General features: G+C 51.7%; 60 protein-coding genes and 2 tRNA genes (1 of these 62 cut by a window edge). 38 read left to right on the forward strand and 24 right to left on the reverse strand.

The window, feature by feature from the left end:
* The first annotated feature begins 2 nt into the window (after positions 1-2).
* A complete protein-coding gene (elbB, locus tag E0D98_RS01485) occupies positions 3-656 on the forward strand; it encodes an isoprenoid biosynthesis glyoxalase ElbB (RefSeq protein WP_001297560.1) in 654 nt (217 codons plus the stop codon).
* The gene (mtgA, locus tag E0D98_RS01490) at positions 653-1,381 is read left to right on the forward strand and encodes a monofunctional biosynthetic peptidoglycan transglycosylase (RefSeq protein WP_000047091.1); all 729 of its coding nucleotides are present in this window, start codon (positions 653-655) and stop codon (positions 1,379-1,381) included. Before elbB ends, mtgA begins: the two co-directional genes overlap by 4 nt.
* Here mtgA and yrbL read toward each other — a convergent pair.
* The 12 genes from yrbL to E0D98_RS01550 all read right to left on the reverse strand — a co-directional run bounded on the left by yrbL (position 1,378) and on the right by E0D98_RS01550 (position 10,187).
* Complete coding sequence (gene yrbL / locus E0D98_RS01495) at positions 1,378-2,010, reverse strand: PhoP regulatory network protein YrbL (protein WP_000620405.1); 633 nt, start codon at positions 2,008-2,010, stop codon at positions 1,378-1,380. The two genes, mtgA and yrbL, sit on opposite strands and share 4 nt — an antisense overlap.
* A 213-nt stretch (positions 2,011-2,223) precedes the next feature.
* On the reverse strand, positions 2,224-2,496 hold the full coding sequence (gene npr, locus E0D98_RS01500) for a PTS phosphocarrier protein NPr (protein WP_000216791.1): 273 nt from the start codon (positions 2,494-2,496) through the stop codon (positions 2,224-2,226).
* Positions 2,493-3,347, reverse strand: a complete 855-nt coding sequence (gene rapZ, locus E0D98_RS01505; protein WP_000243741.1) for an RNase adapter RapZ — start codon at positions 3,345-3,347, stop codon at positions 2,493-2,495. The genes npr and rapZ overlap by 4 nt, the downstream gene beginning before the upstream one ends.
* A gap of 45 nt (positions 3,348-3,392) precedes the next feature.
* Positions 3,393-3,884: a PTS IIA-like nitrogen regulatory protein PtsN gene (gene ptsN / locus E0D98_RS01510; RefSeq protein ID WP_000183676.1), complete on the reverse strand. Its 492-nt coding sequence runs from the start codon at positions 3,882-3,884 to the stop codon at positions 3,393-3,395.
* Positions 3,885-4,001: 117 nt separating this feature from the next.
* Positions 4,002-4,289 carry a ribosome hibernation promoting factor gene (hpf, locus tag E0D98_RS01515; protein WP_001176599.1) on the reverse strand — a complete coding sequence of 96 codons (288 nt, stop codon included), beginning with the start codon at positions 4,287-4,289 and terminating at the stop codon, positions 4,002-4,004.
* A 22-nt stretch (positions 4,290-4,311) separates the two neighbouring features.
* Positions 4,312-5,745 (reverse strand): RNA polymerase factor sigma-54, encoded by a 1,434-nt coding sequence (gene rpoN / locus E0D98_RS01520; protein ID WP_000809051.1) that lies wholly within the window; start codon positions 5,743-5,745, stop codon positions 4,312-4,314.
* Between the two features lie 47 nt (positions 5,746-5,792).
* Positions 5,793-6,518, reverse strand: coding sequence for an LPS export ABC transporter ATP-binding protein (gene lptB, locus E0D98_RS01525; RefSeq protein WP_000224099.1), 726 nt, complete (start codon positions 6,516-6,518; stop codon positions 5,793-5,795).
* Positions 6,519-6,524: 6 nt separating this feature from the next.
* Entirely contained in the window at positions 6,525-7,082 is a 558-nt protein-coding gene (lptA, locus tag E0D98_RS01530; protein WP_000669785.1) for a lipopolysaccharide ABC transporter substrate-binding protein LptA, read from the reverse strand.
* A complete protein-coding gene (gene lptC, locus E0D98_RS01535; RefSeq protein WP_000030537.1) occupies positions 7,051-7,626 on the reverse strand; it encodes an LPS export ABC transporter periplasmic protein LptC in 576 nt (191 codons plus the stop codon). The genes lptA and lptC overlap by 32 nt, the downstream gene beginning before the upstream one ends.
* Positions 7,623-8,189 (reverse strand): 3-deoxy-manno-octulosonate-8-phosphatase KdsC, encoded by a 567-nt coding sequence (kdsC, locus tag E0D98_RS01540; RefSeq protein ID WP_000030005.1) that lies wholly within the window; start codon positions 8,187-8,189, stop codon positions 7,623-7,625. The genes lptC and kdsC overlap by 4 nt, the downstream gene beginning before the upstream one ends.
* Before the next feature lie 20 nt (positions 8,190-8,209).
* Positions 8,210-9,196 carry an arabinose-5-phosphate isomerase KdsD gene (gene kdsD, locus E0D98_RS01545; RefSeq protein WP_001295557.1) on the reverse strand — a complete coding sequence of 329 codons (987 nt, stop codon included), beginning with the start codon at positions 9,194-9,196 and terminating at the stop codon, positions 8,210-8,212.
* 13 nt (positions 9,197-9,209) lie between these two features.
* Positions 9,210-10,187, reverse strand: coding sequence for a calcium/sodium antiporter (locus E0D98_RS01550; RefSeq protein ID WP_000922872.1), 978 nt, complete (start codon positions 10,185-10,187; stop codon positions 9,210-9,212).
* A gap of 209 nt (positions 10,188-10,396) precedes the next feature.
* Between E0D98_RS01550 and mlaF the strand changes: the two genes are divergently transcribed.
* The 7 genes from mlaF (at position 10,397) to murA (ending at position 15,227) form a co-directional block, all read left to right on the forward strand.
* Positions 10,397-11,206, forward strand: a complete 810-nt coding sequence (gene mlaF / locus E0D98_RS01555) for a phospholipid ABC transporter ATP-binding protein MlaF (RefSeq protein ID WP_000438245.1) — start codon at positions 10,397-10,399, stop codon at positions 11,204-11,206.
* 7 nt (positions 11,207-11,213) lie between these two features.
* A complete protein-coding gene (mlaE, locus tag E0D98_RS01560; RefSeq protein ID WP_000925795.1) occupies positions 11,214-11,996 on the forward strand; it encodes a lipid asymmetry maintenance ABC transporter permease subunit MlaE in 783 nt (260 codons plus the stop codon).
* Between the two features lie 4 nt (positions 11,997-12,000).
* Complete coding sequence (gene mlaD, locus E0D98_RS01565) at positions 12,001-12,552, forward strand: outer membrane lipid asymmetry maintenance protein MlaD (RefSeq protein WP_001296448.1); 552 nt, start codon at positions 12,001-12,003, stop codon at positions 12,550-12,552.
* A gap of 18 nt (positions 12,553-12,570) precedes the next feature.
* A complete protein-coding gene (gene mlaC / locus E0D98_RS01570; protein ID WP_000476487.1) occupies positions 12,571-13,206 on the forward strand; it encodes a phospholipid-binding protein MlaC in 636 nt (211 codons plus the stop codon).
* Entirely contained in the window at positions 13,206-13,499 is a 294-nt protein-coding gene (gene mlaB, locus E0D98_RS01575; RefSeq protein WP_000004488.1) for a lipid asymmetry maintenance protein MlaB, read from the forward strand. The genes mlaC and mlaB overlap by 1 nt, the downstream gene beginning before the upstream one ends.
* 159 nt (positions 13,500-13,658) lie before the next feature.
* Positions 13,659-13,913, forward strand: coding sequence for a BolA family iron metabolism protein IbaG (ibaG, locus tag E0D98_RS01580; protein ID WP_000429656.1), 255 nt, complete (start codon positions 13,659-13,661; stop codon positions 13,911-13,913).
* A gap of 54 nt (positions 13,914-13,967) precedes the next feature.
* On the forward strand, positions 13,968-15,227 hold the full coding sequence (gene murA, locus E0D98_RS01585; RefSeq protein WP_000357259.1) for a UDP-N-acetylglucosamine 1-carboxyvinyltransferase: 1,260 nt from the start codon (positions 13,968-13,970) through the stop codon (positions 15,225-15,227).
* Positions 15,228-15,274: 47 nt separating this feature from the next.
* Here murA and sfsB read toward each other — a convergent pair whose 3' ends face one another.
* Positions 15,275-15,553 (reverse strand): DNA-binding transcriptional regulator SfsB, encoded by a 279-nt coding sequence (sfsB, locus tag E0D98_RS01590; RefSeq protein WP_000445413.1) that lies wholly within the window; start codon positions 15,551-15,553, stop codon positions 15,275-15,277.
* Positions 15,554-15,780: 227 nt separating this feature from the next.
* The gene (ispB, locus tag E0D98_RS01595) at positions 15,781-16,752 is read right to left on the reverse strand and encodes an octaprenyl diphosphate synthase (RefSeq protein ID WP_001047336.1); all 972 of its coding nucleotides are present in this window, start codon (positions 16,750-16,752) and stop codon (positions 15,781-15,783) included.
* A gap of 258 nt (positions 16,753-17,010) precedes the next feature.
* On the opposite strand from ispB, the gene rplU reads away from it, so the two are divergent.
* The 4 genes from rplU (at position 17,011) to cgtA (ending at position 19,880) form a co-directional block, all read left to right on the forward strand.
* Positions 17,011-17,322, forward strand: coding sequence for a 50S ribosomal protein L21 (rplU, locus tag E0D98_RS01600; protein WP_000271401.1), 312 nt, complete (start codon positions 17,011-17,013; stop codon positions 17,320-17,322).
* Between the two features lie 20 nt (positions 17,323-17,342).
* Positions 17,343-17,600: a 50S ribosomal protein L27 gene (rpmA, locus tag E0D98_RS01605; protein ID WP_000940595.1), complete on the forward strand. Its 258-nt coding sequence runs from the start codon at positions 17,343-17,345 to the stop codon at positions 17,598-17,600.
* 126 nt (positions 17,601-17,726) lie between these two features.
* The gene (locus E0D98_RS01610) at positions 17,727-18,692 is read left to right on the forward strand and encodes a DMT family transporter (protein WP_000813037.1); all 966 of its coding nucleotides are present in this window, start codon (positions 17,727-17,729) and stop codon (positions 18,690-18,692) included.
* Between the two features lie 15 nt (positions 18,693-18,707).
* Positions 18,708-19,880, forward strand: coding sequence for an Obg family GTPase CgtA (gene cgtA, locus E0D98_RS01615; RefSeq protein WP_000673561.1), 1,173 nt, complete (start codon positions 18,708-18,710; stop codon positions 19,878-19,880).
* 39 nt (positions 19,881-19,919) lie between these two features.
* Here the strand turns inward: cgtA and dacB are convergent, their stop codons facing one another.
* Positions 19,920-21,353: a serine-type D-Ala-D-Ala carboxypeptidase gene (dacB, locus tag E0D98_RS01620; RefSeq protein WP_001212655.1), complete on the reverse strand. Its 1,434-nt coding sequence runs from the start codon at positions 21,351-21,353 to the stop codon at positions 19,920-19,922.
* A 247-nt stretch (positions 21,354-21,600) separates the two neighbouring features.
* On the opposite strand from dacB, the gene greA reads away from it, so the two are divergent.
* Positions 21,601-22,077 (forward strand): transcription elongation factor GreA, encoded by a 477-nt coding sequence (gene greA, locus E0D98_RS01625; RefSeq protein ID WP_001148001.1) that lies wholly within the window; start codon positions 21,601-21,603, stop codon positions 22,075-22,077.
* A gap of 155 nt (positions 22,078-22,232) precedes the next feature.
* Here greA and yhbY read toward each other — a convergent pair whose 3' ends face one another.
* Positions 22,233-22,526 carry a ribosome assembly RNA-binding protein YhbY gene (gene yhbY, locus E0D98_RS01630; RefSeq protein WP_001054420.1) on the reverse strand — a complete coding sequence of 98 codons (294 nt, stop codon included), beginning with the start codon at positions 22,524-22,526 and terminating at the stop codon, positions 22,233-22,235.
* A gap of 125 nt (positions 22,527-22,651) precedes the next feature.
* Between yhbY and rlmE the strand changes: the two genes are divergently transcribed.
* The 7 genes from rlmE (at position 22,652) to E0D98_RS01665 (ending at position 30,328) form a co-directional block, all read left to right on the forward strand.
* Positions 22,652-23,281 carry a 23S rRNA (uridine(2552)-2'-O)-methyltransferase RlmE gene (rlmE, locus tag E0D98_RS01635; protein WP_000145975.1) on the forward strand — a complete coding sequence of 210 codons (630 nt, stop codon included), beginning with the start codon at positions 22,652-22,654 and terminating at the stop codon, positions 23,279-23,281.
* Positions 23,282-23,380: 99 nt separating this feature from the next.
* Positions 23,381-25,315, forward strand: a complete 1,935-nt coding sequence (gene ftsH / locus E0D98_RS01640; RefSeq protein ID WP_001107467.1) for an ATP-dependent zinc metalloprotease FtsH — start codon at positions 23,381-23,383, stop codon at positions 25,313-25,315.
* An 89-nt stretch (positions 25,316-25,404) separates the two neighbouring features.
* The gene (gene folP / locus E0D98_RS01645) at positions 25,405-26,253 is read left to right on the forward strand and encodes a dihydropteroate synthase (RefSeq protein WP_000764731.1); all 849 of its coding nucleotides are present in this window, start codon (positions 25,405-25,407) and stop codon (positions 26,251-26,253) included.
* Positions 26,246-27,583: a phosphoglucosamine mutase gene (glmM, locus tag E0D98_RS01650; protein ID WP_000071134.1), complete on the forward strand. Its 1,338-nt coding sequence runs from the start codon at positions 26,246-26,248 to the stop codon at positions 27,581-27,583. The genes folP and glmM overlap by 8 nt, the downstream gene beginning before the upstream one ends.
* Before the next feature lie 227 nt (positions 27,584-27,810).
* Positions 27,811-28,143, forward strand: a complete 333-nt coding sequence (gene secG / locus E0D98_RS01655; protein WP_001297427.1) for a preprotein translocase subunit SecG — start codon at positions 27,811-27,813, stop codon at positions 28,141-28,143.
* Between the two features lie 14 nt (positions 28,144-28,157).
* Positions 28,158-28,244: transfer RNA gene (locus E0D98_RS01660), tRNA-Leu, on the forward strand.
* Between the two features lie 458 nt (positions 28,245-28,702).
* On the forward strand, positions 28,703-30,328 hold the full coding sequence (locus tag E0D98_RS01665; RefSeq protein ID WP_131890469.1) for a phosphoethanolamine transferase: 1,626 nt from the start codon (positions 28,703-28,705) through the stop codon (positions 30,326-30,328).
* 7 nt (positions 30,329-30,335) lie between these two features.
* Here the strand turns inward: E0D98_RS01665 and argG are convergent, their stop codons facing one another.
* Entirely contained in the window at positions 30,336-31,679 is a 1,344-nt protein-coding gene (gene argG, locus E0D98_RS01670) for an argininosuccinate synthase (RefSeq protein WP_000207685.1), read from the reverse strand.
* A gap of 347 nt (positions 31,680-32,026) precedes the next feature.
* On the opposite strand from argG, the gene E0D98_RS01675 reads away from it, so the two are divergent.
* From E0D98_RS01675 to mtr, 12 genes are all read left to right on the forward strand, one after another.
* Positions 32,027-32,103 (forward strand) — tRNA-Met (locus tag E0D98_RS01675).
* Positions 32,104-32,309: 206 nt separating this feature from the next.
* Positions 32,310-32,762 (forward strand): ribosome maturation factor RimP, encoded by a 453-nt coding sequence (rimP, locus tag E0D98_RS01680; RefSeq protein WP_001300397.1) that lies wholly within the window; start codon positions 32,310-32,312, stop codon positions 32,760-32,762.
* Between the two features lie 27 nt (positions 32,763-32,789).
* The gene (gene nusA, locus E0D98_RS01685; RefSeq protein WP_001031057.1) at positions 32,790-34,277 is read left to right on the forward strand and encodes a transcription termination factor NusA; all 1,488 of its coding nucleotides are present in this window, start codon (positions 32,790-32,792) and stop codon (positions 34,275-34,277) included.
* 24 nt (positions 34,278-34,301) lie between these two features.
* Complete coding sequence (gene infB, locus E0D98_RS01690) at positions 34,302-36,974, forward strand: translation initiation factor IF-2 (RefSeq protein ID WP_000133044.1); 2,673 nt, start codon at positions 34,302-34,304, stop codon at positions 36,972-36,974.
* Positions 36,975-37,137: 163 nt separating this feature from the next.
* Complete coding sequence (gene rbfA, locus E0D98_RS01695; RefSeq protein ID WP_001040205.1) at positions 37,138-37,539, forward strand: 30S ribosome-binding factor RbfA; 402 nt, start codon at positions 37,138-37,140, stop codon at positions 37,537-37,539.
* Positions 37,539-38,483: a tRNA pseudouridine(55) synthase TruB gene (gene truB, locus E0D98_RS01700; RefSeq protein ID WP_000089698.1), complete on the forward strand. Its 945-nt coding sequence runs from the start codon at positions 37,539-37,541 to the stop codon at positions 38,481-38,483. The genes rbfA and truB overlap by 1 nt, the downstream gene beginning before the upstream one ends.
* 148 nt (positions 38,484-38,631) lie before the next feature.
* The gene (gene rpsO, locus E0D98_RS01705; RefSeq protein ID WP_000059466.1) at positions 38,632-38,901 is read left to right on the forward strand and encodes a 30S ribosomal protein S15; all 270 of its coding nucleotides are present in this window, start codon (positions 38,632-38,634) and stop codon (positions 38,899-38,901) included.
* 246 nt (positions 38,902-39,147) lie between these two features.
* Positions 39,148-41,283 carry a polyribonucleotide nucleotidyltransferase gene (gene pnp, locus E0D98_RS01710; protein ID WP_001298740.1) on the forward strand — a complete coding sequence of 712 codons (2,136 nt, stop codon included), beginning with the start codon at positions 39,148-39,150 and terminating at the stop codon, positions 41,281-41,283.
* A gap of 108 nt (positions 41,284-41,391) precedes the next feature.
* Positions 41,392-42,276 carry a lipoprotein NlpI gene (gene nlpI / locus E0D98_RS01715; protein WP_000802080.1) on the forward strand — a complete coding sequence of 295 codons (885 nt, stop codon included), beginning with the start codon at positions 41,392-41,394 and terminating at the stop codon, positions 42,274-42,276.
* A 106-nt stretch (positions 42,277-42,382) separates the two neighbouring features.
* Positions 42,383-42,463: a protein YrbN gene (gene yrbN, locus E0D98_RS01720; protein ID WP_010723222.1), complete on the forward strand. Its 81-nt coding sequence runs from the start codon at positions 42,383-42,385 to the stop codon at positions 42,461-42,463.
* Positions 42,456-44,345, forward strand: a complete 1,890-nt coding sequence (gene deaD / locus E0D98_RS01725; protein WP_001295553.1) for an ATP-dependent RNA helicase DeaD — start codon at positions 42,456-42,458, stop codon at positions 44,343-44,345. The genes yrbN and deaD overlap by 8 nt, the downstream gene beginning before the upstream one ends.
* A 153-nt stretch (positions 44,346-44,498) precedes the next feature.
* Complete coding sequence (gene mtr / locus E0D98_RS01730; protein WP_000224340.1) at positions 44,499-45,743, forward strand: tryptophan permease; 1,245 nt, start codon at positions 44,499-44,501, stop codon at positions 45,741-45,743.
* A gap of 117 nt (positions 45,744-45,860) precedes the next feature.
* Here the strand turns inward: mtr and E0D98_RS01735 are convergent, their stop codons facing one another.
* The 3 genes from E0D98_RS01735 to E0D98_RS01745 all read right to left on the reverse strand — a co-directional run bounded on the left by E0D98_RS01735 (position 45,861) and on the right by E0D98_RS01745 (position 48,956).
* Positions 45,861-46,868, reverse strand: a complete 1,008-nt coding sequence (locus E0D98_RS01735; RefSeq protein ID WP_000130380.1) for a luciferase-like monooxygenase — start codon at positions 46,866-46,868, stop codon at positions 45,861-45,863.
* Positions 46,869-47,073: 205 nt separating this feature from the next.
* A complete protein-coding gene (locus tag E0D98_RS01740; RefSeq protein ID WP_001297426.1) occupies positions 47,074-47,952 on the reverse strand; it encodes a U32 family peptidase in 879 nt (292 codons plus the stop codon).
* 8 nt (positions 47,953-47,960) lie between these two features.
* Positions 47,961-48,956 (reverse strand): peptidase U32 family protein, encoded by a 996-nt coding sequence (locus tag E0D98_RS01745; protein ID WP_001298771.1) that lies wholly within the window; start codon positions 48,954-48,956, stop codon positions 47,961-47,963.
* Between the two features lie 208 nt (positions 48,957-49,164).
* On the opposite strand from E0D98_RS01745, the gene E0D98_RS01750 reads away from it, so the two are divergent.
* Together E0D98_RS01750 and E0D98_RS01755 are read left to right on the forward strand one after the other, a co-directional pair.
* Positions 49,165-49,689: an SCP2 domain-containing protein gene (locus E0D98_RS01750; RefSeq protein ID WP_001295552.1), complete on the forward strand. Its 525-nt coding sequence runs from the start codon at positions 49,165-49,167 to the stop codon at positions 49,687-49,689.
* A complete protein-coding gene (locus E0D98_RS01755) occupies positions 49,683-50,186 on the forward strand; it encodes an N-acetyltransferase (protein ID WP_000908554.1) in 504 nt (167 codons plus the stop codon). The genes E0D98_RS01750 and E0D98_RS01755 overlap by 7 nt, the downstream gene beginning before the upstream one ends.
* On the opposite strand, the gene yhbQ is transcribed toward E0D98_RS01755, so the two are convergent.
* Positions 50,173-50,475, reverse strand: coding sequence for a DNA damage response exodeoxyribonuclease YhbQ (gene yhbQ, locus E0D98_RS01760; RefSeq protein WP_001345969.1), 303 nt, complete (start codon positions 50,473-50,475; stop codon positions 50,173-50,175). The two genes, E0D98_RS01755 and yhbQ, sit on opposite strands and share 14 nt — an antisense overlap.
* A 50-nt stretch (positions 50,476-50,525) precedes the next feature.
* On the opposite strand from yhbQ, the gene E0D98_RS01765 reads away from it, so the two are divergent.
* Complete coding sequence (locus E0D98_RS01765) at positions 50,526-50,969, forward strand: YhbP family protein (RefSeq protein WP_000449451.1); 444 nt, start codon at positions 50,526-50,528, stop codon at positions 50,967-50,969.
* Here E0D98_RS01765 and yhbO read toward each other — a convergent pair.
* Positions 50,949-51,467, reverse strand: a complete 519-nt coding sequence (gene yhbO / locus E0D98_RS01770; RefSeq protein WP_000037608.1) for a protein/nucleic acid deglycase — start codon at positions 51,465-51,467, stop codon at positions 50,949-50,951. The genes E0D98_RS01765 and yhbO overlap by 21 nt on opposite strands.
* 127 nt (positions 51,468-51,594) lie before the next feature.
* Between yhbO and E0D98_RS01775 the strand changes: the two genes are divergently transcribed.
* Positions 51,595-52,230 (forward strand): NAD(P)H-binding protein, encoded by a 636-nt coding sequence (locus tag E0D98_RS01775; protein WP_001315854.1) that lies wholly within the window; start codon positions 51,595-51,597, stop codon positions 52,228-52,230.
* Positions 52,231-52,302: 72 nt separating this feature from the next.
* Entirely contained in the window at positions 52,303-53,343 is a 1,041-nt protein-coding gene (locus E0D98_RS01780; protein ID WP_001390714.1) for a permease, read from the forward strand.
* A gap of 113 nt (positions 53,344-53,456) precedes the next feature.
* Here the strand turns inward: E0D98_RS01780 and dolP are convergent, their stop codons facing one another.
* Both dolP and diaA read right to left on the reverse strand, forming a co-directional pair.
* Complete coding sequence (gene dolP, locus E0D98_RS01785; RefSeq protein WP_000646033.1) at positions 53,457-54,032, reverse strand: division/outer membrane stress-associated lipid-binding lipoprotein; 576 nt, start codon at positions 54,030-54,032, stop codon at positions 53,457-53,459.
* Between the two features lie 9 nt (positions 54,033-54,041).
* A protein-coding gene (gene diaA / locus E0D98_RS01790; protein ID WP_001158035.1) for a DnaA initiator-associating protein DiaA crosses the window boundary here: on the reverse strand, positions 54,042-54,553 show its 3' portion. 79 nt of this gene lie beyond the right edge of the window; 512 of the gene's 591 nt are visible here — the last part of the coding sequence; its start codon lies off the right edge, out of view — the gene reads right to left on this strand; the stop codon is at positions 54,042-54,044.

Raw genomic sequence — 54,553 nt, forward strand, 5'->3', positions numbered from 1 at the left:
CAATGAAGAAAATTGGCGTAATTCTGAGCGGATGCGGCGTCTATGACGGTTCTGAAATTCATGAAGCGGTGTTGACGTTGTTAGCTATTTCACGCAGCGGTGCGCAGGCGGTCTGCTTTGCACCGGATAAGCAGCAGGTTGATGTTATCAACCATTTAACTGGCGAAGCGATGACGGAAACGCGCAACGTGCTGATTGAAGCGGCACGAATAACGCGCGGTGAAATCCGTCCTCTGGCCCAGGCCGATGCCGCTGAACTGGATGCGTTGATTGTGCCGGGGGGGTTTGGCGCGGCGAAGAATTTAAGCAATTTTGCCACTCTTGGTAGCGAATGCACCGTTGACCGTGAATTAAAGGCGCTGGCACAAGCGATGCATCAGGACGGAAAACCGCTTGGTTTTATGTGTATTGCCCCGGCGATGCTGCCGAAAATTTTCGATTTCCCGCTGCGTTTGACCATCGGTACTGATATCGATACCGCAGAAGTGCTGGAAGAGATGGGCGCGGAGCATGTGCCCTGTCCTGTCGATGATATCGTGGTTGATGAAGACAATAAGATTGTCACCACCCCAGCATATATGCTGGCGCAGAACATTGCAGAAGCGGCGAGCGGCATTGATAAGCTGGTTTCCCGCGTGCTGGTTCTGGCTGAATGAGTAAAAGCCGCTTAACGGTGTTTAGTTTCGTTCGCCGTTTTCTTTTGCGGTTAATGGTTGTCCTCGCCGTTTTCTGGGGCGGGGGCATCGCGTTGTTTAGTGTTGCGCCTGTTCCCTTCTCAGCGGTAATGGTCGAGCGACAGGTCAGCGCCTGGCTGCATGGCAATTTTCGTTACGTGGCACATTCTGACTGGGTCAGTATGGATCAAATCTCGCCGTGGATGGGACTGGCGGTGATTGCCGCAGAAGATCAGAAATTTCCTGAGCACTGGGGCTTTGATGTCGCTTCCATTGAGAAAGCCCTGGCGCACAACGAGCGCAATGAAAACCGTATTCGCGGTGCTTCAACGATTTCTCAGCAGACGGCCAAAAATCTCTTTTTATGGGATGGGCGTAGCTGGGTACGAAAAGGGCTGGAAGCTGGATTAACGCTGGGGATAGAAACAGTCTGGAGCAAAAAGCGTATCCTGACGGTTTACCTGAATATCGCCGAATTTGGCGACGGTGTGTTTGGCGTCGAAGCTGCGGCACAACGTTATTTCCACAAACCCGCGAGCAAACTTACCCGGTCGGAAGCTGCATTACTGGCAGCTGTATTACCTAATCCACTTCGTTTCAAAGTCTCCTCGCCATCGGGCTACGTGCGTAGCCGTCAGGCGTGGATTTTACGGCAGATGTATCAGTTAGGCGGTGAGCCGTTTATGCAACAACACCAGCTGGATTAAGCTTCGCGCGAAGTGAGGGCCAGCGTTTTGCTCTCACGAGGTTGCAGATCTTTCTGCAGGGCAATAGCCAGCGCCGGTTGGGCGATAAATCGTTTCCATAACCGCTCTTGCTTACGCAGACAACACCACTTCGACCAGGTCGCCAGTGGAATCAATGTGCTTTCACCAATGTTGTCGCAGACGACCGGGATAACCTCTGACTCACTGATGCGGTGACAGAGGATATTCTGCGGCTTCAGCGACATCGTCACGATACGGTTATCCTGCAAATAACGCTTCAGCTGTTTCAGTAGCTGGCGCAGTTGTGCAATGTCTTCTTCGTAACGGCATTGTTCAGCAAATTCGGTCAGCGTAATGGAGGGTTTGCCGTCAAAATCTGCAATCACATCGTAGACATAACCGGTTCCGCAATCCGTCTCAACGGTACCGTGATAGCGCGGTATTCCACTCCAGTCTTTTAACCGGCGACCAAGATGCGCGTAGTACTTTAACTCACGGCGGATCTCTTTATCGCCACCATCGCCACGATGGTAGACAATCTTGATACAGCGTTGGGCATCTTCCGGATGCGCATAACATTTCCGATGTCTTCCGGTGCCCAGGGGACTTTGTTCAGATAAGCGAATCATGCCATCTCCTGGAAATATTTTCTGACGATCTCCAGTATGGTCGATTAACTTAAACAAAACCTAAACAATGCCTCTTAAGGTTTTCTTAAGGTTCTTCTGAAAGTGAAAAGCGCACAAAATGTACAAATGACGTTGATTGAGAATGATTTCAGTACGTGATTTTCTTATTGTCGGGGGGAGTTTGAAGGGAGTTGTATGTCAAAGTGATGAAGATTAATCTTCATCAAAACCAGAGTTAAAGAGGGCGATAACGGCGGCCAGTGCTTCCTCTTCCTGTGGGCCGGTCGCTTCAACTTCAATCTGCCGTCCTTTGGCAGAATCCAACATCAGCAGCGCAATAACGCTGTTGGCTTCGGCCTCGGTGCCTTCGTCATTACGTAACAGCACTTCAGCGTCAAAACCCTGCATTAATTCAAACAGCTTCATTGCAGGCCGGGCATGCATGCCCAGCTTGTTTGTGATTTCAACAGTTTGCTTGACGGTCATGGTTTACGTTTTTCCAGCGTACGATGGCGTGACTGGACGTTTTTACCGCGCGAGCGGAAGTAGTCTGCCAGTTGCTCTGCAATATACACCGAACGGTGCTTCCCGCCGGTACAACCAATGGCGACCGTCAAGTAGCTACGGTTGTTGGTTTCCAGCATAGGTAACCATAGCTCAAGATAGCTTCGCGTCTGGTAGATAAAATTGTGTACTTCTGTGTGGCGGTCGAGGAACGCGGCGACAGGTTTATCAAGACCTGTCATTGGACGCAGTTTCGGATCCCAGTGCGGGTTCGGCAAGAAGCGCACGTCAAAGACGTAATCTGCATCGATAGGGATACCGTGTTTGAAGCCGAAAGACTCAAAGACCATGGTCAGTTCGCGTTCACGTTTACCCAGCAGACGGGTACGCAGCATTTCAGCCAGCTCGTGAACGGACATTTCTGAGGTATCGACAATCAGATCCGCTCGCGAACGCAGAGGCTCCAGCAAATCGCTTTCTTTGTCGATAGCACTTTCCAGCGACAGGTTTTTGCTGGAAAGCGGATGCAGTCGGCGCGTGTCACTGTAACGACGAATTAAGGTATTACGGTCGGCATCCAGGAACAGTAGTTGCGGTGAGAAAGCGTCAGGCAGGTTACTCATCGCCTGTTCGAATATTTCTGGTGACTCCGGCATATTACGAACATCAATGCTGACGGCGGCAGAAATCTCGCGATCGGCCAGAGTTCGAGCCAGATCGGGTAACAACACTACGGGAAGGTTATCCACGCAGTAAAAACCCATATCTTCCAGCGCACGCAGGGCGACAGATTTACCTGAACCTGAACGTCCGCTGACGATCATCAGTACCATGTACTGTTTCTCCTCACAACGTCTAAAAGAGACATTACCGAATAACTACGCTTCATCCGGAGTACCTTCGGTATCCGTAATGATTTGATACAGCTCTTCATCGCTCTGGGCTGCGCGTAAACGGCGGCAGATGGTTTTGTCCGCCAGACGTTTCGCCACCAGTGACAGAGTATGCAGGTGCGTTTTAGTTTGGTCTGCCGGCACCAGCAGGGCAAAAAGTAAATCCACCGGTTGGTTGTCGATGGCATCGAAAGCTATAGGCGTTTCGAGCTGAACGAAAACGCCAACGGCGCGCAGAGTATCTTCTTCCAGTTTGCCATGCGGAATGGCAATACCATTGCCGATACCGGTACTGCCCATTTTTTCCCGCGTCAGGATAGCTTCAAAAACCACCTGAGGCGGCAGACTAAGTTGTTTCGCCGCCAGCTCGCTGATGATTTCCAGGGCGCGTTTTTTGCTCTGACAGTGGACGCGGCTTCGCGTACATTCCCTGTTAAGAACACTGCTAAGCTGTAGAGTTGTATCATTATTTGTCATAATTTCACCTAAGAACCTGCCCACTCAAACAGTGGAACAGGCTCGGAGCATTAACCGTACAAATGGCCCGTTGTGCCGCACAACAGGCCGCCATGCACATGCTAATTGCCCGGACAATTAGTGTTGTTTCAGTTTATCTTTATGTTTGGTCAACTGGCGTGCCAGCTTATCAATTAAGCCATCAATGGCAGCGTACATGTCCTGACCTTCCGCGCTGGCATGAATTTCACCACCGTTTACATGCAGTGTTGCATCTGAGGTGTGGGTGACTTTCTCCACTTTCAGAACAACATAGACCTGGTTGATTCGGTCAAAATATTGCTCAAGTTTGGCAAATTTGGCTGTAACAAATTCGCGCAGTGCCTCGGTGATCTCGACGTTATTTCCGGTAATGTTGAGCTGCATAGTGTCTTCCTTATCGGTTGGGTCAAACGAGCTGTTTACGCTGGTTTGACGGCGGAATGGATAAAGACTCTCGGTACTTCGCAACAGTGCGGCGTGCCACCATGATACCTTGTTCCGACAGCAAAGAGGTTAACTTGCTGTCGCTCAACGGTTTCGCTGGGTTTTCCGCCGCGATTAATTTCTTCACCAGCGCACGAATCGCCGTGGAGGAAGCTTCGCCGCCGCCCTCGGTATTGACGTGACTGGAAAAGAAATACTTCAGTTCAAAAATGCCTCGTGGACTATGCAGGTATTTTTGCGTGGTCACGCGAGATATCGTCGATTCATGCATTTCGACAGCCTGGGCGATATCGGCCAGTACCATCGGTTTCATATATTCTTCACCTTGCTCAAAGAAGGCTTGCTGCTGTTCAACGATACAGCGACTCACGCGCAGTAGCGTATCGTTACGGCTTTCCAGACTCTTGATCAACCATTTGGCATCCTGCAGATTGCTGCGGATAAACTGGCTGTCACCATCATTGCGAGCGTTATTGCACATCGAGGCGTAGTGCTGGTTGATTTGCAGACGCGGAATGCTGTCACTGTTGAGTTCTACTGTCCAGTGACCGTTATGCTTACGCACCAGCACATCTGGAATGACATACTCAGGTTCGCCAGTCTGGATCGACTGCCCGGGGCGCGGATCGAGCGACTGGATCAGATTGACGGCTTCTTTCAGCACATCTTCTTTCAGACGCGTGACGCGCATTAAAGTGCGGAAGTCGTGATTGGCTAACAGATCGAGATGATCGCTAATGATCAATCTGGCCTCTTCCAGCCACGGCGTGGTTTTATCGAATTGGGAGAGTTGGATTAGCAGGCAGTCACGCAGATCTTTTGCCGCTACACCGACCGGATCAAACCGTTGGATCCGCTTAAGGACGGCTTCAACCTCGTCGATGTCGATCTCTTCATCGCCCATACTTTCGAGAATATCTTCCAGCGGGACAGTCAGATAACCGGTGTCATCAACGGCATCGACGATAGAGGTAGCAATAGCGCGGTCAGTGTCGGAAAACGGTGTCAGCTCGACCTGCCACATCAGGTAATCCTGCAAGGTCTGCGTCGTTTCGCCCTGATAGACCGGCAGCTCATCGTCAATGTAGTCACCGCTGGTGCCGGATGGTGTACCAGCGGTGTAAATGGTGTCCCAACTGGCATCGAGCGGCAGCTCTTCCGGCATCTCTTTTTGTTCGAGCGCGTCGGCGGTGTCCAGCGTTTCACTGTCTTGCGTTTCGCGGGTGTCGATTTCTTCATGAGTGTCGATTTGCTCAAGCAGCGGATTACTCTCCAGCGCCTGCTGTAGCTCCTGCTGAAGTTCCAGCGTCGACAACTGCAACAGACGAATTGCCTGTTGGAGCTGTGGCGTCATCGCCAGTTGTTGGCTAAGCCTGAGTTGCAAACCTTGCTTCATGTTCAGAATCGTACTCTCCTGCTAAAACGTCGCAAACTTCTACCCTATCAGAGTCTGAAGTCTTCCCCAAGGTATACACGCTTAACGTGTTCGTCTTGTAAGATTTCTGTAGGCGTGCCGTGGGCGATCAAATGCCCCTGACTGACGATATAAGCGCGTTCACAAACCGCCAGTGTTTCACGCACGTTGTGGTCAGTGATCAGCACGCCCAGGCCGCTGTCGCGCAGGTGCTCAATGATGCGTTTAATGTCGATAACCGAGATCGGGTCAACACCGGCAAACGGTTCGTCGAGCAGAATAAATTTCGGATTCGCAGCCAGTGCGCGGGCAATTTCTACACGGCGACGTTCACCCCCGGAGAGTGACTGCCCCATGCTGTCACGCAGGTGCTCAATGTGAAACTCTTCCATCAGCTCGTTCGCGCGGTCTTCACGTTGTTCAGCAGACAAGTCGTCACGAATTTGCAGTACCGCCATCAGGTTATCGTAAACGCTGAGGCGACGGAAAATGGAGGCTTCCTGTGGCAGATAGCCGATACCGCGGCGCGCGCGTGCATGCAGAGGCAGCAGACTGATATCGTCATCATCAATAATGATGTTGCCCGCATCGCGCGGCACAATGCCTACAACCATATAGAAAGTGGTGGTCTTACCGGCACCGTTTGGCCCCAGCAGACCGACAATTTCCCCGGAGTTGACGGTCAGGCTGACGTCTTCTACCACGCGACGGCCTTTATAGGCTTTTGCAAGGTTCTTTGCAGTTAATGTTGCCATAACGAATTAATTACCCTTCTTCTGTGCCGGGGTCTGGCCTTTGTTGTTTTTATCCTGCAGCTGCGACGGCACCAGAACGGTGGTTACGCGCTTGCCTTTGTCGCTGAAAGCCTGCATTTTCTGCTCTTTTACCAGGTAAGTGATCTTATCGCCCTTAATGTTGCTATCGACCTGCTGCAGATAAGCATTACCCGTCAGAACGACAAAATCTTTTGCCAGTTCGTAGTGCATCTGGGAAGCGTGACCTTCAACGGGTTTACCGTTGTCCTGCATCTGGTAGAACGTTGCCGGTTTACCGTAGCCGTCAATCACTTCTTTACCTTGTTCGCCGCCCGGACGGGTAACGACCACTTTGTCGGCATTAATTTTGATGGTGCCCTGGGTGACGATGACATTACCGGTAAAGGTAACCACGTTGCCTTGCATATCAAGAGATTGCTGGTCCGATTCAATGTGGATCGGCTGATCAGTGTCTCCGGTTACGGCAAATGCCGGAATGCTGGCGGCCAGAAGTGAGCTGGCAAGCACAAGATTAAGGCTGAGTTTGTTTGTTTTGAATTTCATAGGATGTTCTAACCTTTTCAATCAGCTCGGCGTTCTTGCTGCGTAAGTTGCCGCGCATTTTCAGACCGCTGGAGTTAAATGTTGTTCCGTATAACGTGACGAGGTCTTCAGAGGTAACATCCTGCGTCACCAGATTGATCTGCGCGTTATCCGTCGTGATTCTGCGAAGTTGAGAGTCTGGCACAAGTGCGTTGACTTCAACGTGTCCATATAAATAGAGCATCCGGTCATTGGTCAGCTTGGCTTTATCTGCTTTTACGGACCATGTCGGGATTTTATCCTTATCAAACGTGGTAAGTACCGGCTGCGTAAACCACGAAACGGCCTGATCGGAATAATATTCAACGTGTTGAGCAATCAATCGATAGCTTAGTGCCCCTTCTGGGTTATAGACGAGCGTGTCCGTATGCTCGCTTTTATAGGTGGGATCATTGTTGTTGACGACCACCTGGGCGGTATCGTCTTTTTCGGCCATATTAATGCCGATCATCACCAGAACCGCCAGTGATAGCACAATGATAACCCAACGTCTGGCTTTACTCATATCGATTGCCCTTTGGCTTCATCCAGTTTGCCCTGCGCCAGGAGTAATAAGTCGCAAACTTCGCGCACTGCGCCACGACCGCCAGCAATGCGCGTCACGTAATCGGCGCGCGGGATCAACAGTGGATGCGCATCGGCCACGGCGACGCTTAAACCCACTTTTTCCATTACCGGCCAGTCGATGAGATCATCGCCGACATAAGCCACATTTTCCGGGGCAATCGCCAATTTTTCCAGCAGATCGCTAAAGGCGATCAGTTTATTTGACTGCCCCTGATACAAGTGAGTGATCCCCAATGTGGCACAACGATCTTCTACCAGTTTAGCCTTTCGCCCGGTAATGATAGCGACTTCAATATCAGAGGTGAGCGCACAACGAATGCCATAACCGTCACGAACATTGAACGCTTTCAGCTCTTCGCCATTATTGCCCATATAAATCAGGCCATCTGACAGTACGCCATCGACATCGAGGATCAGCAGACGAATGTTCTCTGCTTTTGCTATAACGTCGGCGCTGACAGGGCCGTAACAGGTCGCAAGCGACGCACCTGCTTTGCTCATTATTGTTTATCCTTGAATCTTTACACTACGCCTGCACGCAGTAAATCATGCATATGTAACACACCGAGTAAATGGTCGCCATCGGCAACCATCACGGAGGTGATATGGCGGGACTGCATTAAGTTCAGTGCCTCAACGGCCAGAATGCCAGGGCGCACACGTATTCCCCCCGGCGTCATCACATCGGCAATACTTAACTGACGAACATCCACGCCCATATCGAAGACACGGCGTAAATCACCGTCGGTAAAGATGCCTTCAATCATCATATTGTCATCGCAAATGACAGTCATACCAAGATTTTTGCGGGTAACTTCCAGCAATGCGTCACGCAGACTGGCCGTTTTCTTAACATGCGGGATCTCATCGCCCGTATGCATAATATCGTTTACGCGCAGCAGAAGTTTACGACCCAGTGCGCCGCCTGGGTGTGAGAGCGCAAAATCTTCAGCAGTAAAGCCGCGTGCTTTTAACAGCGCGACAGCGAGGGCATCGCCCATAACCAGCGTGGCGGTGGTGCTGCTGGTCGGTGCCAGCCCTAACGGACAGGCTTCTTTCGCTACTTTAACACACAGATGCACATCTGCGGCGCGCGCCATGCTGCTCTCCGGGCGACCGGTGATGCAGATTAACGGTACGTGAAGACGCTTAAGCACTGGAATTAAGGCCGTGATTTCGCTGGATTCACCTGAGTTAGAGATAGCAATCACCACATCCTGTGGGGTGACCATGCCTAAATCACCATGCGCGGCTTCACCAGGATGGACGAAAAATGAAGGTGTACCGGTGCTGGCAAACGTTGCGGCCATTTTGCGCCCGATGTGCCCCGATTTCCCCATCCCCATGACGACAACTTTCCCTTTACACCAGAACATCTTTTCACAGGCAAGCGTGAAATTCTGATTGATGTATTGATCAAGCTCCGCCAGGCATTCACGTTCAATCGCCAGGACTTCTTTACCTGCTTGCTGAAAGTCAAAACCCGGTTGTAACTCTACGTGCGACATAATGCGTTTCCAGTTATTCAACGAGTATTGGCGATAACCAGTACAACATCGCCAGCCATACGATAAATCCGCCAGTTAATAATACCCCTACACCACGGCCCGGTTGCGGGGAGCGCCGCCAGCACAGCAACGCAAAAATAATGCTCACCAGCAACATCACGCTGTAGTCACGACTGTACGCCAATGGATCAATCTCTCCTGGCGTTATCAGCGCGGGTAAACCCAACACGATGACAATATTAAAAATGTTTGCGCCAATGATATTTCCGACAGCAATGTCGTTTTCACCTTTGCGAACCCCCGCTATTGCGGTTGCCAGTTCCGGCAGGCTGGTTCCGATAGCAATTGCCGTCAGACCCATCGTCAACTCGCTGATGGCAAAGTAATTCGCCAGCACCGTGGCGTTATCAACCACCATCCGCGTGGCCACTGGCATGATGATAAGTGCAATGCCGAGCCATAAAAACGCGACGGGCAATCCGCCGTCACGCGGCAGCTCTGCAAGCTGCTCTCTGGTCAGGCTGTCAGTCCCCTGACGTTCAGCCTGACGTGCAAGTTTAACAATGAACAGCAGCCATAGCACAGCCAGAAAGAGGAGAAAGATACCATCGCTGCGACTAAGTTGTCCGTCATAGAGTACGGAACCGGCCACTACGCTGACCAACAACATTAAGGGTAATTCACGACGCAGAACATCGGAATGGACGGTAAAAGGACGAACCAGCGCAGCCAGACCGAGGATCAGCAATATATTGATAATGTTTGAGCCGAGGGCTGTACCAACGGCTAAATCGCGTTGTTCGTGCAGAGACGCGGCAAGCGAGACGATGATTTCTGGTAACGATGTACCAATACTGACCACCGTCATGCCGATGATCAGCGGCGGGATGCCAAAGGTTCGGCAAAGAATAGACGCGGCAAAAACCAGGCGGTCGGCACTGTAAACGACCAAAAGTAAACCAACAATTAACAGTGCCGTAGCTAAAAGCATCTAACGTCCTTTCTTCAGGTATACTCGCCGGTCCGCTGAAGATTTTCAGAAAGCCGTAACGGATTCTTAATTTTGACTTTATGCGGCTAAAAAGTAAAACAAATGCCAGCTTTCGCTAACCACGGCGGGTAATATTCTGTAAATATGTTGGGTTCAAGGTTAAATTGAGCGCCATGCTTAGAAAATCAACGCAAGACGAAGGGTGAATTATGGAGCAGTCTGTGGCGAATTTAGTCGATATGCGCGATGTCAGTTTTACGCGTGGCAATCGCTGCATCTTCGATAATATTTCCCTGACCGTGCCGCGAGGGAAGATCACGGCGATCATGGGGCCATCGGGCATCGGTAAAACGACGCTACTCCGTCTGATTGGCGGGCAAATCGCACCAGATCATGGTGAGATCCTTTTCGATGGTGAGAATATTCCGGCGATGTCTCGTTCGCGCCTGTATACAGTGCGCAAACGGATGAGCATGTTATTTCAGTCCGGGGCGTTGTTCACTGATATGAACGTATTTGACAACGTCGCCTATCCACTGCGCGAACATACCCAACTTCCCGCGCCATTGTTGCATAGTACGGTGATGATGAAGCTGGAGGCCGTGGGGCTGCGTGGAGCGGCTAAACTAATGCCTTCTGAACTTTCCGGTGGGATGGCGCGGCGTGCAGCGCTGGCGCGTGCGATTGCGCTGGAGCCGGATCTCATCATGTTTGATGAACCTTTTGTTGGGCAAGATCCCATCACCATGGGCGTACTGGTGAAGCTGATTTCTGAGCTGAACAGCGCGCTGGGCGTGACTTGTGTGGTGGTTTCTCACGATGTGCCGGAAGTGTTAAGTATTGCGGATCACGCCTGGATCCTGGCGGACAAAAAAATTGTCGCTCATGGCAGTGCCCAGGCGTTGCAGGCGAATCCTGATCCGCGCGTACGTCAGTTTCTGGACGGGATAGCTGACGGGCCTGTTCCGTTCCGCTATCCTGCCGGCGATTATCACGCTGATCTTTTACCAGGGAGTTAAGCCACTCATGCTGTTAAATGCGCTGGCGTCGCTCGGACATAAAGGGATTAAAACCCTGAGAACGTTCGGGCGGGCCGGGTTAATGTTATTCAATGCGCTGGTCGGCAAACCGGAATTTCGCAAACATGCGCCGCTGCTGGTGCGCCAGCTCTATAATGTCGGCGTCCTGTCGATGCTGATTATTGTGGTTTCTGGCGTGTTCATCGGAATGGTGTTGGGGCTGCAAGGTTATCTGGTTCTGACCACTTATAGTGCGGAAACCAGTCTGGGTATGCTGGTGGCGTTATCGCTACTGCGTGAACTGGGGCCGGTGGTTGCCGCGTTGTTGTTTGCCGGGCGTGCTGGTTCGGCGCTAACCGCAGAAATCGGCCTGATGCGCGCTACAGAGCAACTCTCCAGTATGGAGATGATGGCGGTGGATCCGCTGCGTCGGGTTATTTCTCCCCGTTTCTGGGCTGGGGTTATTTCATTACCACTGTTGACGGTTATTTTCGTCGCCGTGGGGATCTGGGGCGGATCTCTGGTCGGCGTCAGTTGGAAAGGCATTGATAGCGGGTTCTTCTGGTCGGCAATGCAAAATGCCGTCGACTGGCGTATGGATCTGGTCAACTGTCTGATTAAGAGCGTGGTGTTCGCCATCACGGTGACGTGGATTTCGTTGTTTAACGGCTACGACGCCATCCCGACGTCTGCCGGGATTAGCCGGGCAACCACTCGCACCGTTGTCCACTCGTCTCTGGCTGTTCTGGGGCTGGATTTTGTGCTGACCGCATTGATGTTTGGGAATTGAGTTCATGCAAACGAAAAAAAATGAAATTTGGGTGGGTATCTTTTTATTAGCAGCACTGCTGGCGGCGCTGTTTGTTTGCCTGAAGGCGGCGAACGTGACGTCCATACGTACTGAACCGACCTACACGCTTTATGCGACGTTCGATAACATTGGCGGCCTGAAAGCGCGCTCTCCGGTCAGTATTGGTGGCGTTGTTGTGGGTCGGGTGGCGGATATTACGCTGGACCCGAAAACCTATCTGCCGCGCGTAACGCTGGAAATTGAACAACGTTATAACCACATTCCAGATACCAGTTCGCTGAGCATTCGTACTTCCGGCCTGCTGGGGGAACAATATCTGGCATTAAACGTCGGTTTTGAAGACCCGGAACTGGGGACTGCTATCCTGAAGGATGGCGATACAATTCAGGACACTAAGTCTGCGATGGTGCTGGAAGATCTCATTGGTCAGTTCCTTTACGGTAGTAAAGGCGATGACAATAAGAATAGTGGCGATGCGCCAGCTGCTGCGCCAGGTAATAATGAAACCACTGAACCTGTGGGTACAACGAAATAATTTCAGGAGAACCGACGCATGTTTAAACGTTTAATGATGGTCGCTTTGCTGGTGATTGCACCTCTGAGTGCGGCAACCGCGGCAGACCAGACCAATCCTTATAAGCTGATGGACGAGGCGGCGCAGAAAACGTTCGATCGCCTGAAGAATGAGCAACCGCAAATTCGGGCCAACCCGGATTATCTGCGTACCATTGTTGATCAGGAACTGCTGCCATACGTACAGGTGAAATACGCCGGTGCGCTGGTGCTGGGCCAGTATTACAAGAGTGCGACCCCTGCTCAACGTGAAGCCTACTTTGCCGCTTTCCGTGAGTACCTGAAGCAGGCTTACGGTCAGGCGCTGGCGATGTATCACGGTCAAACCTATCAGATTGCGCCAGAACAGCCGCTGGGCGATAAAACCATTGTGCCTATTCGCGTTACCATTATTGACCCGAATGGCCGTCCGCCGGTGCGTCTGGACTTCCAGTGGCGTAAAAACTCCCAGACGGGCAACTGGCAGGCTTACGACATGATTGCTGAAGGCGTCAGTATGATCACCACCAAACAAAACGAGTGGGGAACGCTGCTGCGTACCAAAGGTATCGACGGCCTGACTGCGCAACTGAAATCGATTTCTCAACAGAAAATCACTCTGGAAGAGAAAAAATAATGAGCGAGTCACTGAGCTGGATGCAGACGGGTGACACGCTGGCGTTATCCGGAGAGCTGGATCAGGACGTTCTGCTACCGCTTTGGGAAATGCGTGAGGAAGCGGTGAAGGGGATTACCTGCATCGATCTTAGCCGTGTGTCCCGCGTGGATACGGGTGGACTGGCACTGCTGCTCCATCTTATCGATCTGGCGAAAAAGCAGGGCAACAACGTGACGCTTCAGGGGGTAAACGACAAAGTGTATACCCTCGCGAAATTGTATAATTTGCCTGCTGATGTTCTGCCTCGTTAAATTTTTTCAGGCCGGATATGGCGTTAACCGCCTGTCCGGCAAACCTGCCTGCAAGTCGAGCCTTGTCTGATTTATCAGCGAGGCTTTTTGCTTATTTATGCCAGCGCAACTTTGCTCTAAGATGTTTCGCTGGTTTATTAACTGATGATTGAAGATCCCATGGAAAATAATGAAATTCAGAGCGTGTTGATGAACGCTCTCTCCCTCCAGGAAGTCCACGTTTCCGGCGATGGCAGCCACTTTCAGGTTATTGCCGTGGGTGAGTTGTTTGACGGCATGAGTCGGGTTAAAAAACAGCAGACGGTCTATGGCCCGCTGATGGAATATATTGCGGATAACCGCATTCATGCTGTGTCGATCAAAGCGTATACCCCTGCGGAGTGGGCGCGCGATCGCAAACTGAACGGCTTTTGAGCTATGGGCGATTCGCCGGTAGCGGATATGAATTGTTAACTGAGAACAAACTAAATGGATAAATTTCGTGTTCAGGGGCCAACGAAGCTCCAGGGCGAAGTCACAATTTCCGGCGCTAAAAATGCTGCTCTGCCTATCCTTTTTGCCGCTCTACTGGCGGAAGAACCGGTAGAGATCCAGAACGTCCCAAAACTGAAAGACGTCGATACATCAATGAAGCTGCTAAGCCAGCTGGGTGCGAAAGTAGAACGTAATGGTTCTGTGCATATTGATGCCCGCGACGTTAATGTATTCTGCGCACCTTACGATCTGGTTAAAACCATGCGTGCTTCTATCTGGGCACTGGGGCCGCTGGTAGCGCGCTTTGGTCAGGGGCAAGTTTCACTGCCTGGCGGTTGTACGATCGGTGCGCGTCCGGTTGATCTACACATTTCTGGCCTCGAACAATTAGGCGCGACCATCAAACTGGAAGAAGGTTACGTTAAAGCTTCCGTCGATGGTCGTCTGAAAGGCGCACATATCGTGATGGATAAAGTCAGCGTTGGCGCAACGGTGACCATCATGTGTGCTGCAACCCTGGCGGAAGGTACCACGATTATTGAAAACGCAGCGCGTGAACCGGAAATCGTCGATACCGCGAACTTCCTGATTACGCTGGGTGCGAAAATTAGCGGTCAGGGCACCGATCGTATCGTCATCGAAGGTGTGGAACGTTTAGGCGGCGGTGTCTATCGCGTGCTACCGGATCGTATCGAAACCGGTACTTTCCTGGTGGCGGCGGCGATTTCTCGCGGCAAAATTATCTGCCGTAACGCGCAGCCAGATACTCTCGACGCCGTGCTGGCGAAACTGCGTGACGCTGGAGCGGACATCGAAGTCGGCGAAGACTGGATTAGCCTGGATATGCATGGCAAACGTCCGAAGGCTGTTAACGTACGTACCGCGCCGCATCCGGCATTCCCGACCGATATGCAGGCCCAGTTCACGCTGTTGAACCTGGTGGCAGAAGGGACCGGATTCATCACCGAAACGGTCTTTGAAAACCGCTTTATGCATGTGCCGGAGCTTAGCCGTATGGGCGCGCATGCCGAAATCGAAAGCAATACCGTTATTTGTCACGGTGTTGAAAAACTTTCTGGCGCACAGGTTATGGCAACCGATCTGCGTGCATCAGCAAGCCTGGTGCTGGCTGGTTGTATTGCGGAAGGGACGACGGTGGTTGATCGTATTTATCACATCGATCGTGGCTACGAACGCATTGAAGACAAACTGCGCGCTTTAGGTGCAAATATTGAGCGTGTGAAAGGCGAGTAATCGTCTGAGAGCTGGCAGCCCCGTTCGCGGGGCTACCGCCAGACCACTCATTTTTTCGGTTTAGTGTAGCTACGCATCAACTGCGTTCTGTCGATAAACTCATGGGTCTGCGGATCATGGTAGCGTGATGGCCAGATAACCCAGGGGTCAGTTCCCAGGGCTTTCGCAATAATCATCTCTCCTTTCGGCCATGGGCGCGATAATGCGTTTGCCAGCGTTGAGGAACTCAAACCATTTCTGCGAGACTCCGCCGCCATTGACGTTCCCTTCTTGCGCAAACCCGCAATGATGTCAGCGGGATGCCAGTCAATGAAATTACTTTCCATCTTTCCTCACTCCTTAAGTTAGTCGCTTTCATTCAGAACACTTCTTCTGTCGAGCATCACTATACTCCTGATGGCCTATTGCTCTAAAAAGTTCCTGTAAAGAGTGTGAATATTCAGAATATATAAAGATGCACAGCCCTGTTTTTCGGGTGTTATAGAGCTGAATAAGTGTTTTTATGGAATTTACTGGAACCATCCCGCGCGCTGCGCGGGATGAGGGGAGGGGATTAACGATCGCGTTGAACAGCGATGTGCGCGAGGCCGATGAGTGCTTCTCGCCAAGGGGTGTCCGGGAGCACCTGTAACGCTGCGATGGCTTTGTCTGCTTCTTCCTCGGCACGCTGACGCGTCCATTCAAGAGATCCACAAGCGTTCATTGCTTCCAGAACCGGTTCCAGAAGATGGCGACCGTTACCCTGTTCGATGGCGGTACGGATCATCTGTGCCTGTTCTGGTGTGCCATGATGCATCGCGTGCAGCAGCGGCAGCGTCGGTTTACCTTCGTTCAGATCGTCGCCGACATTTTTACCTAACTGTTCGCCATCGGCATTGTAATCGAGTAAATCGTCGATCAACTGGAAAGCAGTGCCGAGATAGCGCCCATAATCCTGCAGGCCTTTCTCCTCCTCCGGCGTACAGCCAGCCAGAATCCCGGAACACTGCGCGGCAGCCTCAAACAGACGCGCGGTTTTGCTATAGATAACGCGCATGTAGTTTTCTTCAGTGATGTCCGGATCGTTAACGTTCATCAGTTGCAGAACTTCACCTTCTGCGATGACGTTTACGGCTTCTGACATGACTTCCAGCACTTTGAGCGAACCGAGGCTGGTCATCATCTGGAACGCGCGGGTATAAATAAAATCGCCTACCAGCACGCTGGCGGCATTGCCAAATGCAGCGTTGGCGGTAGCTTTACCCCTGCGCATATCTGATTCATCCACAACGTCGTCGTGTAGCAGAGTCGCCGTGTGGATAAACTCGATCAGGGCAGCAATGGTGACATGCGCATTTCCCTCATAGCCAACAGCTCGTGCAGCCAGTACAGCAATCATCGGACGAATACGTTTACCGCCGCCGCTGACGATGTAATAGCCTAACTGATTGATCAGTTGGACGTCGGAATTAAGCTGCTCAAGGATTGCCGCATTAACACCCGCCATATCTTGCGCGGTTAACTCATTGATTTTTTCTAAATTCATCGCAAAAGCCGGGCTTTTCGCCCCGATTACCTTACTGTGAACAAAGGCAACTTAGGGTTTATGGTTAGGAATATAGGGTGATTGTACTGAAAAAATGGCACAGATAAACGTTACCGTACAAGTTGTGTTTTTTTTCTTCGTGTATTGACTGTAGCACTTGTCAAAGGCGTGCGTTTTGCGTAATATTCGCGCCCTATTGTGAATATTTATAGCGCACTCTGAATCATTGAAAAGGTGTGCGCGGAAGCGGAGTTTTATATGTACGCGGTTTTCCAAAGTGGTGGTAAACAACACCGAGTAAGCGAAGGTCAGACCGTTCGCCTGGAAAAGCTGGACATCGCAACTGGCGAAACTGTTGAGTTCGCTGAAGTGCTGATGATCGCAAACGGTGAAGAAGTCAAAATCGGCGTTCCTTTCGTTGATGGCGGCGTAATCAAAGCTGAAGTTGTTGCTCACGGTCGTGGCGAGAAAGTTAAAATCGTTAAGTTTCGTCGTCGTAAACACTATCGTAAGCAGCAGGGCCATCGTCAGTGGTTCACTGATGTGAAAATTACTGGCATCAGCGCCTAAGACCTGAGGAGAGATTTCAAATGGCACATAAAAAGGCTGGCGGCTCCACACGTAACGGTCGCGATTCAGAAGCTAAACGCCTGGGCGTTAAGCGTTTCGGTGGCGAATCCGTTCTGGCGGGTAGCATCATCGTTCGTCAACGTGGTACCAAATTCCACGCTGGCGCTAACGTAGGTTGCGGTCGTGACCACACTCTGTTTGCTAAAGCAGACGGTAAAGTGAAATTCGAAGTTAAAGGCCCGAAAAACCGCAAATTTATCAGCATCGAAGCTGAATAAGTTTTTCGCGTCCCGGTAACGGATGAAAGCCCCGCAACACGTTGCGGGGCTTTTTACATTCGATAACCGGTAAAAATGCGCATGGTGCGACGTTAATCCGCAAATGCGCTTTGCAGGGAATACGGTATGAAGCAGCAGGCAGGCATTGGCATTCTTTTGGCGCTCACCACAGCAATTTGCTGGGGGGCGTTGCCAATCGCAATGAAGCAGGTGCTGGAGGTGATGGAACCTCCGACAATCGTGTTTTACCGTTTCTTGATGGCGAGTATTGGCCTTGGTGCCATTCTTGCGGTGAAGAAGAGGTTGCCGCCATTACGCGTGTTTCGTAAGCCACGCTGGTTGATTTTGTTGGCAGTGGCGACCGCCGGGCTGTTTGGGAACTTCATCCTGTTCAGCTCATCCTTGCAATACCTGAGTCCGACCGCTTCGCAGGTGATTGGGCAACTCTCGCCAGTTGGCATGATGGTTGCCAGCGTATTTATCCTGAAAGAGAAAATGCGCAGCACTCAGGTTGTAGGGGCATTGATGCTCCTGAGCGGCCTGGTGATGTTTTTTAACACCAGTCTGGTCGAGATATTTACAAAGCTCACCGATTACACCTGGGGAGTTATCTTTGGGGTCGGTGCGGCGACGGTTTGGGTGAGTTATGGCGTGGCGCAAAAGGTTTTATTGCGTCGGCTGGCCTCACCGCAGATCCTGTTTTTACTGTACACTTTATGTACAATTGCGCTCTTCCCTCTGGCAAAGCCTGGAGTGATAGCGCAGCTTAGCCACTGGCAGCTCGCATGTTTAATTTTTTGCGGACTGAATACATTGGTAGGATATGGCGCCCTGGCGGAAGCGATGGCTCGCTGGCAGGCAGCGCAGGTGAGCGCGATCATCACGCTCACCCCACTGTTTACGCTGTTTTTTTCAGATCTTTTATCACTGGCCTGGCCCGATTTCTTCGCCAGACCGATGTTAAACCTTTTAGGTTATCTCGGTGCGTTTGTCGTGGTTGCGGGCGCGATGTATTCCGCCATTGGTCATCGTATTTGGGGCGGATTACGTAAGCATACAACGGTGGTATCGCAACCCCGCGCAGGCGAATGATTTACGGAGAATAAAATGAAGTTTGTTGATGAAGCATCGATTCTGGTCGTTGCAGGTGATGGCGGTAATGGTTGCGTGAGCTTCCGCCGCGAAAAGTATATTCCGAAAGGCGGCCCGGATGGCGGCGACGGCGGTGATGGTGGTGACGTATGGATGGAAGCCGACGAGAACCTGAACACGCTTATCGATTATCGTTTTGAAAAATCTTTCCGTGCAGAGCGCGGTCAGAATGGCGCAAGCCGCGACTGTACCGGTAAGCGCGGTAAAGACGTCACAATTAAAGTGCCGGTAGGTACGCGTGTAATCGACCAGGGTACTGGTGAAACCATGGGCGATATGACCAAACACGGTCAGCGTCTGCTGGTTGCTAAGGGCGGCTGGCACGGTCTGGGCAATACCCGTTTCAAATCGTCAGTTAACCGTACACCACGGCAGAAAACTAACGGTACGCCGGGCGATAAGCGTGAGCTGCTGCTGGAGCTGATGCTGCTGGCTGACGTCGGTATGTTGGGGATGCCAAACGCGGGTAAATCGACCTTTATTCGTGCGGTATCGGCGGCTAAACCGAAAGTGGCGGATTATCCGTTTACCACTCTGGTGCCAAGTCTGGGTGTGGTACGAATGGACAACGAAAAGAGCTTCGTTGTTGCCGATATTCCAGGACTGATTGAAGGCGCTGCGGAAGGCGCAGGTCTGGGCATTCGCTTCCTGAAGCACCTGGAACGTTGCCGCGTCCTGTTGCACCTCATCGATATCGATCCGATTGACGGCACCGATCCGGTTGAAAACGCGCGTATTATTATCAGCGAGCTGGAAAAATACAGCCAGGATCTGGCGGCGAAACCACGTTGGTTAGTGTTCAATAAGATCGATCTGCTGGATAAGGCAGAAGCTGAAGAGAAAGCGAAAGCGATTGCTGAAGCGCTGGGCTGGGAAGATAAATATTATCTGATCTCTGCGGCGAGTGGACTGGGCGTGAAAGATCTCTGCTGGGATGTGATGACCTTTATCATTGAAAACCCGGTCGTGCAGGCTGAAGAAGCGAAACAGCCAGAGAAAGTCGAATTCATGTGGGATGATTATCATCGCCAGCAGCTTGAAGAGATTGCTGAAGAGGATGATGAGGACTGGGATGATGACTGGGACGAAGACGACGAAGAAGGCGTTGAGTTCATTTACAAGCGTTAATCAGCAAAACCCCGGCCATGTGCCGGGGTTTCTTTTTGACTAATTGTTCTGATAAATATCTTTATACAAACGGCTTTCAAAACGCACTAACGGAATACGGCGATTACGCTGATCCGCCGGTTCTACTGCATAGCCAGAAAGATATTGTACAAACGCCATTCGTTGCCCGCTCGCTGTGGTAATGAATCCCGCCAGGTTATATACCCCCTGCAACGAACCGGTTTTCGCTGAGACTTTTCCATCCACGCCCGCCTGATGCAGACCTGCACGGTACTGCAAAGAGCCGTCATAGCCCGCAAGCGGCAGCATGGAGATAAAGTTAAGTTCATTGTCGTGTTGGGCAATGTATTGCAGCACCTGCATCATGGTGGCGGGGGCAATCAGGTTATGCCGCGAAAGCCCTGAACCATCGGCAATAATGGTGTTTCCAATATCGACACCGGCTTGCTGGCGCAGGATCTGACGCACGGCGTCCGACCCGGCCCGCCATGTTCCAGGCACATTGAAGCGCGCATGGCCTATCATGCGGAAAACCGTATCGGCGATCATGTTGTCCGACTTTTTCAGCATAATCTTAAGCAGATCGTGCAACGGGGCCGACTGTTTACTGGCAACTACCGTTCCAGGTTCGTTAACCTGAGTCTGGCGCAGCAGTGTTCCGCTCCAGGTGATACCTGCCTGTTTTAACTCATCTTTCAGAATTGCCCCGGCATAGCTGGCTCCATCCTGCACGGCAAAAGCCAACGGGAGCGGCTCAGAACGTTGTGGCAGGCATCCCGTCAGCGTAAAGCGGTTCAGGTCGCCTGGTACGACATCCAGTTCGCAGTATTGCGCTTCGGCAGAACCTCGGGGGAGGGTGCGTACCTGGCTGAACATCGTAACGGGGTAATAAGATGCCACGCGTATAAAAGCCATATCACCAGGTTTTGGGGCACTGTAGAGCGAGACGGAGAAACAGTTGCGGTCAACTATGGCAGCGGCAGGCGGAGCGCTAAAGCATTGTGTCATGTCATTCCATGGCCAGCCGGGGGCTTTATCGTGGCTGGCGAAAATGGAGGTATCTATCAACACATTGCCATCGATTTGGTTGACGCCAGATTTTTTCAAAGTCGCGACCATATTGCGAATATCCTGACGTTTTAACGTCGGATCGGCACCAAATCGCGCCACTAAGTCACCCTTAAGTACGCCGTTTTCCACATTGCCTTTGGTTTCAAGCGTCGTGGTGAAACGAAAATCGGGGCCGAGTTGAATCAACGCCGCCAGCGCAGTAATCACTTTCTGCGTACTGGCGGGCAGCGCCATCTGCTGACTGTGGTAATCAATAGCGGGGGCCGACGCGCCGACTTTTTGCACCATCAGGGCAAGGTTGGCACCAGCGGGGAGTTGAGTAACGTACTCATCAACATTCGCGGCCTGAACACTGAACGCTATACAGCTGGTCAATCCGATGATAAATCTGGAAAATCGCATAATCTCGCGCTAACAACCTGGAATCGAGCCGTCATACTACGGCGCAACGCCCTATAAAGTAAACGATGACCCTTCGGGAACTTCAGGGTAAAATGACTATCAAAATGTGAATTGTAGCTGACCTGGGACTTGTACCCGGGTCGGTATTTTTTTGCTTCTGGTCCCGGTGAGGAGTTATGCCGGGCAGGCCGAACAGCCGGGGTGGGTGAAGACTTGCCCCATCAGGAATATTCAAGAGGTATAACAAATGCAAGCTATTCCGATGACCTTACGCGGCGCTGAAAAATTACGCGAAGAGCTGGATTTTCTGAAATCTGTGCGCCGTCCTGAAATCATTGCTGCTATCGCGGAAGCGCGTGAGCATGGCGACCTGAAAGAAAACGCCGAATACCACGCAGCTCGTGAACAGCAGGGTTTCTGCGAAGGCCGTATTAAAGACATCGAAGCCAAGCTGTCGAACGCGCAGGTGATTGATGTCACCAAAATGCCCAACAATGGGCGCGTTATTTTTGGTGCTACCGTAACGGTGCTGAATCTGGATTCTGACGAAGAACAGACTTATCGCATCGTTGGCGATGACGAAGCTGACTTTAAACAAAACCTGATTTCTGTAAACTCGCCTATTGCTCGTGGCCTGATCGGCAAAGAAGAAGATGATGTTGTGGTCATCAAAACGCCGGGCGGCGAAGTAGAATTTGAAGTAATTAAGGTGGAATACCTGTAAGAATTACCCAATACTCAAGATGTTGATGTATTGTAAAGAAAGGAAAAAGGCCGCTATGCGGCCTTTTATCAACGAACAGAGCGTGGCATTTTGCTCTCCTGCCTGCGGAAAACCCCTCGTTTTACACAGCAAATGTGTGTAACTTTAGGATAATCTTAGCGTGGCAGCGAGATTTTACGTTCTTTAGTTGGGCGATAAAGCACCAGCGTTTTACCGATGACCTGTACATTACAGGCGCCGGTTTCGCGCACGATAGCTTCCACGATCAAGGTTTTAGTTTCGCGATCTTCGGTGGCGATTTTCACCTTGATGAGTTCATGGTGCTCTAACGCTTGTTCAATCTCGGCCAGCACCCCTTCGGTCAAACCATTACTGCCAAGCAGAACAACTGGCTTGAGCGGATGTGCCAGACCTTTCAGGTGCTGTTTTTGTTTAGTACTCAGATTCATCGTATTTTTTGCTTACGTTGGGATTGAAAACGGGTCATTCTACCGCCATCTCCCATATATCACCAAATAGGCACGTAAAAATTTACGCAATTGGTTACGATGAGTTATCCCCATGGGAAAGTTAAATGACAGGTAAGAAGCGTTCTGCCAGCTCCAGCCGCTGGCTTCAGGAACACTTTAGCGATAAATATGTTCAACAGGCACAGAAAAAGGGGTTACGTTCCCGTGCCTGGTTTAAACTTGATGAAATACAGCAAAGTGACAAACTCTTTAAACCGGGAATGACGGTTGTCGACCTTGGTGCTGCTCCGGGTGGTTGGTCACAATATGTGGTCACCCAAATTGGCGGCAAAGGCCGCATCATCGCTTGCGATCTTTTACCTATGGATCCTATCGTTGGTGTGGACTTTCTTCAGGGCGATTTTCGTGATGAACTGGTGATGAAAGCACTGCTGGAGCGCGTTGGCGACAGCAAAGTCCAGGTTGTCATGTCCGATATGGCACCAAACATGAGCGGAACACCGGCGGTGGATATCCCCCGTGCCATGTATCTGGTGGAACTGGCGTTAGAAATGTGTCGTGATGTATTAGCGCCAGGTGGCAGTTTTGTAGTGAAGGTGTTCCAGGGCGAAGGTTTCGATGAGTATCTAAGGGAAATTCGCTCCCTGTTTACGAAGGTCAAAGTTCGTAAGCCGGACTCTTCTCGTGCACGTTCGCGGGAAGTGTATATTGTAGCGACCGGGCGTAAACCCTAACCGGGAGATTTCAGACGAAAGTTTGAAAGATGCTGGATATAGAGTATCCTGACGCTGTTTTTAACACAGTTGTAATAAGAGGTTAATCCCTTGAGTGACATGGCGAAAAACCTAATACTCTGGCTGGTCATTGCCGTTGTGCTGATGTCAGTATTCCAGAGCTTTGGGCCCAGCGAGTCTAATGGCCGTAAGGTGGATTACTCTACCTTCCTACAAGAGGTCAATAACGACCAGGTTCGTGAAGCGCGTATCAACGGACGTGAAATCAACGTTACCAAGAAAGATAGTAACCGTTATACCACTTACATTCCGGTTCAGGATCCGAAATTACTGGATAACCTGTTGACCAAGAACGTCAAGGTTGTCGGTGAACCGCCTGAAGAACCAAGCCTGCTGGCTTCTATCTTCATCTCCTGGTTCCCGATGCTGTTGCTGATTGGTGTCTGGATCTTCTTCATGCGTCAAATGCAGGGCGGCGGTGGCAAAGGTGCCATGTCGTTTGGTAAGAGCAAAGCGCGCATGCTGACGGAAGATCAGATCAAAACGACCTTTGCTGACGTTGCGGGCTGCGACGAAGCAAAAGAAGAAGTTGCTGAACTGGTAGAGTATCTGCGCGAGCCGAGCCGCTTCCAGAAACTCGGCGGTAAGATCCCGAAAGGCGTCCTGATGGTCGGTCCTCCGGGTACCGGTAAAACGCTGCTGGCGAAAGCGATTGCAGGCGAAGCGAAAGTTCCGTTCTTTACTATCTCCGGTTCTGACTTCGTAGAAATGTTCGTCGGTGTGGGTGCATCCCGTGTTCGTGACATGTTCGAACAGGCGAAGAAAGCGGCACCGTGCATCATCTTTATCGATGAAATCGACGCCGTAGGCCGCCAGCGTGGCGCTGGTCTGGGCGGTGGTCACGATGAACGTGAACAGACTCTGAACCAGATGCTGGTTGAGATGGATGGCTTCGAAGGTAACGAAGGTATCATCGTTATCGCCGCGACTAACCGTCCGGACGTTCTCGACCCGGCCCTGCTGCGTCCTGGCCGTTTCGACCGTCAGGTTGTGGTCGGCTTGCCAGATGTTCGCGGTCGTGAGCAGATCCTGAAAGTTCACATGCGTCGCGTACCATTGGCCCCCGATATCGACGCGGCAATCATTGCCCGTGGTACTCCTGGTTTCTCCGGTGCTGACCTGGCGAACCTGGTGAACGAAGCGGCACTGTTCGCTGCTCGTGGCAACAAACGCGTTGTGTCGATGGTTGAGTTCGAGAAAGCGAAAGACAAAATCATGATGGGTGCGGAACGTCGCTCCATGGTGATGACGGAAGCGCAGAAAGAATCAACGGCTTACCACGAAGCGGGTCATGCGATTATCGGTCGCCTGGTGCCGGAACACGATCCGGTGCACAAAGTGACGATTATCCCACGCGGTCGTGCGCTGGGTGTGACTTTCTTCTTGCCTGAGGGCGACGCAATCAGCGCCAGCCGTCAGAAACTGGAAAGCCAGATTTCTACGCTGTACGGTGGTCGTCTGGCAGAAGAGATCATCTATGGGCCGGAACATGTTTCTACCGGTGCGTCCAACGATATTAAAGTTGCGACCAATCTGGCACGTAACATGGTGACCCAGTGGGGCTTCTCTGAGAAATTGGGTCCACTGCTGTACGCGGAAGAAGAAGGTGAAGTATTCCTCGGCCGTAGCGTAGCGAAAGCGAAACATATGTCCGATGAAACTGCACGTATCATCGACCAGGAAGTGAAAGCACTGATTGAGCGTAACTATAATCGTGCGCGTCAGCTTCTGACCGACAATATGGATATTCTGCATGCGATGAAAGATGCTCTCATGAAATATGAGACTATCGACGCACCGCAGATTGATGACCTGATGGCACGTCGCGATGTACGTCCGCCAGCGGGCTGGGAAGAACCAGGCGCTTCTAACAATTCTGGCGACAATGGTAGTCCAAAGGCTCCTCGTCCGGTTGATGAACCGCGTACGCCGAACCCGGGTAACACCATGTCAGAGCAGTTAGGCGACAAGTAAGTTCCCGCATCAGATGACTGTATTTGTACCGAAAACCCCGGGGCGTGCTCCGGGGTTTTTTCTTATCAATTCATACCAGGGATAACATCATGAAACTCTTTGCCCAGGGTACTTCACTGGACCTTAGCCATCCTCACGTAATGGGGATCCTCAACGTCACGCCTGATTCCTTTTCGGATGGTGGCACGCATAACTCGCTGATAGATGCGGTGAAACATGCGAATCTGATGATCAATGCTGGCGCGACGATCATTGACGTTGGTGGCGAGTCCACGCGCCCAGGGGCGGCGGAAGTTAGCGTTGAAGAAGAGTTGCAACGTGTTATTCCTGTGGTTGAGGCAATTGCTCAACGCTTCGAAGTCTGGATCTCGGTCGATACATCCAAACCAGAAGTCATCCGTGAGTCAGCGAAAGTTGGCGCTCACATTATTAATGATATCCGCTCCCTTTCCGAACCTGGCGCTCTGGAGGCGGCTGCAGAAACCGGTTTACCGGTTTGTCTGATGCATATGCAGGGAAATCCAAAAACCATGCAGGAAGCTCCGAAGTATGACGATGTCTTTGCAGAAGTGAATCGCTACTTTATTGAGCAAATAGCACGTTGCGAGCAGGCGGGTATCGCAAAAGAGAAATTGTTGCTCGACCCCGGATTCGGTTTCGGTAAAAATCTCTCCCATAACTATTCATTACTGGCGCGCCTGGCTGAATTTCACCATTTCAACCTGCCGCTGTTGGTGGGTATGTCACGAAAATCGATGATTGGGCAGCTGCTGAACGTGGGGCCGTCCGAGCGCCTGAGCGGTAGTCTGGCCTGTGCGGTCATTGCCGCAATGCAAGGCGCGCACATCATTCGTGTTCATGACGTCAAAGAAACCGTAGAAGCGATGCGGGTGGTGGAAGCCACTCTGTCTGCAAAGGAAAACAAACGCTATGAGTAATCGTAAATATTTCGGTACCGATGGGATTCGTGGTCGTGTAGGGGATGCGCCGATCACACCTGATTTTGTGCTTAAGCTGGGTTGGGCCGCGGGTAAAGTGCTGGCGCGCCACGGCTCCCGTAAGATTATTATTGGTAAAGACACGCGTATTTCTGGCTATATGCTGGAGTCAGCACTGGAAGCGGGTCTGGCGGCAGCGGGCCTTTCCGCACTCTTCACTGGCCCGATGCCAACACCGGCCGTGGCTTATCTGACGCGTACCTTCCGCGCAGAGGCCGGAATTGTGATATCTGCATCGCATAACCCGTTCTACGATAATGGCATTAAATTCTTCTCTATCGACGGCACCAAACTGCCGGATGCGGTAGAAGAGGCCATCGAAGCGGAAATGGAAAAGGAGATCAGCTGCGTTGATTCGGCAGAACTGGGTAAAGCCAGCCGTATCGTTGATGCCGCGGGTCGCTATATCGAGTTTTGCAAAGCCACGTTCCCGAACGAACTTAGCCTCAGTGAACTGAAGATTGTGGTGGATTGTGCAAACGGTGCGACTTATCACATCGCGCCGAACGTGCTGCGCGAACTGGGGGCGAACGTTATCGCTATCGGTTGTGAGCCAAACGGTGTAAACATCAATGCCGAAGTGGGGGCTACCGACGTTCGCGCGCTCCAGGCTCGTGTGCTGGCTGAAAAAGCGGATCTCGGTATTGCCTTCGACGGCGATGGCGATCGCGTGATTATGGTTGACCATGAAGGCAATAAAGTCGATGGCGATCAGATCATGTATATCATCGCGCGTGAAGGTCTTCGTCAGGGCCAGCTGCGTGGTGGCGCTGTGGGTACATTGATGAGCAACATGGGGCTTGAACTGGCGCTGAAACAGTTAGGAATTCCATTTGCGCGCGCGAAAGTGGGTGACCGCTACGTACTGGAAAAAATGCAGGAGAAAGGCTGGCGTATCGGTGCAGAGAATTCCGGTCATGTGATCCTACTGGATAAAACTACTACCGGTGACGGCATCGTTGCTGGCTTGCAGGTGCTGGCGGCGATGGCACGTAACCATATGAGCCTGCATGACCTTTGCAGCGGCATGAAAATGTTCCCGCAGATTCTGGTTAACGTACGTTACACCGCAGGTAGCGGCGATCCACTTGAGCATGAGTCAGTTAAAGCCGTGACCGCAGAGGTTGAAGCTGCGCTGGGCAACCGTGGACGCGTGTTGCTGCGTAAATCCGGCACCGAACCGTTAATTCGCGTGATGGTGGAAGGCGAAGACGAAGCGCAGGTGACTGAATTTGCACACCGCATCGCCGATGCAGTAAAAGCCGTTTAAAGCGTTAGATAACTGGCTAAAAAGGCGGCGATTGTCGCCTTTTTTCTCAGCGAACACATCGGTTTTGCTGTTTTTTTCCGCAGTTGATACAATGCGATAAAATTGCCCTTGCGAAGGTCATTCGCTTTGGTTAGTATTCACACCCGCTTCAGTGGGAAAGATTAAAAACTCCCGCTTTATTGGTTGAAGCATTGGTACGCGGCAACTCCGCAAGGAACAGGTTGATTATGTACGAAGCTCTTTTAGTAGTTTTCCTTATTGTGGCAATTGGCCTTGTTGGTCTGATCATGCTGCAGCAAGGTAAAGGCGCTGATATGGGAGCCTCCTTCGGAGCAGGCGCTTCCGCTACGCTGTTTGGTTCAAGTGGTTCTGGTAACTTCATGACCCGCATGACGGCGCTGCTGGCAACGTTATTCTTCATCATCAGTCTGGTGCTGGGTAACATCAATAGCAACAAAACCAATAAAGGTAGCGAATGGGAAAATCTGAGTGCACCGGTGAAAACCGAACAAACTCAACCAGCTGCTCCGGCTAAGCCGACCAGCGATATCCCGAACTAAAAAGTAGTATCCGTGCCGAGGTGGTGGAATTGGTAGACACGCTACCTTGAGGTGGTAGTGCCCAATAGGGCTTACGGGTTCAAGTCCCGTCCTCGGTACCAAATTCCAGAAAAGAGACGCTGAAAAGCGTCTTTTTTCGTTTTGGTCCTGGTCTGAGGAATGGTTGTCAGGTATCTGTATCTCGTCCAGTTGCTTTACTCGTAGCTGGTACCTTGAAACGATGGTGCCGGTACGCCTTAGTTATAAACTTTTCCCTTCTGCTGACATAATTGGCACTTTATTGTGTCAACTCCAGTTCCGGTACGAATACGGATATGTTTACTTCTCGATAAACCATCCTGCTCCTGTCAGTATAACTACTGATGGCTACGTTCTGCGTAATGTTTAGATACGCATTGATAATGTTATTTAATTACTGAGAACGCAATGGCCGCATCATTTAAAAAGAAAAAACTAACAGTGTTTCGGTCTGATATGGATCAGAGTTGAAAAACATGTCTGATATAAAATTGAACATTGTTGATAATTGTTTATATTGGTTGTGAACTTGGATTTCTGGATGACAGTATTCAACAAATTTGCTAGAAGTTTTAAATCTCATTGGTTGTTGTATCTTTGTGTTATTGTTTTTGGTATTACGAACTTAGTCGCCTCTTCCGGCGCGCATATGGTTCAGCGATTGCTGTTCTTCGTCCTGACCATCCTGGTTGTAAAACGTATATCATCCCTTCCGCTTCGCCTGCTTGTTGCCGCACCATTTGTGTTACTGACTGCGGCAGACATGAGTATTAGCCTCTATTCATGGTGTACCTTTGGTACAACTTTCAATGATGGATTTGCGATTAGTGTGCTCCAGAGTGATCCGGATGAAGTTGTCAAAATGCTGGGGATGTATATCCCTTATCTATGTGCCTTTGCTTTTTTATCCCTTCTTTTTTTGGCAGTAATAATAAAATATGATGTTTCCTTGCCGACAAAAAAAGTGACAGGAATATTATTGCTGATTGTCATTTCGGGCAGTTTATTTTCCGCTTGTCAATTTGCTTATAAAGATGCAAAAAATAAAAAAGCGTTCAGTCCATATATACTAGCGTCGCGATTTGCTACCTATACGCCGTTTTTCAATCTCAACTATTTTGCTTTAGCAGCGAAAGAGCATCAAAGATTACTCTCAATTGCAAACACGGTGCCGTATTTTCAATTATCAGTCAGGGATACAGGTATTGATACCTACGTGTTGATTGTGGGGAAGTCTGTACGTGTCGACAATATGTCTTTGTATGGATATACACGCTCTACGACACCGCAAGTTGAAGCACAAAGAAAACAGATCAAACTGTTTAATCAAGCAATAAGCGGCGCACCTTACACTGCGCTGTCGGTTCCCCTTTCTTTAACTGCTGATTCTGTTTTGAGTCATGACATTCATAATTACCCCGACAACATTATTAATATGGCTAATCAAGCAGGATTTCAGACTTTCTGGCTAAGCTCGCAATCCGCTTTTCGGCAGAATGGTACAGCAGTTACCAGTATCGCCATGCGCGCCATGGAAACAGTTTATGTCAGAGGATTTGATGAATTGTTGTTGCCGCATTTATCGCAAGCATTACAGCAAAATACGCAGCAAAAGAAACTGATTGTTCTTCATTTAAATGGAAGCCATGAACCGGCTTGTAGCGCCTATCCGCAATCCAGCGCCGTGTTTCAACCGCAGGACGATCAGGATGCCTGCTATGACAACTCCATTCATTACACAGATAGTTTGCTAGGTCAGGTTTTTGAATTATTAAAAGATCGCCGCGCCTCGGTCATGTATTTTGCCGACCACGGCCTGGAACGTGACCCTACGAAGAAGAACGTCTATTTTCATGGAGGCAGGGAGGCTAGCCAGCAGGCATATCATGTCCCGATGTTTATCTGGTATAGCCCCGTTCTTGGGGATGGCGTGGATCGCACAACGGAAAACAACATCTTTTCGACAGCTTACAATAATTACCTTATTAATGCGTGGATGGGGGTAACAAAGCCGGAACAGCCGCAAACGCTTGAGGAAGTGATTGCACACTATAAAGGAGACTCACGGGTTGTGGATGCAAACCATGATGTTTTCGATTATGTGATGCTCAGAAAGGAGTTTACAGAGGATAAGCAAGGTAACCCCACCCCTGAAGGGCAGGGTTGATGTCGAATTACTGGCCTTTGTTTTCCATATTCTCCACCTGCGGCACGCCTGAAGTGGCAGAGGAGGAGAGCAGGCCAGTTTTGGCATAACCAAAAAGTTTCTCTCGGGTATCAGTGATATCCAGATTACGCATGGTCAATTGACCAATACGATCATCTGGCGAGAACACCGAGTCGCCTTTTTCCATCGTCAGACGCTCTGGCTTGTAGGTCAGGTTCTCTGAGACGGTATTCAGGATTGAATAATCGTTCCCACGGCGCAGCTCCAGGGTAACTTCACCAGTGATCTGGCTGGCAACCCAGCGTTGCAGAGAGTCACGCAGCATCAGCGCCTGGGAGTCAAACCAACGCCCCTGGTACAGCAGACGGCCCAACTGACGACCATGCGCGTGATACTGCTCAATGGTGTCTTCGTTGTGAATACCGGTCAACAGACGTTCATACGCAATGTGCAGCAGTGCCATCCCCGGAGCTTCGTAAATACCACGGCTTTTCGCTTCGATGATACGGTTCTCAATCTGGTCGCTCATGCCCAGGCCGTGACGACCGCCGATGCGGTTAGCTTCCAGCATCATTTCTACGTCGTCGCTAAAGGTTTTACCGTTCAGCGCCACCGGATGACCTTGCTCAAAGCGTACTGTGACTTCTTCTGCCGGGATCTTCACGCTCTCATCCCAGAATTTCACGCCCATAATCGGGTTGACGATTTTGACGCTGGAGTTGAGGTATTCCAGATCCTTCGCTTCATGCGTTGCACCAAGCATGTTGGAGTCTGTGGAGTAGGCTTTTTCGACAGACATTTTGTAGTCGAAACCGCAGGCAATCATAAATTCAGACATCTCATGACGGCCGCCCAGTTCATCAATAAAGTCAGTATCAAGCCACGGTTTGTAAATCTGCAGTTCAGCATTGGTCAGCAGACCATAACGATAGAAACGTTCGATATCGTTTCCTTTATAGGTGCTACCGTCACCCCAGATATTCACGCCATCTTCTTTCATCGCAGCAACCAGCATGGTACCAGTCACGGCGCGGCCCAGCGGCGTCGTGTTGAAATAGGTCAGGCCGCCGGTGGTGTTATGAAATGCGCCACACTGAATAGCGGCAATACCTTCGGCCACCAGTTGTTTGCGGCAGTCGATCAGACGTGCGTTCTCCGCGCCGTATTCCATGGCACGACGAGGGATCGCATCATAATCCTCTTCGTCTGGCTGGCCCAGGTTTGCAGTATATGCATAAGGAACCGCTCCCTTTTGTCGCATCCACAGCAGTGCGGCACTGGTGTCCAGACCGCCAGAAAAAGCGATACCAATACGTTGACCTACCGGGAGATGCTTGAGAATCGTCGTCATAAAATAACACCCTGCTTAATTAACTGATGATGAGCCTGGATTTCCGCTCTCGCTGAATTTTTATGCAAAATAAATGAGTTTTCATTTAATCATCTTTTATCGGAGACAGGAAGAGTTTAGTGTGTTTTTTGTAAAATAATGCGCTTAAGGGAGAGCAGGAGAAGGCAAAAGTATTCAACAAATGAAAGTGAATTGGATATTCATTCACGTGATTAGCAATAAACGTTGACAAAATGTGGCATGGATCACTATAATGCCTGCAGATTTTACGTCCCGTCTCGGTACACCAAATCCCAGCAGTATTTGCATCTTTTACCCAAAACGAGTAGAATTTGCCACGTTTCAGGCGCGGGGTGGAGCAGCCTGGTAGCTCGTCGGGCTCATAACCCGAAGGTCGTCGGTTCAAATCCGGCCCCCGCAACCACTTTCCCTTAGAGTCCTTTTTCAAATATACTGTGAAGACTTCGGCCTTCGTAGTGGGATTTGAAAAAATCCTTCTGGAAAGTGCTCCAGACCGCAGTTGCGGTTATAGGGTTCAGTTATATAAAGCCCCGATTTATCGGGGTTTTTTGTTATCTGACTACAGAATAACTGGGCTTTAAGCCCTTTTTTTATGTCTTGGGGGTGGGCTTGTCCACATTAGAGCAAAAATTAACAGAGATGATTACTGCGCCAGTTGAGGCCCTGGGTTTTGAACTGGTTGGCATCGAATTTATTCGCGGTCGCACATCCACACTGCGCATCTATATTGATAGTGAAGATGGCATCAATGTTGATGATTGTGCTGATGTGAGCCACCAGGTAAGTGCTGTGCTGGATGTTGAAGATCCCATCACCGTTGCTTATAACCTGGAAGTCTCCTCACCGGGTCTCGATCGCCCACTGTTCACGGCTGAACACTACGCCCGTTTTGTCGGAGAAGAGGTGACTCTGGTTCTCCGTATGGCGGTACAAAACCGTCGTAAATGGCAGGGCGTTATCAAAGCGGTAGACGGTGAAATGATCACAGTTACCGTCGAAGGTAAAGATGAAGTGTTCGCGCTGAGTAATATCCAGAAGGCGAACCTGGTTCCCCACTTTTAATAGTCTGGATGAGGTGAAAAGCCCGCGATGAACAAAGAAATTTTGGCTGTAGTTGAAGCCGTATCCAATGAAAAGGCGCTACCTCGCGAGAAGATTTTCGAAGCATTGGAAAGCGCGCTGGCGACAGCAACAAAGAAAAAATATGAACAAGAGATCGACGTCCGCGTACAGATCGATCGCAAAAGCGGTGATTTTGACACCTTCCGTCGCTGGTTAGTTGTTGATGAAGTCACCCAGCCGACCAAGGAAATCACCCTTGAAGCCGCACGTTATGAAGATGAAAGCCTGAACCTGGGCGATTACGTTGAAGATCAGATTGAGTCTGTTACCTTTGACCGTATCACTACCCAGACGGCAAAACAGGTTATCGTGCAGAAAGTGCGTGAAGCCGAACGTGCGATGGTGGTTGATCAGTTCCGTGAACACGAAGGTGAAATCATCACCGGCGTGGTGAAAAAAGTAAACCGCGACAACATCTCTCTGGATCTGGGCAACAATGCTGAAGCCGTGATCCTGCGCGAAGATATGCTGCCGCGTGAAAACTTCCGCCCTGGCGACCGCGTTCGTGGCGTGCTCTATTCCGTTCGCCCGGAAGCGCGTGGCGCGCAACTGTTCGTCACTCGTTCCAAGCCGGAAATGCTGATCGAACTGTTCCGTATTGAAGTGCCAGAAATCGGCGAAGAAGTGATTGAAATTAAAGCAGCGGCTCGCGATCCGGGTTCTCGTGCGAAAATCGCGGTGAAAACCAACGATAAACGTATCGATCCGGTAGGTGCCTGTGTAGGTATGCGTGGCGCGCGTGTTCAGGCGGTTTCTACTGAACTGGGCGGCGAGCGTATCGATATCGTCCTGTGGGATGATAACCCGGCGCAGTTTGTGATTAACGCAATGGCACCGGCAGACGTTGCTTCTATCGTGGTGGATGAAGATAAACACACCATGGATATCGCCGTTGAAGCCGGTAACCTGGCGCAGGCGATTGGCCGTAACGGTCAGAACGTGCGTCTGGCTTCGCAGCTGAGCGGTTGGGAACTCAACGTGATGACCGTTGACGACCTGCAGGCTAAGCATCAGGCGGAAGCGCACGCAGCGATCGACACCTTCACCAAATATCTCGACATCGACGAAGACTTCGCGACTGTTCTGGTAGAAGAAGGCTTCTCGACGCTGGAAGAACTGGCCTATGTGCCGATGAAAGAGCTGTTGGAAATCGAAGGCCTTGATGAGCCGACCGTTGAAGCACTGCGCGAGCGTGCTAAAAATGCACTGGCCACCATTGCACAGGCCCAGGAAGAAAGCCTCGGTGATAACAAACCGGCTGACGATCTGCTGAACCTTGAAGGGGTAGATCGTGATTTGGCATTCAAACTGGCCGCCCGTGGCGTTTGTACGCTGGAAGATCTCGCCGAACAGGGCATTGATGATCTGGCTGATATCGAAGGGTTGACCGACGAAAAAGCCGGAGCACTGATTATGGCTGCCCGTAATATTTGCTGGTTCGGTGACGAAGCGTAATAAACTGTAGCAGGAAGGAACAGCATGACAGATGTAACGATTAAAACGCTGGCCGCAGAGCGACAGACCTCCGTGGAACGCCTGGTACAGCAATTTGCTGATGCAGGTATCCGGAAGTCTGCTGACGACTCTGTGTCTGCACAAGAGAAACAGACTTTGATTGACCACCTGAATCAGAAAAATTCAGGCCCGGACAAATTGACGCTGCAGCGTAAAACGCGCAGCACCCTTAACATTCCTGGTACCGGTGGAAAAAGCAAATCGGTACAAATCGAAGTCCGCAAGAAACGCACCTTTGTGAAACGCGATCCGCAAGAGGCTGAACGCCTTGCAGCGGAAGAGCAAGCGCAGCGTGAAGCGGAAGAGCAAGCCCGTCGTGAGGCAGAAGAATCGGCTAAACGCGAGGCGCAACAAAAAGCTGAACGTGAGGCCGCAGAACAAGCTAAGCGTGAAGCTGCTGAACAAGCGAAACGTGAAGCTGCGGAAAAAGACAAAGTGAGCAATCAACAAGACGATATGACTAAAAACGCCCAGGCTGAAAAAGCCCGCCGTGAGCAGGAAGCTGCAGAGCTCAAGCGTAAAGCTGAAGAAGAAGCGCGTCGTAAACTCGAAGAAGAAGCACGTCGCGTTGCTGAAGAAGCACGTCGTATGGCGGAAGAAAACAAATGGACTGATAACGCGGAACCGACTGAAGATTCCAGCGATTATCACGTCACTACTTCTCAACATGCTCGCCAGGCCGAAGACGAAAGCGATCGTGAAGTCGAAGGCGGCCGTGGCCGTGGTCGTAACGCGAAAGCAGCGCGTCCGAAGAAAGGTAACAAACACGCTGAATCAAAAGCTGATCGTGAAGAAGCACGCGCAGCAGTACGTGGCGGTAAAGGCGGAAAACGTAAAGGTTCTTCCCTGCAGCAAGGCTTCCAGAAGCCTGCTCAGGCCGTTAACCGTGACGTTGTGATCGGCGAAACTATCACCGTTGGCGAACTGGCGAACAAGATGGCGGTTAAAGGCTCTCAGGTCATCAAAGCGATGATGAAACTGGGCGCAATGGCAACCATCAACCAGGTTATCGATCAGGAAACCGCACAGCTGGTTGCTGAAGAGATGGGCCATAAAGTTATCCTGCGTCGTGAAAACGAGCTGGAAGAGGCGGTAATGAGCGACCGTGACACGGGTGCTGCGGCTGAACCGCGCGCGCCGGTTGTGACCATCATGGGTCACGTTGACCACGGTAAGACCTCTCTGCTGGACTACATTCGTTCAACGAAAGTGGCCTCTGGCGAAGCGGGCGGCATTACCCAGCACATTGGTGCATACCACGTTGAAACTGAAAACGGCATGATCACCTTCCTGGACACCCCAGGGCACGCCGCGTTTACTTCAATGCGTGCTCGTGGTGCGCAGGCAACGGACATCGTAGTCCTGGTTGTTGCTGCCGACGACGGCGTAATGCCGCAGACGATCGAAGCAATCCAGCACGCGAAAGCGGCGCAGGTTCCGGTGGTCGTTGCAGTGAACAAGATCGATAAACCAGAAGCCGATCCGGATCGCGTTAAGAACGAACTCTCCCAGTACGGCATCCTGCCGGAAGAGTGGGGCGGTGAAAGCCAGTTCGTACATGTGTCTGCGAAAGCGGGTACTGGTATCGATGAACTGCTGGACGCTATCCTGCTGCAGGCGGAAGTTCTGGAGCTGAAAGCGGTACGTAAAGGTATGGCGAGCGGTGCGGTTATCGAATCCTTCCTCGATAAAGGTCGTGGTCCGGTTGCTACCGTTCTGGTACGTGAAGGTACTCTGCACAAGGGCGATATCGTTCTGTGTGGCTTCGAATACGGTCGTGTTCGTGCGATGCGTAACGAACTGGGTCAGGAAGTGCTGGAAGCGGGTCCGTCCATTCCGGTGGAAATCCTCGGCCTGTCCGGCGTACCGGCTGCGGGTGATGAAGTTACCGTTGTACGTGACGAGAAGAAAGCGCGTGAAGTTGCACTGTATCGTCAGGGTAAATTCCGCGAAGTTAAACTGGCGCGTCAGCAGAAATCTAAACTCGAGAACATGTTCGCCAACATGACCGAAGGCGAAGTTCACGAAGTGAACATCGTCCTGAAGGCAGACGTACAGGGTTCTGTGGAAGCGATCTCCGACTCCTTGCTGAAACTGTCTACTGACGAAGTTAAAGTGAAGATCATCGGTTCTGGCGTAGGTGGTATCACCGAAACCGACGCCACCCTGGCTGCGGCGTCCAACGCCATCCTGGTTGGCTTCAACGTACGTGCTGATGCCTCTGCACGTAAAGTGATTGAAGCGGAAAGCCTGGATCTGCGTTACTACTCCGTCATCTATAACCTGATTGACGAAGTGAAAGCGGCGATGAGCGGTATGCTGTCTCCGGAACTGAAACAGCAGATTATCGGTCTGGCGGAAGTTCGTGACGTGTTCAAATCACCGAAATTTGGTGCCATCGCAGGCTGTATGGTTACCGAAGGTGTGGTTAAACGTCACAACCCGATCCGCGTTCTGCGTGACAACGTGGTTATCTACGAAGGCGAGCTGGAGTCCCTGCGCCGCTTCAAAGATGACGTTAACGAAGTCCGTAACGGTATGGAATGTGGTATCGGCGTTAAGAACTACAACGACGTCCGCACTGGCGATGTGATCGAAGTATTCGAAATCATCGAAATCCAACGTACCATCGCTTAAGGTTTTTAGGGTTCCATGCGGGATAAGGCGTTTACGCCACATCCTGCATGGATTGCCTGATGCGACGCTGGCGCGTCTTATCAGGCCAACGTGAACAGCCCTTCCACCTGAAATTAATTTTAAAAAGGGGCTAACAGCCCCTTTTTTGTCAGGAGAATTTATTATGGCGAAAGAATTTGGTCGCCCGCAGCGCGTAGCGCAGGAAATGCAAAAAGAGATCGCTCTCATCCTGCAGCGTGAAATTAAAGATCCTCGCCTGGGCATGATGACCACCGTTTCCGGTGTCGAAATGTCTCGCGACCTGGCGTATGCCAAAGTATATGTGACGTTCCTCAACGACAAAGATGAAGACGCGGTTAAAGCGGGCATCAAAGCGTTGCAAGAAGCTTCTGGTTTCATCCGCAGCCTGCTGGGGAAAGCGATGCGCCTGCGTATCGTGCCGGAACTGACCTTCTTCTACGACAACTCTCTGGTTGAAGGGATGCGCATGTCAAACCTGGTGACCAGCGTGGTCAAACATGACGAAGAACGTCGTGTTAACCCGGACGACAGCAAGGAGGACTAATGAGTCGTCCTCGTCGTCGCGGTCGCGACATTAACGGCGTTTTGTTGCTGGATAAACCGCAGGGTATGTCCAGCAATGATGCGCTGCAAAAAGTGAAACGGATTTATAACGCCAACCGTGCCGGGCATACCGGTGCGCTGGACCCGCTGGCAACTGGCATGTTGCCAATTTGCCTCGGGGAAGCGACGAAGTTTTCCCAGTATCTGCTGGACTCCGACAAACGCTATCGGGTCATTGCGCGTCTTGGACAGCGTACCGATACTTCTGATGCCGACGGACAAATCGTTGAAGAACGTCCGGTAACCTTTAGCGCAGAGCAACTGGCGGCGGCGCTGGATACTTTCCGTGGCGATATCGAACAGATCCCTTCGATGTATTCAGCACTGAAATATCAGGGTAAAAAACTGTACGAATATGCGCGTCAGGGCATTGAAGTACCGCGTGAAGCGCGCCCGATTACCGTTTATGAATTGCTGTTTATTCGCCACGAAGGCAATGAGCTGGAGCTGGAAATTCACTGCTCAAAAGGCACTTATATCCGCACCATCATTGATGACCTGGGTGAAAAACTCGGTTGTGGCGCGCATGTTATTTACCTGCGTCGTCTGGCGGTAAGTAAATATCCGGTTGAACGGATGGTGACCCTGGAACATCTGCGTGAACTGGTCGAACAAGCCGAACAGCAGGATATTCCGGCTGCGGAGTTACTTGATCCATTACTGATGCCAATGGACAGTCCAGCTTCGGACTACCCGGTGGTGAATCTTCCGTTAACGTCTTCTGTTTACTTCAAAAATGGTAACCCAGTTCGTACATCCGGTGCGCCGCTGGAAGGACTGGTTCGCGTTACAGAAGGTGAGAACGGCAAATTTATCGGTATGGGCGAAATTGACGATGAAGGCCGCGTTGCGCCTCGTCGCCTGGTGGTTGAATACCCGGCGTAATGTTAACCGTCTTGCGATAACAGGTCGCTACGAGTAGAATACTGCCGCTTAACGTCGCGTAAATTGTTTAACACTTTGCGTAACGTACACTGGGATCGCTGAATTAGAGATCGGCGTCCTTTCATTCTATATACTTTGGAGTTTTAAAATGTCTCTAAGTACTGAAGCAACAGCTAAAATCGTTTCTGAGTTTGGTCGTGACGCAAACGACACCGGTTCTACCGAAGTTCAGGTAGCACTGCTGACTGCACAGATCAACCACCTGCAGGGCCACTTTGCAGAGCACAAAAAAGATCACCACAGCCGTCGTGGTCTGCTGCGCATGGTTTCTCAGCGTCGTAAACTGCTCGACTACCTGAAACGTAAAGACGTAGCACGTTACACCCAGCTCATCGAGCGCCTGGGTCTGCGTCGCTAATTCTTGCGAGTTTCAGAAAAGGGGGCCTGAGTGGCCCCTTTTTTCAAGCTGACGGCAGCAATTCACTGGAAACTAATGTATTGTTGCTATGAATGATCTTCCGTTGCAGAGGTTCGCGCGGCTAATGAGAGGCTTTACCCACATAGAGCTGGGTTAGGGTTGTCATTAGTCGCGAGGATGCGCAGAAGATCGGGTATTAACACCAGTGCCGTAAGGTACTGTCTAAGAAAGAGAAAGGATATTACATTGCTTAATCCGATCGTTCGTAAATTCCAGTACGGCCAACACACCGTGACTCTGGAAACCGGCATGATGGCTCGTCAGGCTACTGCCGCTGTTATGGTTAGCATGGATGACACCGCGGTATTTGTTACCGTTGTTGGCCAGAAAAAAGCCAAACCAGGTCAGGACTTCTTCCCACTGACCGTTAACTATCAGGAGCGTACCTACGCTGCTGGTCGTATCCCGGGTAGCTTCTTCCGTCGTGAAGGCCGCCCAAGCGAAGGCGAAACCCTGATCGCGCGTCTGATTGACCGCCCGATTCGCCCGCTGTTCCCGGAAGGCTTCGTCAACGAAGTTCAGGTTATCGCCACCGTGGTTTCTGTTAACCCGCAAGTTAACCCGGATATCGTCGCGATGATTGGTGCTTCCGCAGCACTGTCTCTGTCTGGTATTCCGTTCAATGGTCCGATTGGTGCTGCTCGCGTAGGTTACATCAATGACCAGTACGTACTGAACCCGACTCAGGACGAGCTGAAAGAGAGCAAACTGGATCTGGTTGTTGCCGGTACTGAAGCCGCTGTTCTGATGGTTGAATCTGAAGCTGAACTGCTGAGCGAAGACCAGATGCTGGGCGCAGTAGTGTTCGGTCATGAACAACAGCAGGTTGTTATTCAGAACATCAATGAACTGGTGAAAGAAGCCGGTAAACCACGTTGGGACTGGCAGCCGGAGCCGGTAAACGAAGCGCTGAACGCGCGCGTTGCTGCACTGGCTGAAGCTCGCCTGAGCGATGCTTACCGCATCACCGACAAACAAGAGCGTTATGCGCAGGTTGATGTCATCAAATCTGAAACCATCGCGACGCTGCTTGCTGAAGACGAAACCCTGGACGAAAACGAACTGGGTGAAATTCTGCACGCTATCGAGAAAAACGTTGTTCGTAGCCGCGTACTGGCAGGCGAACCGCGTATCGACGGTCGTGAAAAAGATATGATCCGTGGTCTGGATGTGCGTACTGGCGTGCTGCCGCGTACTCACGGTTCTGCGCTGTTCACCCGCGGTGAAACGCAGGCACTGGTCACTGCAACGCTGGGTACCGCTCGTGACGCGCAGGTTCTTGATGAACTGATGGGCGAACGTACCGATACCTTCCTGTTCCACTACAACTTCCCTCCGTACTCCGTAGGCGAAACCGGCATGGTCGGTTCTCCGAAGCGTCGTGAAATTGGTCACGGTCGTCTGGCGAAGCGCGGCGTGCTGGCAGTCATGCCGGATATGGACAAATTCCCGTACACCGTACGTGTAGTGTCTGAAATCACCGAATCCAACGGTTCTTCTTCTATGGCTTCCGTGTGCGGCGCGTCTCTGGCGCTGATGGACGCAGGTGTGCCAATCAAAGCTGCCGTTGCGGGTATCGCAATGGGTCTGGTGAAAGAAGGCGACAACTACGTTGTACTGTCTGACATTTTGGGCGACGAAGATCATCTGGGCGATATGGACTTCAAAGTTGCAGGTTCCCGCGACGGTATCTCTGCACTGCAGATGGATATCAAAATTGAAGGTATCACCAAAGAGATCATGCAGGTTGCGCTGAACCAGGCTAAAGGTGCGCGTCTGCATATCCTGGGCGTAATGGAACAGGCGATCAACGCGCCGCGTGGCGATATCTCTGAGTTCGCACCGCGTATCCATACCATCAAGATCAACCCGGATAAGATCAAAGACGTTATCGGTAAAGGCGGCTCTGTTATCCGTGCCCTGACCGAAGAAACTGGCACTACCATCGAAATCGAAGATGACGGTACTGTGAAGATCGCAGCGACCGACGGCGAGAAAGCGAAACATGCTATTCGTCGTATCGAAGAGATCACTGCAGAAATCGAAGTGGGCCGCGTCTACACTGGTAAAGTGACCCGTATCGTTGACTTTGGCGCATTTGTTGCCATCGGCGGCGGTAAAGAAGGTCTGGTCCACATCTCTCAAATCGCTGACAAACGCGTTGAGAAAGTGACCGATTACCTGCAGATGGGTCAGGAAGTACCGGTGAAAGTTCTGGAAGTTGATCGCCAGGGCCGTATCCGTCTGAGCATTAAAGAAGCGACTGAGCAGTCTCAACCTGCTGCAGCACCGGAAGCTCCGGCTGCTGAACAGGGCGAGTAAGGTTGCCATTTGCCCTCCGCTGCGGCGGGGGGCTTTTAACCGGGCAGGACGCCTTGTTAGCAACCGGGAACAGGACGTTCATTCAACCGTGGTCTTCGGGAGTGGGAAATGAAGCCTTTTTTGCGCTGGTGTTTCGTTGCGACAGCACTTACGCTTGCAGGATGCAGTAATACTTCCTGGCGTAAAAGTGAAGTCCTCGCGGTACCATTGCAACCGACTTTACAGCAGGAAGTGATTCTGGCACGTATGGAACAAATCCTTGCCAGTCGGGCTTTAACCGATGACGAACGCGCACAGCTTTTATATGAGCGCGGAGTGTTGTATGATAGTCTCGGTCTGAGGGCATTAGCGCGTAACGATTTTTCGCAAGCGCTGGCAATCCGACCGGATATGCCTGAAGTATTCAATTACTTAGGCATATATTTAACGCAGGCAGGCAATTTTGATGCTGCCTATGAAGCGTTTGATTCTGTACTTGAGCTTGATCCAACTTACAACTACGCGCACTTGAATCGCGGGATCGCATTATATTACGGCGGTCGTGACAAGTTAGCGCAAGATGATCTGCTGGCGTTTTATCAAGACGATCCCAATGATCCTTTCCGTAGTCTGTGGCTTTATCTCGCCGAGCAGAAGCTCGATGAGAAGCAGGCTAAAGAAGTGTTGAAACAGCACTTCGAAAAATCGGATAAGGAACAGTGGGGATGGAACATTGTCGAGTTCTACCTGGGCAACATTAGCGAACAAACGTTAATGGAAAGGCTCAAGGCGGACGCAACGGATAACACCTCGCTCGCTGAGCATCTCAGTGAAACCAACTTCTATTTAGGTAAGTACTACCTAAGTCTGGGGGATTTGGACAGCGCCACGGCACTGTTCAAACTGGCGGTTGCCAACAACGTTCATAACTTTGTTGAGCACCGATACGCATTGTTGGAATTATCGCTCCTGGGCCAGGACCAAGATGACCTGGCAGAATCGGACCAGCAATAGCTGACGTACACATCAGCCCGTAATCTTTTTTGATTGCCATCACCTTAACGGGTGAGGGCGTTGTTGTTCGTTAATACACCTACTTTGAGCCGGTTCACACTTTTCAATGAAAATTGCTGATCAATTTCATGATGAGTTATGTAGACTGGCCGCCATTAATTTTGAGGCACACGTACTACATGGCTGAATTCGAAACCACTTTTGCAGATCTGGGCCTGAAGGCTCCTATCCTTGAAGCCCTTAACGATCTGGGTTACGAAAAACCATCTCCAATTCAGGCAGAGTGTATTCCACATCTGCTGAATGGCCGCGACGTTCTGGGTATGGCCCAGACGGGGAGCGGAAAAACTGCAGCATTCTCTTTACCTCTGTTGCAGAATCTTGATCCTGAGCTGAAAGCACCACAGATTCTGGTGCTGGCACCGACCCGCGAACTGGCGGTACAGGTTGCTGAAGCAATGACGGATTTCTCTAAACACATGCGCGGCGTAAATGTGGTTGCTCTGTACGGCGGCCAGCGTTATGACGTGCAATTACGCGCCCTGCGTCAGGGGCCGCAGATCGTTGTCGGTACTCCGGGCCGTCTGCTGGACCACCTGAAACGTGGCACTCTGGACCTCTCTAAACTGAGCGGTCTGGTTCTGGATGAAGCTGACGAAATGCTGCGCATGGGCTTCATCGAAGACGTTGAAACCATTATGGCGCAGATCCCGGAAGGTCATCAGACCGCTCTGTTCTCTGCAACCATGCCGGAAGCGATTCGTCGCATTACCCGCCGCTTTATGAAAGAGCCGCAGGAAGTGCGCATTCAGTCCAGCGTGACTACCCGTCCTGACATCAGCCAGAGCTACTGGACTGTCTGGGGTATGCGCAAAAACGAAGCACTGGTACGTTTCCTGGAAGCGGAAGATTTTGATGCGGCGATTATCTTCGTTCGTACCAAAAACGCGACTCTGGAAGTGGCTGAAGCTCTTGAGCGTAACGGCTACAACAGCGCCGCGCTGAACGGTGACATGAACCAGGCGCTTCGTGAACAGACACTGGAACGCCTGAAAGATGGTCGTCTGGACATCCTGATTGCGACCGACGTTGCAGCCCGTGGCCTGGACGTTGAGCGTATCAGCCTGGTAGTTAACTACGATATCCCGATGGATTCTGAGTCTTACGTTCACCGTATCGGTCGTACCGGTCGTGCGGGTCGTGCTGGCCGCGCGCTGCTGTTCGTTGAGAACCGCGAGCGTCGTCTGCTGCGCAACATTGAACGTACTATGAAGCTGACTATTCCGGAAGTAGAACTGCCGAACGCAGAACTGCTGGGCAAACGCCGTCTGGAAAAATTCGCCGCTAAAGTACAGCAGCAGCTGGAAAGCAGCGATCTGGATCAATACCGCGCACTGCTGAGCAAAATTCAGCCGACTGCAGAAGGTGAAGAGCTGGATCTCGAAACTCTGGCTGCGGCACTGCTGAAAATGGCACAGGGTGAACGTACTCTGATCGTACCGCCAGATGCGCCGATGCGTCCGAAACGTGAATTCCGTGACCGTGATGACCGTGGTCCGCGCGATCGTAACGACCGTGGCCCGCGTGGTGACCGTGAAGATCGTCCGCGTCGTGAACGTCGTGATGTTGGCGATATGCAGCTGTACCGCATTGAAGTGGGCCGCGATGATGGTGTTGAAGTTCGTCATATCGTTGGTGCGATTGCTAACGAAGGCGACATCAGCAGCCGTTACATTGGTAACATCAAGCTGTTTGCTTCTCACTCCACCATCGAACTGCCGAAAGGTATGCCGGGTGAAGTGCTGCAACACTTTACGCGCACTCGCATTCTCAACAAGCCGATGAACATGCAGTTACTGGGCGATGCACAGCCGCATACTGGCGGTGAGCGTCGTGGCGGTGGTCGTGGTTTCGGTGGCGAACGTCGTGAAGGCGGTCGTAACTTCAGCGGTGAACGCCGTGAAGGTGGCCGTGGTGATGGTCGTCGTTTTAGCGGCGAACGTCGTGAAGGCCGCGCTCCGCGTCGTGATGACTCTACCGGTCGTCGTCGTTTCGGTGGTGATGCGTAATCATCGCTGAACAGCGAACACAATCTGTAAAATAATATATACAGCCCCGATTTTTACCATCGGGGCTTTTTTTCTGTCTTTTGTACTCGTGTACTGGTACAGTGCAATGCATAACAACGCAGTCGCACTATTTTTCACTGGAGAGAAGCCCTCATGGCAACACTAACCACCACCCAAACGTCACCGTCGCTGCTTGGCGGCGTGGTGATTATCGGCGGCACCATTATTGGCGCAGGGATGTTTTCTCTGCCAGTGGTCATGTCCGGGGCGTGGTTTTTCTGGTCAATGGCGGCGCTGATCTTTACCTGGTTCTGTATGCTGCATTCCGGCTTGATGATTCTGGAAGCTAACCTGAATTACCGAATCGGTTCGAGTTTTGACACCATCACCAAAGATTTGCTGGGCAAAGGCTGGAACGTGGTCAACGGTATTTCCATTGCCTTTGTGCTCTATATCCTGACCTATGCCTATATTTCTGCCAGTGGTTCAATTCTGCATCACACCTTCGCAGAGATGTCGCTAAACGTCCCGGCACGGGCGGCGGGTTTTGGTTTTGCACTGCTGGTAGCGTTTGTGGTGTGGTTGAGTACTAAGGCCGTCAGCCGCATGACGGCGATTGTGCTGGGGGCGAAAGTCATTACCTTCTTCCTCACCTTTGGCAGCCTGTTGGGGCATGTGCAGCCTGCGACATTGTTCAACGTTGCAGAAAGCAATGCATCTTATGCGCCGTATCTGCTGATGACATTGCCGTTCTGCCTGGCGTCGTTTGGTTATCACGGTAACGTGCCAAGCCTGATGAAGTATTACGGCAAAGATCCGAAAACCATCGTGAAATGCCTGGTGTACGGTACGCTGATGGCACTGGCGCTGTATACCATCTGGTTGCTGGCGACGATGGGTAACATCCCGCGTCCGGAGTTTATCGGTATTGCAGAGAAGGGCGGTAATATTGATGTGCTGGTACAGGCATTAAGCGGCGTGCTGAACAGCCGTAGCCTGGACCTTCTGCTGGTCGTGTTCTCAAACTTTGCGGTAGCGAGTTCGTTCCTTGGCGTAACGCTGGGTTTGTTTGACTATCTGGCAGATCTGTTTGGTTTCGATGACTCAGCCCTGGGGCGCTTGAAAACGGCATTGCTGACCTTTGCCCCGCCTGTTGTGGGTGGTCTACTGTTCCCGAACGGATTCCTGTACGCCATTGGTTATGCTGGTTTAGCAGCTACCATCTGGGCGGCAATTGTTCCGGCGCTGTTAGCCCGCGCATCGCGTAAACGCTTTGGCAGCCCGAAATTCCGCGTCTGGGGCGGCAAGCCGATGATTACGCTGATTCTGGTGTTTGGCGTTGGCAACGCACTGGTCCATATTTTATCGAGCTTTAATTTACTGCCGGTGTATCAGTAATCAGCGGTGCCTTATCCGACATTTCTGCTGCCTACACAATGCCTGATGCGCTTCGCTTATCAGGTCTACGTAGGACAGCGTTGCCAGCTCGGATAAGGCTTCCCGCGTTAAGACACACTATCCCAACAACTCTTCCTTAACATCCATCGCCAGCTCAAACGAATGCAGCCGCGCCTGGTGGTCGAAAATCTGCCCGTTGACCATAATCTCATCGGCGTCGGTTTCGCGCAGGATCGACTGCAAGCCATGACGCACTTTCGCTTTATCACCTACCAACGACATACTCAGCGCCTGCTGCACACCATACTGTTCGGACGGCGACCAGAACTGATCCATATTTTGAATCGGTGGCGGCAGTTGCCCGGTTTCGCCACGGCGCAACTTCACAAAGGCTTGCTGCATTGAGGTAAACAGAAACTCAGCGTCGCGGTTGCTATCGGCGGCGATAATATTGATGCACACCATCGCGTATGGTTTTTCCAGTCGTGCCGACGGTTTGAAGTTGCTGCGATAAAGATGCAGCGCCTGGAACAACATATCCGGCGCGAAGTGTGAGGCAAACGCGAACGGCAGACCAAGCTGCGCCGCCAGTTGCGCGCTGTAAAGGCTGGAGCCTAACAACCACACGGGGATTTTCTCGCCATAGCCTGGTACCGGGCGCACATGCGGATTGGGATCGCGGGCGTCAAACCAGTCCACCAGCTCCGCGACATCGCGGGGGAAATTATCAATATCGCCGCTCATATGGCGACGCAGCGCCATCATTGTCCGTTGGTCACTACCTGGCGCACGACCCAGCCCCAAATCGATTCGCCCCGGATAGAGTGTATTGAGCGTGCCGAACTGTTCGGCAATGACCAACGGTGAGTGGTTAGGCAACATCACGCCGCCAGACCCCAGATGCAGCGTGGTGGTATTCGCCGCCAGATAGCCAATCAATACCGACGTGGCAGCACTGGCAATGCCAGTCATATTGTGGTGTTCTGCCAGCCAGTAGCGATGATAGCCGCGCTTTTCAGCCAGACGGGCGAGATCGAGAGAGTGGGAGAATGCTTCTCGCGCTGAAGAACCTTCGGGAATGGGGGCCAGATCGAGTAGCGAAAACGCAATGGTTTTATCAGTCATAACAGCTCACTTTGTTACCGATTAATCTTTAATACTGCATTAAAGAGTAGTTAAAGTTGTTAACAAAGTGAGCTGTGCTCTAAATAATTCGAGTTGCAGGAAGGCGACAAGAGAGTGAATCCTCAGGAGCTTACATAAGTAAGTGACTGGGGTGAACGAATGCAGATGCAGCACATGCAACTTGAAGTATGACGAGCATATTTACTTAGGCTTGCAGCTCCAGCCCGGCCAGCCGCCGCCAGTAGCCGTTACAGTCGCTGTTTGCCGTCAACGGTAGTGGCGCAGCGCCATTTTCATTAGCGCGGAAGGCGTCGAGCATCGCGAAAGTGTCAGTACCCTGCGGTGACAGGCGGACCACATCAACCAGCCCCTGCATGGATGCCAGCTCGTTACCGAGGTTGTAAACGTAGCCGCTCATGGTCTGAATGCCATTGAGTACAAACACTTGTTGGTTTTCCTGCGACAGCACGTTGCGCCCGTTCGGATACTTAATGCAGCAGGTTTCACACTCATCTTTCGGGCGGTCTTCCGAACGCGCGGTAAAGCAGCGGGCGGAGTAGGCCAGCGGTAGATGACCGTAGCTCAGGACTTCCACTTCAAACTGGTTGCGAATGCCCAGCTCATCGCACTGATTAAGCAGATTCACCAGCCAGTCGCGGGAAAGCTCCACCGGCATACACCAGCGCATCATGCCCTGTTTGAGCAATATTTTCAGCGTCACCGCGTTGTAGCAGTTCAGCGCGTGCCCGGCGACGAACGGCAGTTTGCGTTCAGCGCACATATTCACCACGCCGAGATCGCTGGCTTCAATCAGAAACTCACCGTTCTCAACATAGCGTTTCAGTTCGCCCAGTTCAGAGGATGCCTGCACCAGCGCCAGCGTGGAGAGCACAATCTGCTTGCCACTTCCGGCGAGCGATTTTGCCATCTCCAGCCAGTCGCCAACTTTGGTTGCCCGGCGCTTGCTGCATACCGCTTCACCAAGATAAATCACGTCGGCGCTGCTGGTGGCGGCCTGCTGATAAAAATCTTCCAGCGTCTCTTTTGGCCAGTACCACAGCACTGGCCCTAAGGAATATTTCATTGCTCTTCTCACTGCCATTTACGGTGATACGCGCCAAGGGTGGTCTGCGTGCCTTCGGACATCGACCCGAGCGTCTCCATCCACGCGCTTTGCGGTATGAAGTTTTGCGGATCGGCCTTACAACGGTCGATAGCCTGACGCCAGACTTTCGCCACCTGGCTGACATACGCCGGGCTACGCTGGCGGCCTTCAATTTTCACCGAAGCAATATTCGCCGCCATTAACTCCGGCAGCAGTTCCAGGGTATTGAGACTGGTTGGTTCTTCCAGCGCGTGATAGCGCTCGCCGTCCACCAGATAACGCCCTTTACATAGCGTCGGATAACCTGCGTTTTCGCCGTCCTGATAACGGTCGATCAGCACTTCGTTCAGGCGGGATTCCAGCCCCTGCGGCGTTTGTTGCCAGCGCACGAAACGGGCCGGAGAACACGCGCCTACGGTGTTGGGCGACTCACCCGTCAGATACGACGACAGATAGCAACGACCTTCCGACATAATGCACAGGCTGCCGAAAGCAAAGACTTCCAGTGGTACAGGTGTGACCCGTGCCAGTTGTTTCACCTGATGAATCGACAACACGCGCGGCAGCACCACGCGAGCAACGTCAAAATGGCGATGATAAAAGTTAATCGCCTCTTCATTGGTCGCCGAAGCCTGCACTGACACATGACGCTCAATATGCGGGTAACGCTCGGCGGCGTACTCTAGCATGGCGAGGTCGGCGAGGATCAGCGCGTCGGCACCCAGCTGCGCCGCCATATCCACGGCACGCTGCCAACGGGCGTAACCGTCCGGATGCGCAAAAGTGTTAATCGCGATGTGAAGTTTGCGGCGATGTTGATGGACAAAACTCACCGCTTCCTGCAATTTTTTCTCGGTAAAGTTAAGGCCGGCGAAGTGACGGGCATTGGTATCATCTTTTAGCCCGATATAAACAGCATCTGCGCCGTTTTCGATGGCCGCCTTAAGCGCCGGGAGATTTCCGGCAGGGCAGAGCAGCTCCATAATTTTTCCTGAAGGTTGCGCTATCAAAACGCAAAAATGTTAACGAACTGGGATTTTAGTTAACCTTGCTGCGACAATTTTTGATTTAAGGCAGTTAAAGTTGTATTGGTGGTAGCAGCAATTTCATATGGAATTGTTGATTTATACCGCTATGTTATTTTTCTGATATGGCAAAATAGGATGATTGTTGAAACAGGGAGTAAAACTCGTGTTGGATAAACTGCGTTCCCGTATTGTGCATTTGGGGCCATCTCTGTTGAGTGTACCGGTAAAACTGACGCCATTTGCGCTAAAACGCCAGGTTCTTGAGCAGGTCTTAAGCTGGCAATTCCGTCAGGCGCTGGATGATGGTGAGCTGGAGTTTCTTGAAGGCCGCTGGTTAAGTATTCATGTGCGTGATATTGACCTGCAATGGTTTACCTCGGTGGTGAATGGCAAACTGGTGGTCAGCCAGAACGCGCAAGCTGATGTGAGTTTTAGTGCCGACGCCAGCGATCTGCTGATGATTGCGGCGCGTAAACAAGATCCGGATACGCTCTTCTTCCAGCGTCGGCTGGTGATTGAAGGCGATACGGAGCTGGGGCTGTATGTGAAAAACCTGATGGACGCCATTGAACTGGAGCAAATGCCGAAAGCCTTACGCATGATGCTGCTGCAACTGGCGGATTTTGTTGAGGCGGGAATGAAAACCGCGCCTGAAACCAAACAGACATCGGTAGGTGAACCATGCTAATTCGAGTAGAAATTCCCATTGATGCGCCGGGTATTGATGCCCTGCTGCGTCGCTCATTCGAAAGTGATGCGGAAGCGAAGCTGGTTCACGATCTGCGTGAAGATGGCTTTCTGACGCTGGGGCTGGTGGCGACAGATGACGAAGGTCAGGTCATTGGCTATGTGGCATTTAGTCCGGTTGATGTGCAGGGCGAAGACCTGCAATGGGTCGGCATGGCACCGTTGGCGGTTGATGAAAAATACCGTGGACAGGGGCTGGCACGCCAACTGGTCTATGAAGGACTCGATTCGCTTAATGAGTTCGGCTATGCCGCAGTGGTGACGCTGGGCGATCCGGCGCTGTACAGTCGTTTCGGCTTTGAACTGGCGGCGCATCACGATCTGCGTTGCCGCTGGCCGGGCACTGAAAGCGCCTTCCAGGTACATCGTTTAGCGGATGACGCGCTGAATGGCGTTACCGGCCTGGTTGAGTATCACGAGCATTTCAATCGCTTTTAATCTTTGGGGTTTGCAGGCTGCTCAACAGCTCTGCAAACCCTGCGCCTTCCGCTACCAGACGCTCTTTTTGCCGTTTGGTCAGTTGCTTAACGCGATATTCTGCCCGTAACGCCAGCGAACGATCGCCCACTGGCGCAGAAAACGCCAGCGTCAGTTCTCCTTTCCCGCGCAGTGCTTTCGCCCCTTTGCCGCTTTGATGTTGCTGATAGCGGCGTTCGACATCCGTGGTGATCCCGGTATAAAGCTTATTGTCGGCGGTACGGATCAAGTAAAGATACCAGGGTGTCATCGTCTGCGTCACATGTTAAGGTCAGGCCAACAGTATAAAAGAGAACAGCAATGGAAACACTCACCGCCATCAGTCGTTGGCTGGCAAAACAACATGTTGTCACCTGGTGTGTGCAGCAGGAAGGGGAACTCTGGTGCGCCAATGCCTTTTATCTTTTTGATGCACAGAAAGTCGCCTTCTACATTTTGACGGAAGAAAAAACACGTCATGCGCAGATGAGTGGGCCGCAGGCGGCAGTTGCCGGAACGGTAAACGGTCAGCCGAAAACAGTAGCGTTAATTCGCGGTGTGCAGTTTAAAGGTGAGATCCGCAGGCTGGAAGGTGAGGAAAGCGACCTCGCACGCAAGGCGTACAACCGTCGCTTTCCGGTTGCCAGAATGCTGTCGGCCCCGGTATGGGAAATCCGGCTCGATGAAATCAAATTCACCGACAACACGCTGGGCTTTGGTAAAAAAATGATTTGGCTACGCGACTCAGGCACCGAGCAGGCGTAACGCCTCGCGGTTAAACGCTGGCAGATCGTCCGGTGTCCGGCTGGTAACCAGCTGATCTTTATCAACCACAACTTCCTGATCGTAAAATTCCGCGCCCGCATTTTTAACATCAATAATGATCGGTTTAACTGCGGTCAGCTTGCGCCCCCGAATCACATCGGCGCTGATCAGCAACTGCGGGCCGTGACAGATGGCAAACACCGGTTTGCCACTATTCACAAAATCACGGGTAAAGGTGACAAAACGGTTGTCCCCACGCAGATAATCCGGTGAATGGCCGCCCGGTAGCAGCAGGGCATCAAACTCCGCAGGCGTCACTTCATCGATGGATTTATCGATGGTCACGCTGGCTTCTCCTTTTTTGCCTTTCACCGTTTTACCCGCTTGTTTTTCAATGGTAATCACTTCGTGTCCGGCTTTACGGAACTCGTCTGCGGGTGAAGTAAATTCTGAATCCTCAAATTCATCAGTGATTAAAACGGCAATTTTCTTACTCATGCTTCCTCCGCGTTGTTGCATTGGATGAGGCGAATTTCCCACAATCGGGGATAATTACCTCATGGTCTATTAAGCCTGGTGCATGAGCCGTGGAGCGCAAGGCAGACAATTCTGTAAAGGAGCGAAGATGAGTCAGGTACTGATTACAGGCGCAACGGGGCTGGTGGGCGGTCACCTGCTGCGGATGTTGATTAACGAACCGAAAGTTAACGCCATTGCTGCGCCGACGCGACGTCCGTTGGGCGATATGCCCGGGGTGTTTAATCCCCATGATCCGCAACTGAGTGACGCGCTGGCGCAGGTCACCGATCCCATCGACATTGTGTTTTGTTGTCTCGGCACCACGCGGCGAGAAGCGGGGAGCAAAGAGGCGTTTATTCATGCCGATTACACGCTGGTAGTGGATACCGCATTAACCGGGCGGCGACTGGGCGCGCAGCATATGCTGGTGGTCAGTGCTATGGGTGCCAATGCCCACTCGCCGTTTTTCTATAACCGCGTCAAAGGGGAGATGGAAGAAGCATTAATCGCCCAGAACTGGCCGAAATTGACCATTGCTCGCCCGTCGATGTTACTGGGCGATCGTAGCAAACAGCGGATGAACGAAACGCTTTTTGCGCCGCTGTTCCGTTTATTACCCGGTAACTGGAAATCCATTGATGCGAGAGACGTGGCGCGGGTCATGCTGGCAGAGGCGATGCGGCCCGGGCATGAAGGTGTGACGATTTTAAGCTCTTCAGAATTACGCAAAAGAGCTGAATAATTATTCCCAAGAATTGATAGTGAGCGTAATATTCACGCGCTCAATTATCATAACTTATTCCTGGGGAATGCTATGACTGGTCAGTCTTCATCTCAGGCGGCAACGCCCATTCAGTGGTGGAAACCCGCGCTTTTCTTTCTCGTTGTCATTGCCGGTCTCTGGTATGTGAAATGGCAACCTTACTACGGCAAAGCGTTTACTGCTGCCGAAACCCACAGTATCGGTAAATCTATCCTTGCGCAGGCGGATGCTAATCCGTGGCAGGCGGCGTTGGATTACGCGATGATCTATTTCCTCGCGGTATGGAAAGCGGCAGTGCTGGGGGTGATCCTCGGTTCGTTGATTCAGGTGCTGATCCCGCGTGACTGGTTGTTGCGTACGCTTGGGCAATCGCGCTTTCGCGGCACGCTGCTGGGAACGCTGTTTTCGCTGCCGGGCATGATGTGTACCTGCTGTGCGGCTCCGGTCGCGGCGGGAATGCGTCGCCAACAGGTGTCGATGGGCGGTGCGCTGGCATTCTGGATGGGCAATCCGGTGTTAAACCCGGCGACGCTGGTGTTTATGGGGGTTGTCCTCGGCTGGGGTTTTGCGGCGATTCGTCTGGTGGCCGGGCTGGTGATGGTGTTGCTGATTGCGACGCTGGTGCAAAAATGGGTGCGTGAAACACCGCAAACGCAGGCACCGGTCGAAATTGACATACCGGAAGCACAGGGCGGTTTTTTTAGCCGCTGGGGCAGGGCGCTATGGACGCTTTTCTGGAGTACGATCCCGGTTTACATCCTTGCAGTACTGGTGTTGGGTGCCGCTCGCGTCTGGTTATTCCCCCATGCCGATGGTGCTGTCGATAACAGCCTGATGTGGGTGATGGCGATGGCGGTAGCAGGATGCTTGTTTGTCATTCCCACGGCAGCAGAAATTCCGATTGTACAAACGATGATGCTGGCAGGTATGGGAACTGCTCCGGCGCTGGCATTGTTGATGACGCTCCCGGCGGTGAGTTTGCCGTCACTGATTATGCTGCGCAAAGCGTTCCCAGCGAAAGCCTTATGGCTGACAGGGGCGATGGTGGCAGTGTCTGGTGTGATTGTCGGCGGGCTGGCGCTGTTGTTCTGATTTGAGGGAAAACATGTCGGATGCGGCGTAAACGCCTTATCCGACCTACGGTTTGCATCGTTGTAGGCCTGATAAGACGCGGCAAGCGTCGCATCAGGCATTACAAGGGGCTGCTATTTAATAAACGTAAACGCTGTGGTTACCCGCTTTACGCCGCTCACCCGGCTGGCAATATCTGCCGCCGCTTTCGCTTCACGTTCAGTCACCAGCCCCATCAGGAACACTTCACCGTTTTCGGTGGTCACTTTCACGTTGGACGATTTCACCAGGTCGCTGGTTAAGAGCTGCGAACGCACTTTGGTGGTGATCCACGTATCGTTAGACGCTTCGCCCAGACCAATCGGCTGGCCCTGACGAATCTCGTTATACACTTCGTTGGCACCGTCTACGCCCATAGCAATCTGTTTGGCGCGAGCCGAAAGTTCAGCGTTTGGTGACTGCCCAACCAGCAGCACTTTGCCCTGATACGCCGTGACATTAATACGGGCTTCTTTCTTAATCTGTTCGTCTTTCGACAATGCGCTGTTCACGCGCACTTCCAGGGTACCATCGTCCACCTGGGTGCCGACACTGCGTGGGTCAGTTGCGGCTTTGGTACCCACAGCAGCGGTACCCACTACGGCAGCGGCAACACAACCTTGCAACAGCAGCGCGGAAATAAGGACTGCGATTGGCGATAATGCCTTCATGTATTCTCCTTAAACATCCTGGTGAGGGAAAAGCGTGTTATCGATCAGATCGCACAGGCAATTTACCGTCAGCATATGCATTTCCTGAATGCGAGCACTACGATGCGAAGGAATGCGGATCTCCACATCTTGTGGCCCTAACAAACCTGCAAGTTCGCCGCCGTCATAGCCGGTCAATGCCACAATAGTCATATCACGCGTAACGGCAGCTTCTACCGCTTTTACAATATCGCGGCTGTTGCCACGGGTGGAAATGGCTAACAATACATCTCCCGCATGACCCAGCGCCCGCACCTGTTTTGCATACACTTCATCATGTAAGCGATCGTTGGCAATCGCCGTTAAGACAACATTATCAGTATTTAGTGCAATGGCAGGTAAGCTGGGCCGCTCCGTTTCGAAACGGTTGATCATGCTGGCAGCAAAATGCTGTGCATTGGCAGCGGAAGTTCCATTACCACAACAGAGGATTTTGTTGCCATTGAGCAGAGACTGAACCAGCGTCATGGCTGCACGGGAGA

It is taken from the genome of Escherichia sp. KCJ4928, from assembly GCF_004352695.1.
Taxonomy (GTDB): Bacteria; Pseudomonadota; Gammaproteobacteria; order Enterobacterales; family Enterobacteriaceae; genus ECMA0423.

What these genes read in the sequence shown, in the direction of transcription:
- ptsN (WP_000183676.1), bottom strand. Translation starts at nt 3,884, where the DNA reads ATGACAAATAATGATACAACTCTACAGCTTAGCAGTGTTCTTAACAGG.
- E0D98_RS01775 (WP_001315854.1), top strand. Translation starts at nt 51,595, where the DNA reads ATGAGTCAGGTACTGATTACAGGCGCAACGGGGCTGGTGGGCGGTCAC.
- ibaG (WP_000429656.1), top strand. Translation starts at nt 13,659, where the DNA reads ATGGAAAATAATGAAATTCAGAGCGTGTTGATGAACGCTCTCTCCCTC.
- nlpI (WP_000802080.1), top strand. Translation starts at nt 41,392, where the DNA reads ATGAAGCCTTTTTTGCGCTGGTGTTTCGTTGCGACAGCACTTACGCTT.
- sfsB (WP_000445413.1), bottom strand. Translation starts at nt 15,553, where the DNA reads ATGGAAAGTAATTTCATTGACTGGCATCCCGCTGACATCATTGCGGGT.
- rapZ (WP_000243741.1), bottom strand. Translation starts at nt 3,347, where the DNA reads ATGGTACTGATGATCGTCAGCGGACGTTCAGGTTCAGGTAAATCTGTC.
- mlaD (WP_001296448.1), top strand. Translation starts at nt 12,001, where the DNA reads ATGCAAACGAAAAAAAATGAAATTTGGGTGGGTATCTTTTTATTAGCA.
- deaD (WP_001295553.1), top strand. Translation starts at nt 42,456, where the DNA reads ATGGCTGAATTCGAAACCACTTTTGCAGATCTGGGCCTGAAGGCTCCT.
- cgtA (WP_000673561.1), top strand. Translation starts at nt 18,708, where the DNA reads ATGAAGTTTGTTGATGAAGCATCGATTCTGGTCGTTGCAGGTGATGGC.
- rpsO (WP_000059466.1), top strand. Translation starts at nt 38,632, where the DNA reads ATGTCTCTAAGTACTGAAGCAACAGCTAAAATCGTTTCTGAGTTTGGT.
- greA (WP_001148001.1), top strand. Translation starts at nt 21,601, where the DNA reads ATGCAAGCTATTCCGATGACCTTACGCGGCGCTGAAAAATTACGCGAA.
- npr (WP_000216791.1), bottom strand. Translation starts at nt 2,496, where the DNA reads ATGACCGTCAAGCAAACTGTTGAAATCACAAACAAGCTGGGCATGCAT.
- glmM (WP_000071134.1), top strand. Translation starts at nt 26,246, where the DNA reads ATGAGTAATCGTAAATATTTCGGTACCGATGGGATTCGTGGTCGTGTA.
- yrbN (WP_010723222.1), top strand. Translation starts at nt 42,383, where the DNA reads ATGAAAATTGCTGATCAATTTCATGATGAGTTATGTAGACTGGCCGCC.
- mlaF (WP_000438245.1), top strand. Translation starts at nt 10,397, where the DNA reads ATGGAGCAGTCTGTGGCGAATTTAGTCGATATGCGCGATGTCAGTTTT.
- E0D98_RS01755 (WP_000908554.1), top strand. Translation starts at nt 49,683, where the DNA reads ATGCTAATTCGAGTAGAAATTCCCATTGATGCGCCGGGTATTGATGCC.
- argG (WP_000207685.1), bottom strand. Translation starts at nt 31,679, where the DNA reads ATGACGACGATTCTCAAGCATCTCCCGGTAGGTCAACGTATTGGTATC.
- folP (WP_000764731.1), top strand. Translation starts at nt 25,405, where the DNA reads ATGAAACTCTTTGCCCAGGGTACTTCACTGGACCTTAGCCATCCTCAC.
- yrbL (WP_000620405.1), bottom strand. Translation starts at nt 2,010, where the DNA reads ATGATTCGCTTATCTGAACAAAGTCCCCTGGGCACCGGAAGACATCGG.
- yhbO (WP_000037608.1), bottom strand. Translation starts at nt 51,467, where the DNA reads ATGAGTAAGAAAATTGCCGTTTTAATCACTGATGAATTTGAGGATTCA.
- truB (WP_000089698.1), top strand. Translation starts at nt 37,539, where the DNA reads ATGAGTCGTCCTCGTCGTCGCGGTCGCGACATTAACGGCGTTTTGTTG.
- kdsD (WP_001295557.1), bottom strand. Translation starts at nt 9,196, where the DNA reads ATGTCGCACGTAGAGTTACAACCGGGTTTTGACTTTCAGCAAGCAGGT.
- mtgA (WP_000047091.1), top strand. Translation starts at nt 653, where the DNA reads ATGAGTAAAAGCCGCTTAACGGTGTTTAGTTTCGTTCGCCGTTTTCTT.
- yhbQ (WP_001345969.1), bottom strand. Translation starts at nt 50,475, where the DNA reads ATGACACCCTGGTATCTTTACTTGATCCGTACCGCCGACAATAAGCTT.
- E0D98_RS01780 (WP_001390714.1), top strand. Translation starts at nt 52,303, where the DNA reads ATGACTGGTCAGTCTTCATCTCAGGCGGCAACGCCCATTCAGTGGTGG.
- rplU (WP_000271401.1), top strand. Translation starts at nt 17,011, where the DNA reads ATGTACGCGGTTTTCCAAAGTGGTGGTAAACAACACCGAGTAAGCGAA.
- E0D98_RS01740 (WP_001297426.1), bottom strand. Translation starts at nt 47,952, where the DNA reads ATGAAATATTCCTTAGGGCCAGTGCTGTGGTACTGGCCAAAAGAGACG.
- mlaC (WP_000476487.1), top strand. Translation starts at nt 12,571, where the DNA reads ATGTTTAAACGTTTAATGATGGTCGCTTTGCTGGTGATTGCACCTCTG.
- rlmE (WP_000145975.1), top strand. Translation starts at nt 22,652, where the DNA reads ATGACAGGTAAGAAGCGTTCTGCCAGCTCCAGCCGCTGGCTTCAGGAA.
- infB (WP_000133044.1), top strand. Translation starts at nt 34,302, where the DNA reads ATGACAGATGTAACGATTAAAACGCTGGCCGCAGAGCGACAGACCTCC.
- murA (WP_000357259.1), top strand. Translation starts at nt 13,968, where the DNA reads ATGGATAAATTTCGTGTTCAGGGGCCAACGAAGCTCCAGGGCGAAGTC.
- rbfA (WP_001040205.1), top strand. Translation starts at nt 37,138, where the DNA reads ATGGCGAAAGAATTTGGTCGCCCGCAGCGCGTAGCGCAGGAAATGCAA.
- nusA (WP_001031057.1), top strand. Translation starts at nt 32,790, where the DNA reads ATGAACAAAGAAATTTTGGCTGTAGTTGAAGCCGTATCCAATGAAAAG.
- rpmA (WP_000940595.1), top strand. Translation starts at nt 17,343, where the DNA reads ATGGCACATAAAAAGGCTGGCGGCTCCACACGTAACGGTCGCGATTCA.
- dacB (WP_001212655.1), bottom strand. Translation starts at nt 21,353, where the DNA reads ATGCGATTTTCCAGATTTATCATCGGATTGACCAGCTGTATAGCGTTC.
- mtr (WP_000224340.1), top strand. Translation starts at nt 44,499, where the DNA reads ATGGCAACACTAACCACCACCCAAACGTCACCGTCGCTGCTTGGCGGC.
- dolP (WP_000646033.1), bottom strand. Translation starts at nt 54,032, where the DNA reads ATGAAGGCATTATCGCCAATCGCAGTCCTTATTTCCGCGCTGCTGTTG.
- E0D98_RS01610 (WP_000813037.1), top strand. Translation starts at nt 17,727, where the DNA reads ATGAAGCAGCAGGCAGGCATTGGCATTCTTTTGGCGCTCACCACAGCA.
- ispB (WP_001047336.1), bottom strand. Translation starts at nt 16,752, where the DNA reads ATGAATTTAGAAAAAATCAATGAGTTAACCGCGCAAGATATGGCGGGT.
- lptA (WP_000669785.1), bottom strand. Translation starts at nt 7,082, where the DNA reads ATGAAATTCAAAACAAACAAACTCAGCCTTAATCTTGTGCTTGCCAGC.
- elbB (WP_001297560.1), top strand. Translation starts at nt 3, where the DNA reads ATGAAGAAAATTGGCGTAATTCTGAGCGGATGCGGCGTCTATGACGGT.
- yhbY (WP_001054420.1), bottom strand. Translation starts at nt 22,526, where the DNA reads ATGAATCTGAGTACTAAACAAAAACAGCACCTGAAAGGTCTGGCACAT.
- E0D98_RS01745 (WP_001298771.1), bottom strand. Translation starts at nt 48,956, where the DNA reads ATGGAGCTGCTCTGCCCTGCCGGAAATCTCCCGGCGCTTAAGGCGGCC.
- kdsC (WP_000030005.1), bottom strand. Translation starts at nt 8,189, where the DNA reads ATGAGCAAAGCAGGTGCGTCGCTTGCGACCTGTTACGGCCCTGTCAGC.
- hpf (WP_001176599.1), bottom strand. Translation starts at nt 4,289, where the DNA reads ATGCAGCTCAACATTACCGGAAATAACGTCGAGATCACCGAGGCACTG.
- rpoN (WP_000809051.1), bottom strand. Translation starts at nt 5,745, where the DNA reads ATGAAGCAAGGTTTGCAACTCAGGCTTAGCCAACAACTGGCGATGACG.
- secG (WP_001297427.1), top strand. Translation starts at nt 27,811, where the DNA reads ATGTACGAAGCTCTTTTAGTAGTTTTCCTTATTGTGGCAATTGGCCTT.
- lptC (WP_000030537.1), bottom strand. Translation starts at nt 7,626, where the DNA reads ATGAGTAAAGCCAGACGTTGGGTTATCATTGTGCTATCACTGGCGGTT.
- E0D98_RS01550 (WP_000922872.1), bottom strand. Translation starts at nt 10,187, where the DNA reads ATGCTTTTAGCTACGGCACTGTTAATTGTTGGTTTACTTTTGGTCGTT.
- E0D98_RS01765 (WP_000449451.1), top strand. Translation starts at nt 50,526, where the DNA reads ATGGAAACACTCACCGCCATCAGTCGTTGGCTGGCAAAACAACATGTT.
- E0D98_RS01665 (WP_131890469.1), top strand. Translation starts at nt 28,703, where the DNA reads ATGACAGTATTCAACAAATTTGCTAGAAGTTTTAAATCTCATTGGTTG.
- ftsH (WP_001107467.1), top strand. Translation starts at nt 23,381, where the DNA reads ATGGCGAAAAACCTAATACTCTGGCTGGTCATTGCCGTTGTGCTGATG.
- E0D98_RS01735 (WP_000130380.1), bottom strand. Translation starts at nt 46,868, where the DNA reads ATGACTGATAAAACCATTGCGTTTTCGCTACTCGATCTGGCCCCCATT.
- mlaB (WP_000004488.1), top strand. Translation starts at nt 13,206, where the DNA reads ATGAGCGAGTCACTGAGCTGGATGCAGACGGGTGACACGCTGGCGTTA.
- lptB (WP_000224099.1), bottom strand. Translation starts at nt 6,518, where the DNA reads ATGGCAACATTAACTGCAAAGAACCTTGCAAAAGCCTATAAAGGCCGT.
- mlaE (WP_000925795.1), top strand. Translation starts at nt 11,214, where the DNA reads ATGCTGTTAAATGCGCTGGCGTCGCTCGGACATAAAGGGATTAAAACC.